Origin of the sequence: Massilia oculi (genome assembly GCF_017582745.1) — a bacterium.
Classification (GTDB): Bacteria; Pseudomonadota; Gammaproteobacteria; order Burkholderiales; family Burkholderiaceae_D; genus Telluria; species Telluria oculi_A.
This window is the reverse complement of record NZ_JAFVIM010000012.1, coordinates 57313-114983: the sequence shown is the minus strand read 5'-3', so window position 1 is coordinate 114983 and position 57671 is coordinate 57313. Positions and strand designations below refer to the sequence as shown.

The 57671-nt window shown below is 66.8% G+C and carries 45 protein-coding genes and 1 riboswitch (2 of these 46 only partly in view); of the genes, 27 read left to right on the top strand and 18 right to left on the bottom strand.

What is annotated here, in order from left to right; all coding sequences use genetic code 11:
• Positions 1 to 106, bottom strand: partial view of a LacI family DNA-binding transcriptional regulator gene (locus tag J3U95_RS15405; protein WP_040775722.1) — the 5' end (the start) only. 905 nt of this gene lie to the left of the window's left edge; the window shows 106 of its 1011 coding nt (coding positions 1–106); its start codon is at positions 104 to 106; its stop codon lies beyond the left edge, outside the window.
• Positions 107 to 393: 287 nt separating this feature from the next.
• Between J3U95_RS15405 and J3U95_RS15400 the strand changes: the two genes are divergently transcribed.
• From J3U95_RS15400 to J3U95_RS15375, 6 genes are all read left to right on the top strand, one after another.
• On the top strand, positions 394 to 2817 hold the full coding sequence (locus tag J3U95_RS15400; RefSeq protein ID WP_208279450.1) for a TonB-dependent receptor: 2424 nt from the start codon (positions 394 to 396) through the stop codon (positions 2815 to 2817).
• A 76-nt stretch (positions 2818 to 2893) separates the two neighbouring features.
• Positions 2894 to 4237 carry a GH1 family beta-glucosidase gene (locus J3U95_RS15395; protein ID WP_208279448.1) on the top strand — a complete coding sequence of 448 codons (1344 nt, stop codon included), beginning with the start codon at positions 2894 to 2896 and terminating at the stop codon, positions 4235 to 4237.
• 31 nt (positions 4238 to 4268) lie between these two features.
• Complete coding sequence (locus J3U95_RS15390) at positions 4269 to 5303, top strand: glucokinase (protein ID WP_208279446.1); 1035 nt, start codon at positions 4269 to 4271, stop codon at positions 5301 to 5303.
• Positions 5296 to 6636, top strand: a complete 1341-nt coding sequence (locus J3U95_RS15385; protein ID WP_208279445.1) for an MFS transporter — start codon at positions 5296 to 5298, stop codon at positions 6634 to 6636. The genes J3U95_RS15390 and J3U95_RS15385 overlap by 8 nt, the downstream gene beginning before the upstream one ends.
• The gene (locus tag J3U95_RS15380; protein ID WP_208279443.1) at positions 6633 to 7202 is read left to right on the top strand and encodes a heme-degrading domain-containing protein; all 570 of its coding nucleotides are present in this window, start codon (positions 6633 to 6635) and stop codon (positions 7200 to 7202) included. The genes J3U95_RS15385 and J3U95_RS15380 overlap by 4 nt, the downstream gene beginning before the upstream one ends.
• On the top strand, positions 7199 to 8182 hold the full coding sequence (locus J3U95_RS15375) for a Gfo/Idh/MocA family protein (protein WP_208279441.1): 984 nt from the start codon (positions 7199 to 7201) through the stop codon (positions 8180 to 8182). Before J3U95_RS15380 ends, J3U95_RS15375 begins: the two co-directional genes overlap by 4 nt.
• On the opposite strand, the gene J3U95_RS15370 is transcribed toward J3U95_RS15375, so the two are convergent.
• The 3 genes from J3U95_RS15370 to J3U95_RS15360 all read right to left on the bottom strand — a co-directional run bounded on the left by J3U95_RS15370 (position 8167) and on the right by J3U95_RS15360 (position 12594).
• A complete protein-coding gene (locus tag J3U95_RS15370) occupies positions 8167 to 10170 on the bottom strand; it encodes a hybrid sensor histidine kinase/response regulator (RefSeq protein ID WP_208279440.1) in 2004 nt (667 codons plus the stop codon). The two genes, J3U95_RS15375 and J3U95_RS15370, sit on opposite strands and share 16 nt — an antisense overlap.
• Positions 10171 to 10247: 77 nt before the next feature.
• Entirely contained in the window at positions 10248 to 11396 is a 1149-nt protein-coding gene (locus J3U95_RS15365) for a serine hydrolase domain-containing protein (RefSeq protein ID WP_208279438.1), read from the bottom strand.
• Positions 11397 to 11487: 91 nt separating this feature from the next.
• Complete coding sequence (locus tag J3U95_RS15360; RefSeq protein WP_208279437.1) at positions 11488 to 12594, bottom strand: porin; 1107 nt, start codon at positions 12592 to 12594, stop codon at positions 11488 to 11490.
• Between the two features lie 177 nt (positions 12595 to 12771).
• Here J3U95_RS15360 and J3U95_RS15355 point away from each other — a divergent pair, with 177 nt between their 5' ends.
• The 8 genes from J3U95_RS15355 (at position 12772) to mnhG (ending at position 20489) form a co-directional block, all read left to right on the top strand.
• Entirely contained in the window at positions 12772 to 13314 is a 543-nt protein-coding gene (locus J3U95_RS15355; RefSeq protein WP_208279435.1) for a hypothetical protein, read from the top strand.
• 152 nt (positions 13315 to 13466) lie between these two features.
• Complete coding sequence (locus tag J3U95_RS15350; protein ID WP_208279434.1) at positions 13467 to 14348, top strand: universal stress protein; 882 nt, start codon at positions 13467 to 13469, stop codon at positions 14346 to 14348.
• Positions 14349 to 14408: 60 nt separating this feature from the next.
• Positions 14409 to 17321: a monovalent cation/H+ antiporter subunit A gene (locus J3U95_RS15345; protein WP_208279432.1), complete on the top strand. Its 2913-nt coding sequence runs from the start codon at positions 14409 to 14411 to the stop codon at positions 17319 to 17321.
• The gene (locus tag J3U95_RS15340) at positions 17321 to 17665 is read left to right on the top strand and encodes a Na+/H+ antiporter subunit C (protein WP_208279431.1); all 345 of its coding nucleotides are present in this window, start codon (positions 17321 to 17323) and stop codon (positions 17663 to 17665) included. The genes J3U95_RS15345 and J3U95_RS15340 overlap by 1 nt, the downstream gene beginning before the upstream one ends.
• The gene (locus J3U95_RS15335) at positions 17662 to 19332 is read left to right on the top strand and encodes a monovalent cation/H+ antiporter subunit D (protein ID WP_208279429.1); all 1671 of its coding nucleotides are present in this window, start codon (positions 17662 to 17664) and stop codon (positions 19330 to 19332) included. The genes J3U95_RS15340 and J3U95_RS15335 overlap by 4 nt, the downstream gene beginning before the upstream one ends.
• Positions 19329 to 19859: a Na+/H+ antiporter subunit E gene (locus J3U95_RS15330; RefSeq protein ID WP_208279427.1), complete on the top strand. Its 531-nt coding sequence runs from the start codon at positions 19329 to 19331 to the stop codon at positions 19857 to 19859. Before J3U95_RS15335 ends, J3U95_RS15330 begins: the two co-directional genes overlap by 4 nt.
• Positions 19843 to 20121, top strand: coding sequence for a K+/H+ antiporter subunit F (locus J3U95_RS15325; protein ID WP_123068470.1), 279 nt, complete (start codon positions 19843 to 19845; stop codon positions 20119 to 20121). Before J3U95_RS15330 ends, J3U95_RS15325 begins: the two co-directional genes overlap by 17 nt.
• Positions 20118 to 20489, top strand: a complete 372-nt coding sequence (gene mnhG, locus J3U95_RS15320; protein ID WP_208279425.1) for a monovalent cation/H(+) antiporter subunit G — start codon at positions 20118 to 20120, stop codon at positions 20487 to 20489. The genes J3U95_RS15325 and mnhG overlap by 4 nt, the downstream gene beginning before the upstream one ends.
• A gap of 18 nt (positions 20490 to 20507) precedes the next feature.
• Here mnhG and J3U95_RS15315 read toward each other — a convergent pair whose 3' ends face one another.
• Positions 20508 to 21068 (bottom strand): putative glycolipid-binding domain-containing protein, encoded by a 561-nt coding sequence (locus J3U95_RS15315; protein ID WP_208279423.1) that lies wholly within the window; start codon positions 21066 to 21068, stop codon positions 20508 to 20510.
• Between the two features lie 316 nt (positions 21069 to 21384).
• On the opposite strand from J3U95_RS15315, the gene J3U95_RS15310 reads away from it, so the two are divergent.
• The 6 genes from J3U95_RS15310 to J3U95_RS15285 all read left to right on the top strand — a co-directional run bounded on the left by J3U95_RS15310 (position 21385) and on the right by J3U95_RS15285 (position 31108).
• Positions 21385 to 21918: a gluconokinase gene (locus J3U95_RS15310; protein ID WP_229519864.1), complete on the top strand. Its 534-nt coding sequence runs from the start codon at positions 21385 to 21387 to the stop codon at positions 21916 to 21918.
• A 131-nt stretch (positions 21919 to 22049) separates the two neighbouring features.
• Positions 22050 to 25055 carry a TonB-dependent receptor plug domain-containing protein gene (locus J3U95_RS15305; protein ID WP_208279421.1) on the top strand — a complete coding sequence of 1002 codons (3006 nt, stop codon included), beginning with the start codon at positions 22050 to 22052 and terminating at the stop codon, positions 25053 to 25055.
• A 12-nt stretch (positions 25056 to 25067) separates the two neighbouring features.
• Entirely contained in the window at positions 25068 to 26384 is a 1317-nt protein-coding gene (locus J3U95_RS15300; protein WP_208279420.1) for a gluconate:H+ symporter, read from the top strand.
• 11 nt (positions 26385 to 26395) lie between these two features.
• Positions 26396 to 29431, top strand: coding sequence for a glycosyl hydrolase family 28-related protein (locus tag J3U95_RS15295; RefSeq protein ID WP_208279418.1), 3036 nt, complete (start codon positions 26396 to 26398; stop codon positions 29429 to 29431).
• Positions 29431 to 30318, top strand: coding sequence for an alpha/beta hydrolase (locus tag J3U95_RS15290; protein ID WP_208279417.1), 888 nt, complete (start codon positions 29431 to 29433; stop codon positions 30316 to 30318). Before J3U95_RS15295 ends, J3U95_RS15290 begins: the two co-directional genes overlap by 1 nt.
• 19 nt (positions 30319 to 30337) lie before the next feature.
• Positions 30338 to 31108 carry a ThuA domain-containing protein gene (locus J3U95_RS15285; RefSeq protein ID WP_229519863.1) on the top strand — a complete coding sequence of 257 codons (771 nt, stop codon included), beginning with the start codon at positions 30338 to 30340 and terminating at the stop codon, positions 31106 to 31108.
• Here the strand turns inward: J3U95_RS15285 and J3U95_RS15280 are convergent, their stop codons facing one another.
• From J3U95_RS15280 to J3U95_RS15260, 5 genes are read right to left on the bottom strand one after another with little or no spacing between them, the layout of a single operon-like run.
• On the bottom strand, positions 31109 to 32545 hold the full coding sequence (locus tag J3U95_RS15280) for a PepSY domain-containing protein (protein WP_208279416.1): 1437 nt from the start codon (positions 32543 to 32545) through the stop codon (positions 31109 to 31111). It abuts the gene before it with no gap.
• A complete protein-coding gene (locus tag J3U95_RS15275) occupies positions 32546 to 34630 on the bottom strand; it encodes a TonB-dependent receptor (protein WP_208279414.1) in 2085 nt (694 codons plus the stop codon).
• A complete protein-coding gene (locus J3U95_RS15270; RefSeq protein ID WP_208279413.1) occupies positions 34627 to 34947 on the bottom strand; it encodes a DUF2149 domain-containing protein in 321 nt (106 codons plus the stop codon). The genes J3U95_RS15275 and J3U95_RS15270 overlap by 4 nt, the downstream gene beginning before the upstream one ends.
• The gene (locus tag J3U95_RS15265) at positions 34944 to 35402 is read right to left on the bottom strand and encodes a MotA/TolQ/ExbB proton channel family protein (RefSeq protein ID WP_208279411.1); all 459 of its coding nucleotides are present in this window, start codon (positions 35400 to 35402) and stop codon (positions 34944 to 34946) included. Before J3U95_RS15265 ends, J3U95_RS15270 begins: the two co-directional genes overlap by 4 nt.
• Positions 35399 to 39748 (bottom strand): cobaltochelatase subunit CobN, encoded by a 4350-nt coding sequence (locus tag J3U95_RS15260; protein ID WP_208279410.1) that lies wholly within the window; start codon positions 39746 to 39748, stop codon positions 35399 to 35401. Before J3U95_RS15260 ends, J3U95_RS15265 begins: the two co-directional genes overlap by 4 nt.
• Positions 39749 to 39932: 184 nt before the next feature.
• Positions 39933 to 40152: riboswitch (cobalamin riboswitch) on the bottom strand.
• A 150-nt stretch (positions 40153 to 40302) separates the two neighbouring features.
• On the opposite strand from J3U95_RS15260, the gene J3U95_RS15255 reads away from it, so the two are divergent.
• Positions 40303 to 41553 (top strand): ROK family transcriptional regulator, encoded by a 1251-nt coding sequence (locus tag J3U95_RS15255; RefSeq protein WP_208279409.1) that lies wholly within the window; start codon positions 40303 to 40305, stop codon positions 41551 to 41553.
• A gap of 67 nt (positions 41554 to 41620) precedes the next feature.
• The gene (locus tag J3U95_RS15250; protein ID WP_208279407.1) at positions 41621 to 42004 is read left to right on the top strand and encodes a VOC family protein; all 384 of its coding nucleotides are present in this window, start codon (positions 41621 to 41623) and stop codon (positions 42002 to 42004) included.
• A 126-nt stretch (positions 42005 to 42130) separates the two neighbouring features.
• Here J3U95_RS15250 and ssb read toward each other — a convergent pair whose 3' ends face one another.
• Together ssb and J3U95_RS15240 are read right to left on the bottom strand one after the other, a co-directional pair.
• Complete coding sequence (ssb, locus tag J3U95_RS15245) at positions 42131 to 42637, bottom strand: single-stranded DNA-binding protein (RefSeq protein WP_208279406.1); 507 nt, start codon at positions 42635 to 42637, stop codon at positions 42131 to 42133.
• Between the two features lie 264 nt (positions 42638 to 42901).
• Positions 42902 to 43630 carry an LbetaH domain-containing protein gene (locus J3U95_RS15240; RefSeq protein WP_208279555.1) on the bottom strand — a complete coding sequence of 243 codons (729 nt, stop codon included), beginning with the start codon at positions 43628 to 43630 and terminating at the stop codon, positions 42902 to 42904.
• A 365-nt stretch (positions 43631 to 43995) separates the two neighbouring features.
• Between J3U95_RS15240 and uvrA the strand changes: the two genes are divergently transcribed.
• Complete coding sequence (gene uvrA, locus J3U95_RS15235) at positions 43996 to 46845, top strand: excinuclease ABC subunit UvrA (RefSeq protein WP_208279404.1); 2850 nt, start codon at positions 43996 to 43998, stop codon at positions 46843 to 46845.
• 106 nt (positions 46846 to 46951) lie between these two features.
• Here uvrA and J3U95_RS15230 read toward each other — a convergent pair whose 3' ends face one another.
• Positions 46952 to 48820 (bottom strand): phosphoenolpyruvate carboxykinase (GTP), encoded by a 1869-nt coding sequence (locus J3U95_RS15230; RefSeq protein ID WP_208279403.1) that lies wholly within the window; start codon positions 48818 to 48820, stop codon positions 46952 to 46954.
• A gap of 327 nt (positions 48821 to 49147) precedes the next feature.
• Here J3U95_RS15230 and J3U95_RS15225 point away from each other — a divergent pair, with 327 nt between their 5' ends.
• Positions 49148 to 50152 carry a D-2-hydroxyacid dehydrogenase family protein gene (locus J3U95_RS15225; protein ID WP_208279553.1) on the top strand — a complete coding sequence of 335 codons (1005 nt, stop codon included), beginning with the start codon at positions 49148 to 49150 and terminating at the stop codon, positions 50150 to 50152.
• On the opposite strand, the gene J3U95_RS15220 is transcribed toward J3U95_RS15225, so the two are convergent.
• Positions 50127 to 50882: an L-asparaginase gene (locus tag J3U95_RS15220; RefSeq protein WP_208279402.1), complete on the bottom strand. Its 756-nt coding sequence runs from the start codon at positions 50880 to 50882 to the stop codon at positions 50127 to 50129. The genes J3U95_RS15225 and J3U95_RS15220 overlap by 26 nt on opposite strands.
• A 136-nt stretch (positions 50883 to 51018) precedes the next feature.
• Here J3U95_RS15220 and J3U95_RS15215 point away from each other — a divergent pair, with 136 nt between their 5' ends.
• Positions 51019 to 51504, top strand: a complete 486-nt coding sequence (locus tag J3U95_RS15215; RefSeq protein ID WP_208279401.1) for an asparaginase domain-containing protein — start codon at positions 51019 to 51021, stop codon at positions 51502 to 51504.
• 115 nt (positions 51505 to 51619) lie between these two features.
• Positions 51620 to 53260, top strand: a complete 1641-nt coding sequence (locus J3U95_RS15210) for a catalase (protein WP_208279400.1) — start codon at positions 51620 to 51622, stop codon at positions 53258 to 53260.
• Positions 53261 to 53377: 117 nt separating this feature from the next.
• Here the strand turns inward: J3U95_RS15210 and J3U95_RS15205 are convergent, their stop codons facing one another.
• The 3 genes from J3U95_RS15205 to J3U95_RS15195 form a co-directional block, all read right to left on the bottom strand.
• Positions 53378 to 54274 carry a recombination-associated protein RdgC gene (locus tag J3U95_RS15205; protein WP_005664447.1) on the bottom strand — a complete coding sequence of 299 codons (897 nt, stop codon included), beginning with the start codon at positions 54272 to 54274 and terminating at the stop codon, positions 53378 to 53380.
• A gap of 74 nt (positions 54275 to 54348) precedes the next feature.
• On the bottom strand, positions 54349 to 55437 hold the full coding sequence (gene dinB, locus J3U95_RS15200) for a DNA polymerase IV (RefSeq protein ID WP_370662075.1): 1089 nt from the start codon (positions 55435 to 55437) through the stop codon (positions 54349 to 54351).
• A 74-nt stretch (positions 55438 to 55511) separates the two neighbouring features.
• Positions 55512 to 56540 carry an aldo/keto reductase gene (locus tag J3U95_RS15195; RefSeq protein ID WP_208279399.1) on the bottom strand — a complete coding sequence of 343 codons (1029 nt, stop codon included), beginning with the start codon at positions 56538 to 56540 and terminating at the stop codon, positions 55512 to 55514.
• Positions 56541 to 56599: 59 nt separating this feature from the next.
• Between J3U95_RS15195 and J3U95_RS15190 the strand changes: the two genes are divergently transcribed.
• A complete protein-coding gene (locus J3U95_RS15190; RefSeq protein ID WP_208279398.1) occupies positions 56600 to 57601 on the top strand; it encodes an AraC family transcriptional regulator in 1002 nt (333 codons plus the stop codon).
• Here the strand turns inward: J3U95_RS15190 and J3U95_RS15185 are convergent.
• Positions 57591 to 57671, bottom strand: the 3' portion of a protein-coding gene (locus J3U95_RS15185) for a S8 family peptidase (protein WP_208279397.1). It continues 1731 nt past the right edge of the window; only the last 81 of its 1812 coding nucleotides appear in the window; its start codon lies off the right edge, out of view; it ends in the stop codon at positions 57591 to 57593. The genes J3U95_RS15190 and J3U95_RS15185 overlap by 11 nt on opposite strands.

The window sequence follows — 57671 nt, the reverse complement described above, 5'->3', positions numbered from 1 at the left end:
ACACCTTGGCGGTGCCGTTCAGGAAGCGCGACACCGTGGCGGGAGAGACGCCGGCAGCGCTGGCGACCTGGTACAGGGTGCTGGTGCTGCTCTCGACGTTTTTCATGAAGCGTTCCGGACCCATTCAAGGCAGATAGTTGCTTGAAGTATATCACCGATACTCACCCGAAAAGGATAGAAAGAGCGACAGTATGAAAATCTTTCATGAAGTGGCCGTCGTTGAGATGCAACAAACCTGACAATCGTGTTCACAAATTCTAATTGACATTTTTTTACGGACGAAATTACTATGAAACCGTTTTCAAGGTTGATGAAATCGATTTCTCATCAATCCATGTGTTAGCGCTCTCAGCGCCTCGATTTACCCCATAAAACAATACTCGGAGACAAGCAATGAACAAGACTACGCCCGCGGGGGCCGCAGTGCGCACCTCGTCGTCCACCCCCATCCGTCTCGCCATCCTGACCCTGCTGGCCGGCATCGGCAGCGCCCAGGCCCAGAGCGCATCCGACCCGGCATCCGCTGCCGCCGCCACGCCGCCAGCTGTCGTCGACAACGGCCAGATCGCCGAAGTGAAAGTCACCGCCACCAAGCGTTCGACCTCGCTGCAGCGCACCCCGATCGCGGTCACCGCGCTCAGCGCCGCCACCCTGCAGGACAACCACGTGCAGACCATGCTCGACGTGGTGGCGCTGGTGCCGGGCTTCCAGGCCACGGCCCAGGGCGACCACGGCGTCACCACCATGACCCTGCGCGGCATCGGCAACGACAGCGCCAAGACCGAATACGCCGACCCCGAAGTAGCGTCCTTCGTCGACAACGTGTATTCGCCGCGCGCTGAAGGCGCCACCGCCCTGATGTTCGACGTCGAGGGCATCGAGGTGCTGCGCGGCCCGCAAGGCACGCTGTGGGGCCGCAACTCCACCGTCGGCGCGGTCAACATCCAGACCGTCAAGCCGGAACTGAACAGCCGCTCCGGCTACCTTGAAGGCGGCATCGGCGACTACAACCGCCTGGGCGTGCGCGGCGCGGTCAACATCCCGATCGCCGACAATGCCGCGCTGCGCTTCGCCGTGGTGCACGAGCGCCACGACGGCTACGTCGACTACCAGCGCTTCAAGAACCCGTCGGTCGAGTCGCAGCGCGCCGCCTACCTGGCGTCCGGCGCCGATCCGGCCGGTTTCCGTCCGATCAACCCTAACCTGTTCGTCGCGGGCGGCGACAAGTACAGCGCCCAGGACCAGAGCGCGGCGCGCCTGTCGCTGCTGTGGCAACTGGCGCCCAACGTGCGCTGGGACATCGCCTACGAAAAATTCATCGACCGCGGCACCCCGAGCGCCAACCTGATGCAGACCCCGCGTCCGGGCGAGAAGCACTGGTCGACCCTGTCCGACAGCGCGCCCTGGATCAACCGCGACAGCCACAACGTGCGCAGCCGCCTGAGCTGGGACATCAGCCCCGACATGGCGCTGCAATACGTGGCCGGCTGGTCCAAGTACAGCGGCGACATGCGCTTCGACCAGGATGGCGGCACCGTGGTCCCGACCTCGATCACCACCGGCGGCATCTTCCAGGAACACACCACGGTCGACTCCAACTACAAGAGCCACAGCCACGAGCTGCTGCTGCAGTCGACCGGCACCCGCACGCTCGACTGGCAGGTCGGCGCCTATTACGGCAACGAGAAGAACGACGTCCGCTTCGACATCGCCGGCATGAAAGGCACGCCGGACGGCGCCGTGAACTGGCAGGGTTCCTTCATCCAGCCGAAGCAGACCGTGGACACCTCGGCCGTGTTCGGCCAGGCCACCTGGAACATCACCGATGCCTGGCACCTGACCGGCGGTGTGCGCTACACCCACGACAAGCGCGTCCACACCGGCGGGCGCGGCTACACCTGGGGCTATGACGCCAGCGCGCCGCAACTGCCGCTCAACCCGCACATCGATCCGCGCGACCCGGTCAACGGCTACGTCGAGGGCGTGCCGAACGACGGCCGCTACAGCGACAACAAGGCCACCGGCCTGGTGCGCCTGAACTACGACATCGACCGCAACAATATGGTCTATGCCAGCGTGTCGACCGGCTACAAGTCGGGCGGAGTGCAGGACCGCGGCCTGCCCTACCAGCCAGAGACGCTGACCAACTACGAGATCGGTTCGAAGAGTACCTTCCTGGACGGCGCCCTGCGCATCAACAACGCGCTGTTCTACATGGACTTCAAGGACTTCCAGTTCAATTCGCCGGTCAGCTTCCCGGACGGCAGCCGTGGCCTGGCCATCGAGAACGCCGACGGCGCCGAGGTGTACGGCCTGGAGACCGAGATCGCCGCCCGCATCGCCAAAGATGGCCGCCTGTCGATCGCGCTGGCCGTCCTCGACACCAAGCTCGGTCACCTGATCGCCGGCTCAAACGACTATGCGCTGCCGCCGTGCACGATCGATCCGCGCATCGAGACCTGCCTCGACGTCACCGGCCACAAGCTGCCGCACGCGCCGAAGTTCTCGGCCACGGTCCAGTACCAGCACACCTTCCGCCTGGCCAATGGCGGCAGCCTGATACCGCGCATCACGGCGCGCTACGAGGACGAGGTGCGCCTGAGCGTGTTCGACCTCGGCGCGGAAGACCGCCAGAAGGCCTATGGCAGCGCCGATGTCGGCCTGCGTTACCAGCAGGACAAATGGTGGGTCGACGCCTTCGTGCGTAACGTGAGCGACAAAAAGATCAAGACCAGCGCCTTCAACGGCTTCGGCCCGTGGCTGGCGCAGTACAAGCCGCCGCGCACCGTCGGCATCAACACCGGCTTCGATTTCTAAGCCGGAGCACGGCAGGCCCTCTCACTGGGCCTGCTTTTTGTTTTTCACGTGGATTTGTTCCAGATTCGAGAGTTCCATGACCAAGAGCCCCAACTTCGACTTCAACAACGACTTCCCATCCGACTTCACCTGGGGCGTGGCCACCAGTTCCTTCCAGATCGAAGGCGCCCACGACGTCGACGGCAAGGGCCCGTCGATCTGGGACACCTTCTGCAAGGACAAGGCGAACATCAAGGATGGCAGCGACGGCACCGTCGCCTGCGACCACTACCACCGCTACCGCGAAGACGTCGACATCATGGCCTCGATCGGCGTGGACGCCTACCGCTTCTCGCTGGCCTGGGCCCGGGTCCAGCCGGATGGCAAGGGCGCCTGGAACGAGGCCGGCTTCGGCTTCTACGACCGCCTGCTCGACGAGCTGCTCGACAGGGGCATCCGCCCGCACGCCACGCTGTACCACTGGGACCTGCCGCAAGGCTTGCAGGACGATGGCGGCTGGATGAATCGCGACACGGCGCACCGCTTCGCCGACTACGCGCATGAAGTGGCGCGCCGCTTCGGCAACCGCATCGAGGCGATCGCCACCCACAACGAACCCTGGTGCACGGCCAACCTCGGCTACGGCAACGCCCAGTTCGCGCCGGGCGTGGTCGACCTGAAGCAGTCGATCCAGGTCTCGCACCACCTGCTGCTGTCGCACGGCCTGGCCATGCGCGCCATGCGCGAGGTGGGTAGCGCGGCGCAACTCGGCATCGTGCTGAACCAGTGGACCGCCGATGCCGCCACCGGTTCCGAGGCCGATCGCGCGATGGCCGAATTCGAGTATGCGCGCTCGGTGCAATGGTTCATGGACCCGATCTTCAAGGGCCGCTATCCGGAACTCGCCCTGCGCGGCCATGGCGCCAACGCGCCGCAGGTGCGCGACGGCGATTTCGACATCATCCGGCAGAAGATCGACTTCCTCGGCTCGAACTATTATTTCCGCAGCTGGTGCAGCGCCGCCAACCCGCCGGTGCCGCCGCCGGCCAGGCACGGCGTCACCGACATGGGCTGGGAGATCTTCCCGGAAGGCCTGCCCGAATTGCTCATTAAACTGAAAGCCGAGTACCCCGACCTGCCGCCGGTGTACATTACCGAGAACGGCATGGCCAATCCCGACGTGGTCGAGAATGGCCGTGTCCACGATCCGGCACGCATCGCCTACGTGCGCAGCCACCTGGCCGCGCTCAAGGAGGCGATGGATGCCGGCGTCGACGTGCGCGGCTACTTCCTCTGGAGCCTGCTCGACAACTTCGAGTGGAATTCGGGTTACGCCAAGCGCTTCGGCATCGTGCACGTGGATTATGCGACCCAGCAGCGCACCCTGAAGGACAGCGCGCTGTGGTATCGCGAATTCATCGCCAATCGCATCAAGACTTGATCGCCACGAAAAAGAGCGACAAGGAGGAGACATGCAGACGAATACCTACCCCGACGGCCCGCGCCTGCTGGCCGACATCGGCGGCACCAACGCGCGCTTCGCGCTCGAGCCGGCGCCGGGCGCGATCCAGGCCGTGCGGACGCTGGCCTGCGCCGACCACGCCCGCTTCGAAGACGCGCTGCGCTTCTACCTGGCCGGCACGCAACGGCTGCACGGCGCCCGCGTGCGCCACGCGGTGATCGCGATCGCCAATCCGGTGGACGGTGACGCCATCCGCATGACGAACCACCACTGGGCGTTCTCGATCGAGGCGGCGCGCCGCGCGCTGGGCCTGGAGACGCTGCTGGTGGTGAACGATTTCACGGCGCTGGCCATGTCGCTGCCAGCCCTGCGGCCGGGCGACCTGGCCCAGGTCGGCGGCGGCGCCCCCCTGGCAGGCAGCGCCATCGGCCTGGTCGGCGCCGGCACCGGCCTCGGTGTCTCGGGGCTGGTCCCGAGCGGCGAGCGCTGGATTCCCCTGAATAGCGAAGGCGGCCACGTCGCCTTTTCCCCGCTCGACGAACGCGAGGTGACCGTGCTGCGCCATGCCTGGCAGCGCTACGACCACGTCTCGGCCGAACGCTTCGTCTCCGGCCCCGGCCTGGTGCTGATCCGCGAGGCGCTGGCCATGAGCCGTGGCATGGCGCCGGACAGGGACCTGTCGCCGTCCGACATCGTGACGCGCGGCCTGTCCGGCGGCGACGCGCTGTCGCTGGAAGCGATCGACTGCTTCTGCGGCATGCTGGGCACGGTGGCGGCCAACCTGGCGGTAACCCTCGGCGCGCGCGGTGGCATCTATATCGGCGGCGGCGTCGTGCCGCGCCTGGGCGCCTATTTCGTCGCGTCTCCGTTCCGCCCGCGCTTCGAGCGCAAGGGCCGCTTCAGCGAATTCACCGCGCGTATCCCCACCTGGCTGATCACGGCGCCGTATCCGGCCCTGCAGGGCGCATCGGCGATCCTCGACGATCACCTGGCCTGGACCCAGGCGACGGCGCCGCGCATGCGCACGGAGGCCGCCCATGCGTAAGATCGCTTCTCCGCTGCTGTGGGTGCCGACTGGCTACTTCACGATGGCGCTCGGCTACGTGATGCTCACCAGCGTCACCGCCATCATGTTCAAGAACCTGGGCATGGACAACGGCCGCGCCGCCCAGTATTCGAGCCTGCTGATCCTGGCGTACACCGTCAAGCCGCTGTTCGCGCCCTTCGTGGAGATGTACCGCACCAAGAAATTCTTCGTGCTGTGCGCCCAGGTAGCGATCGGCGCCGGCTTCGCCGGGGTCGCGCTGCTGATGGAACTGCCCGGCTACATGACCTTCCTGATGGCGATCTTCTTCGCCCTGTCCTTCATCGGCGCGACGCAGGACATCGCCAGCGACGGCGTCTACGTCACCTCGCTCGACGCCCGCGCGCAGTCGCTGTACTGCGGCATCCAGAGCCTGTCCTGGAACATCGGCCCGATCGTGGCGGCCGGCGGCATGGTTTATCTCTCCGGCTACCTGCACACGCACGTCTTCGGACACGATCCCACCGTGTTCGGGCCGGACTGGATCGACGCCTGGCGCATCATCTTTTTGCTGGTCGGCGGCCTGACCCTGTCGATGGCGCTGTGGCACTGGCGCACCATGCCGCAAGGCGCGCGCGCGGCCGACACGCCGTCCTCGGTGAAGGACGCCGGCCGCATCCTGCTCGACGCCTTCGTCACCCTGTTCCAGAAGCGCGGCGTGTGGCGCATGATCGCCTTCGCCTTCCTGTTCCGCTTCAGCGTGGGCCTGCTGGAAAAGATCGGTCCCTTCTTCATGGTCGATCCCGCCTCGAAGGGCGGCCTGGGCCTGTCGAACGAGATGCTGGGCCTGATCTACGGCACCTACGGCTTGGCCGCGGTGCTGGTCGGCTCGCTGCTCGGCGGCCTGTATGTCGCCAAACGCGGCCTGAAGGCGACGCTGTTCGTGCTGTGCTGCGCGATCAACATCCCGAACGTGGCCTTCCTGGTGCTAGCGCTCACCATGCCATCGAGCCTGGTCCTGATCACGCTCGGCGTCGCGATCGAAAAATTCTTCTTCGGCTTCGGGGCCGTCGGCTTCATGATCTACCTGATGCAGCAGCTCGCGCCAGGCAAGTACACCACCACCCACTATGCCTTCGGCACCGGCCTGATGGGCCTGTGCGGCATGGTCACCGGCGTGATCAGCGGCCACCTGCAGGAGATGATGGGTTACGTCGGCTACTTCGTGCTGGTGATGGTCGCCACCATTCCCTCCTTCCTGGCCACCTGGTTCGCGCCGTTCTACCATGACGACGGCAGCCAGCCGAAGGCGGCGCCTGACGCCGGCGCCGAGGGCAAGACGGTGCCGGCATGAAGCGCCATGTTCAACTTGCGTCCTGCCTGCTGCTGTTCGTGGCTACGGCCACGGCGCAGCAAACTCCACCTCCATCCGCCATGCACGACATCCCCGCCGTCTCGCTCGCCGCCCTGCTGCAGGAAGAACGGCAGCTCCAGTTCGACCGCTTCGACGCAGACACAGCCTCCGCCCTCGGCGCCGCGCTGGTGGCGCGGGCGAAGCGCGCCAGCCGGCCGGTAACGTTTGAAATCAGGCAGGGCGACACGGTCCTGTTCACGCATGCGATGCCGGGCGCCTCGCCCGACCATGCGGACTGGATCCGGCGCAAGAACAACCTGGTGAAACGCACCGGCCACAGCTCCTTCTACACCCACAACGAGGTGCGCCAGGCCGGCGGCGACCACGACAGCCTGCCCGGCCTCGACATGCGCGACTACGCGGCGCACGGCGGCGCCTACCCGATCGTCGTGCGCGGCAAGGGCATGGTCGGCACGGCCACCGTGTCGGGCCTGCCCGGCGCGGACGACCACGCGCTGGTGGTGGCCGCGCTGAAAGACCATCTGCAGATCGGAGAGCAGCCATGACCCGCATCATCCGTTGGGGCATCCTCGGCACCGGGCGCATCGCGCGCGACTTCGCGGCCGGCCTGCGCGCGACGCCCGACGCCGTGCTGGCTGCGGTCGGCTCGCGCAGCAGTGAAGGCGCGCAGGCCTTCGCCGCGAAGTTCGAGATTCCGCATGCGTTCGACTCCTATGAGGCGCTGGTCGAAAGTCCCGACGTCGACATCGTCTACATCGCCACCCCGCACCCGATGCACGCCGCCAACGCCCTGCTCGCCCTGCGCGCCGGCAAGGCAGTGCTGTGCGAGAAGCCGTTCGCGATGAACCGGCGCGAGGCGGGCGAGATCGTGGCGCTGGCGCGCGCGAAAAACCTGTTCCTGATGGAGGCGATGTGGACCCGCTTCATGCCGGCCCTGGCTGAAGTGCGGCGCATCATCGCCTCCGGCGAGATCGGCACGGTGACCCAGCTGCACGCCGACTTCGGTTTTTCGGCCACGCCCGATCCAGCGCACCGCGTCAACGATCCGGCGCTGGGCGGCGGCGCCCTGCTCGACCTGGGCATCTATCCGCTGTCGATCGCCTGCGCCCTGCTGGGCCAGGTCGAGGCGGTGCAGGCCCAGGCCATCATGGGCGAGACCGGCGTCGACCTCACCACCGCCTTCACCATGCGCCACGCGGGCGGCACCCTGTCGATCTGCAGCTGCTCGCTCCGGGCGCACGCGCCGGGCGAGCTGGTGGTGTCCGGCACGCGCGGCAGCGTGCGCATGCACCGCATGTTCCACATGACCGAGCGCGTCACGGTCGCGCTGCTGGACGGCCCCACGCGCACGGTGGACACGCCCTGGCTCGGCAACGGCTACACGCACGAGGCGATCGAGGCCGGCCGCTGCCTGCGCGAAGGCCTGCTCGAATCGCCGGCGATGACCCACGACGACACGCTGGCGATCATGGGCCTGCTCGACGCGATCCGCAAGCTGATCGGCCTGCGCTATCCGAGCGACTGAGCCTCGGCCAGCAGCGCATCCAGCTGCTGCATATTGGCCGGCTTGACCAGGTAATGATCGAAGCCGGCGTCCAGCGCGGCCTGGCGGTCGGCGTCGCTGCCATAGCCGGTCAGCGCGATCAGCAGCGGCGCGCGCGCTCCCAGGCCGGCGCGGATGCGGCGCGCCAGTTCGCGGCCGTCCATGTCGGGCAGGCCGACGTCCAGGATGCAGGCGTCCGGGGGCTGTGCGAGCGCGCGCCGCAGCGCAGGCGCCGGGGCATGCTCGACCGCCACCCGGTAGCCTTCCGCCTCCAGCAGCAGCGCCAGCGAGGCGGCCGCATCGACGTTGTCGTCCACCACCAGCACGTTCATCGCCTGGTCGCGCGTGGGTCGTTGTGGTCCCGGCGCGTCGTCCGGGGCGGCCGGGACAGGTTCGTCCAGGCGCGGCAAGGTCACGGTGAAGGTGCTGCCGTGGCCGGGCCCGGCGCTGTCGGCGCACACCGTGCCGCCGTGCAGCTCGACCAGGTTCTTGACCAGCGCCAGCCCGAGGCCCAGGCCGCCCTGGGCCCGGTCCGGCGTGCGCCGGGCCTGGGTGAACAGGCCGAACACGTCCGGCAGCAGTTCGGGCGCGATGCCGATGCCGTCGTCGCGCACCGCCAGCACCGCCTCGCCGCCCTGGGTGTGCACCGCCACCAGCACGCTGCCTTCGTCCGGCGTGTATTTGCCGGCATTGTTGACCAGGTTGGCGATGACCTGGATCAGGCGCTTGGCATCGCCCTCGACCAGCACCCGCGTATCCGGCAGCTCGGTGCGCAGGCGATGGCGCTTCATGTCCAGCAGCGGCTGCACCTGCTCCAGTGCGGCGCCGACCACCTGGCGCAGGTCGACCCGATCGCGCTCGAGTTCGATCATGCCGCGCGTGACGCGCGACACGTCGAGCAGGTCGTCGACCAGGTGCACCATGTGGTCCACCTGGCGCGCGATGATCTCGCTGGTGCGCCGGACCGCGCCCGGGTCGCTCGCATACACGCCCTTGAGCAGGCCCGCCGCGGTGCTGATCGGCGCCAGCGGGTTGCGCAGCTCGTGCGCCAGCATGGCCAGGAACTCGTTCTTGCGCTCGTCCGCCAGGCGCAGCGCCTCCAGCGCCTCGTTGCGCTCGCGTTCGGCCATGCCGCGGTTCAGGTCCTGGCGGTACAGTTGGTAGGCGAAGCGCCACACCACGGCGATCAGGATCACCAGCAATCCCCACACGAACAGCCAGATCATGGTGGTCAGGTCGAGTCCGGGATCGGCCGCGCGCACCGCCGCGGTGGCGACCATGCCCAGCAGGATCGGGGCCAGCACCAGCGGCGCCATCAGCCGGCGCAGGGTCCTGCTGCTGGACGTGGGGCTGGCCAGCGCCACCACCATGCCCTGGTCCGGACGCAGCGCCACCACGCCGATCGCGGCCAGCATGAAGGCCAGCGCGGTGCGCAGCGAGGTGCCGCGTCCCGGCAGCAGCTGGTACAGGAAGGTGTCTTCGGCGATGAAGCCGGCGATGGTCAACAGCGAGAACAACAGCACGCTGGCGGCCAGCGCCTGGCCGATGCCGACGGTGCGGCGTGCGCACGACAGCGCCATGCCGGCGCCGAGCACGACGAACAGGCCTGCCGTCAGCAGCGCCGGAAGGCTCCAGGCGGTGGATGCCTGGCCCAGGCCCAGCGACAGCGGCGCCGGCGCCCAGCCGGACATGCGCATCGCCACGCTGCCGGCGCCGATGGCCAAGACCAGCAGGGCCGGGACCCGCCCGGCGCGGGCGACGATGCGCACCGGATGCAGCTGCAGCAGCAGGCCGGCGCCGGCGCACAGGAAGCCGACCGCGGTGAGCGGATACATCTGCGGCGCGCCGATGCCGGCGCCGATCAAGGCCGGCGAATGCAGCCCCCAGCCGGCCAGCGCGGTGAGGGCCAGCAGCAGGCAGGCAATCGCGGCGCCGACCGGGAGCGCACGCCAGGTCGGGAAGGTGTTCATGAACGGACGAGTAGTTGAGCGGTTTTCGCCCATCGTACCAGTCCCCGCTTTTCAGGCGGGCACGGATGCCCGGCGCCTCAGGGCCTGGATGCGCCGTACCAGCCGTATTCCCAGCGCCATGGCATGTCGTTCTCGCCCAGCGCCAGGCGCGCGATCTCGGGGAAGATGCGTTCGGCGCGCACGTCGTTGGACAGCATCACCAGGCAGCGCCGGCGCGCCTCCAGGCAGATCGCCATATTCCCGGTGCTGTCGTTGTGCCCGCCCTTGAACCATCCGGCGCCGCCGCGATCCTGGAAGGTGACCACGCCCAGGCCGGCCGCCAGCCCCGCTACCGGCGCGCCGGGCCGCGACACCAGGGTCGGGAACTGGCCGGCGCTCAGGATCGGCAGCTGCGGGCGCACCATCTCGGCGCGCAGCGCCGGGCTCAATCCATCGCCGCGCACGAGCGCCGCCCACATGCGCGCCTGGTCGGCGATCGTGGTGTCCATCGAGCCGGCGGCGGTGACGGCGCTGCGCTGGTCGTGCGGCTCCATCTTGCCCTCCATGGTGTAGCCGTCGGCCAGGTTGGCGGCGAAGTCCGGCCGCCAGCGCATGCTGGTATTGGGCATGCCCAGGCGGTCGAACACGCGCATCTGCATCTCGCGGCCGGCGTCGAGCCCCAGGCCCTGCTCGACGATCAGCTGCAGGATGTACATGCCTTCGGCCGAATAGGCATAGCGCGCGCCGGGGTCGAAGTGAAAGCGCAGCTTTTCGTCCGGCTCGAGCCAGCGGAAGTTGGCGAAGCCGCCCGCATGCGTGAGCAGGATGCGCGGGGTGAGCCGGCGCCAGCGTTCATCCAGCGCCAGGTCGCTGAAATCCCTGCGTTCGCCAAGCCGGTAGTCGGGCAAGGGCTTGGGCAGCAGCCGCGTGAGCGGGGCGTCGAGATCGAGCCGGCCTTCGCTGGCCAGCTGCAGCAGCATGTAGGCGAAGGCGGTCTTGGTCAGCGAGGCGCCGTACATGACCGTGTCAGGCTCCAGCGGCAGGTCGCGCTCCAGATTGCGCTTGCCGTAGGTCGCGACCTTGACCACCTGGCCCTCGTCGATCAGCGCCAGCGCCAGTCCCACCACCTGCCCGCGCGCCATCAGGACCTCGACGTCGCGGTCCGTGAGGCCCGGGTCGGGCCCGCGCGATGCGCTCGAACAGCTGACAACCAACAGCGACACGACCGCCACCAACAGTGCTCTCATCGGTTTCTCCCTGGTTGAGTTCCCGTACGGACGACGGGATAACCAAGTGTAGCGCCGAGCCCGGCGCCGGACAATCGCCATGCCGGGTGGATCAGAAGCTGTGGCGCAGCCCGAGCGTGGCACCCTTCAAGGTCGCGCCGGGCGCCGCGCCCAGGCTGTTGATGGCGAAGTCGTAGCCGCCGTTCTCCTCGTTGTCGAGATGGGTGACGTAGGCATGCAGCGCGGTGCGCTTCGACAGCAGGTATTCGTAGCCGAGCGTGACGTGGGTGGCGCCGGTGCGTGCGCCGCCACGGATGAAGCCGACCCGGTTGCCGCTAGCGCCCTTGCCGTCGCCCTTTCCATCACCAGCATGCGCCAGAGCGAGGCGCAGGCCGTGGGCGCCGAGTTGATGGGTGACCGAGACATACCAGGCATTGCGATCCAGGCCGCCTGCAGGCGTCTCGTATTCGAGGCGCTCGGCCAGCAGCGCCACCCGGGTGTCACCGAAGCGCCGCGCCACGGCCAGCTTGGTGCCGCTGTCGCTCAATCCCGGCCCCTGGTATTCGTGGTGCCGCTCGTGGGCCAGCGTCGCATACCACGGCCCCTGCTCATAGACCATCGCGGCCGAGGTCAGGGATGGCTTGGCGCCGCTGGCCGGGCGTTCCTCGGCCAGGCCGTGCGTCAGGCGCAGGCCGATACCCTTCCAGGGCCGGGTCCAGTAATGAATGGAGTTGGCCTGGCGCCGGTCGAAGGAAGACAGGTTGTTCACGTTGTCGACCGCCGCCCCGGCGCCGTTGCCGATGATGCTCATATAACCGGCGGTAGTCGGATAGAAAGGGTCGAGGCTCGCCGTCGCGCCGTTGTAGGCGGTAACCCAGTGACCGGCGAACAGCGTGCCGAAGCCGCCATCGAGGCCGACCCGGGTATCGCGGCGCGCGAGCTCACCCGCGCCGGTATCGAGCGACAGCGTGCCCTCGACCTGGAAGATGGCGCTGACCCCGCCGCCCAGGTCTTCGCTGCCGCGAAAACCCAGCACCGAGCGGTTGTTCGAGACCCGCTGCTGGCTCAGGCGCGGACCGTCGGCAGTGGCGGACGCCTTCACGTATTCGGCCGACACGTTCAGGCGGCCATAGAGCTGGACCTGGGTCTGGGCCTGGGTCTGGGCGGCGGCGGCGCATGCCACGAACGCCAGCGCACTGCGGCGCAAGTATTTACTCATCGAAGACTCTCCTTGCCAGAATTGTCGGCCACGGGCCCCATCCCGGCCTATCCCCAATCGAGGGGAGATCGATCCCCCTAAACGTGTTGGTTTTACGCCGCTTTACATTTCCCGCCCTGCGCCGCACGGTCCGCCCGGCCGTTAATCATGGACGAAAACCTGAAACAGGAAACGACCATGATCGACAGCATCGGCGGCGCCAGCGCCGCACAGGCGGCATATGCCCCACCCCCGAAGAAGAACGATGAAGCGGCGCCTGGCCCGGCCACCACAGTCACGTCCCCGGACGCCGAGGCGACGCCACCGGCGCCCACCCAAAGCGCCGAGTCGGCGGCGGCGGCGCGCCTGGGCGACGAATTGAATGCCCAGGCCGACGCCGCGCGCGTGCAGCGCGCCGTGGACGCATCGCCGGCATCGGCCACGGCGTCAAGCGAGGACAGTGACGCGGTCGAGGAAACCGGAAGCGCCCAGGCCCCGGCCGCGGCGGCGCCAGCACCGGCTGGCGGCGCCGGGGCCGCTGGGGGCGCAGCGGCGTCCTCGGAGACCACCGACACCGACTACATCGCCGAAGCCGACACCAATTCGGACAAGACGGTCAGCGACGAGGAACGCGCCGCCTATGAGGCCAAGCTGCGCGAGCAGAACGAAAAGCAGGCCGAGGTGCGCGCCGCGTATGGACAGGACGAAGGAAACGCTCCGGCCCTCGAGATCACCGCCTGACGCAGAAATCCGGGTCGACGATGCGCGAAAATGCTGCACTGCACCCGGAGTTATACGAAGTAAATTCAAAATAACTGAAGAAACGCGTTGTAGTCAGGTCGTCAACTACGGTAGAGTGTCGCCTTCCGAGAAGACTTTCCATGAGGCGGCGCATGCCAGACCCTAGCCCGACTACGCCCCCCGGATTGTTGCTTGCGACGGACCTGAGCGCCCGCTGCGACCGGCCCCTGGAACGCGCCAAGCAGCTGGCCGACGAATTTTCAATACCGCTGGTGGTCCTGACGGTGCACGACGCACCCCAGGCGCCCGGCGAAGTGCTCCAATGGCTCGACGGAGACGCCGGCCGCGCGCACCAGGAAGGCGCGGCGCGCGCGGAGTTCGCGCGCGAATTCGCCGGCTCGCCCCTGCAGGCCACCCAGCGTTTCGCCACCGGTCCGGCCGCCGCCGCCATCCTCGACAGCGCGGCCACCCTGCCCGGCGCCATCGTGGTCGCCGGCGCCTCGCAGCACGACAGCCTGGGCGACCTGCTGCTCGGCTCCACCGTCGAGAAACTGGCGCGCGGCCTGGCGCAGCCGCTGCTGGTGGTGCGCCAGCGCGTGCGCGGCCCCTACCGCCGCATCATGGTCGCGACCGACTTCACGCCGGCGTCGAACCTGGCGCTGGAAACGGCGGCGCGCCTGTTCCCAGGGCGCCGGATCACCGTGTTCCACGCCCATGACGCTGATACTCTGGCGCCGGATGCGCCGCCCCATGCGGAGCTGATCCGCTTCCTGGACGGCTGCGCGCTGCCGCCCGGCGCCCGCGAGCTGCTCGACCCGGTGATCGGCGAAGGCGAACCCGCCTCCCAGCTTGCGCGCCATGTAGTGGATAATAGTATCGATCTGGTCGTGCTCGGCCTGCATGAAGAATCGGCGCTGATGCGCCTCCTGACCGGTAGCCGCAGTGAATACCTGCTGCAGGCAGTCGTGTGCGACACGCTGCTTGTGCGTCCCCCTGTGCGCCCTGGAGAATATGATGAGAATGAGAAAACCTGAAATCGCCCTGCGCCTCTGCGCGCGTCGCTACATGTCGCACTGCCCCGAAGGATGATGTCGATGACCTCACTGCCACTGATCCTGCTCGTCCTTCTTCCCTTCACCGGCGCCTTCGTCTCCGCCTGCCTGCCCAATGGGTCGCGCAACCGTCCCGCCATCGCGGCCGGCGTGTTTACCCTGACGGCCCTCGTCTTCGCCATTTCCCAGTTCCCCGCCCTCGATGCCGGCGAGGTGCTGCAGTCGCGCCACAGCTGGCTGCCGATGTTCGGCCTCGACATCATCATCCGCATGGACGGCCTGGCCTGGCTGTTCTCGATCATGGTGCTCGGCATCGGCCTATTGGTGATCCTGTACGCGCGCTACTACATGTCCAAGCGCGACCCGGTCGCGCGCTTCTACGCCTACATGCTGGCCTTCATGGGCTCGATGATGGGCGTGGTCCTGTCCGGCAACCTGATCCAGCTGGTGGTGTTCTGGGAACTCACCAGCCTCACGTCCTTCCTGCTGATCGGCTACTGGCAGGAGAGCAACGACGCCCGCCGAGGCGCGCGCATGGCCTTCACCGTCACCACCGCCGGCGGCCTGTGCCTGCTGGCCGGCGTGCTCACGCTCGGCCATATCGTCGGCAGTTACGAACTCGAGGCCGTGCTGGCGGCCGGCGACCAGATCCGCGCCCACGCGCTCTACCTGCCGGCGCTGGTGCTGATCGCGCTCGGCGCGCTGACCAAGAGCGCGCAGTTCCCGTTCCACTTCTGGCTGCCGCACGCGATGGCGGCGCCGACCCCGGTGTCGGCCTACCTGCACTCGGCCACCATGGTCAAGGCCGGGGTGTTCCTGCTCACGCGCCTGTACCCGGCCCTCGGCGGCACGCCGGAATGGACCTGGATCATCGTCGGCGCCGGCGCCACCACCCTGGCGCTGGCCTCGTTCTTCGCGATCTTCCAGAACGACATGAAGGGGCTGCTGGCCTACTCGACCATCAGCCACCTGGGCCTGATCACCTGCCTGCTGGGCATCGGCACCCCGCTGTCGGTGGTGGCGGCGGTGTTCCACATCATGAACCATGCGATCTTCAAGGCTTCGCTGTTCATGGCGGTCGGCATCGTCGACCACGAGACCGGCACGCGCGACATGCGCGTGCTGCGCGGATTGCGCAAGGCGATGCCGGTGACGGCCGCGCTGGCGATCGTGGCCTCGGCCTCGATGGCCGGGGTGCCGCTGCTGAACGGCTTCCTGTCGAAGGAGATGTTCTTCGCCGAGACCGCCCACGTGGGCGGCAGCGACGACTGGACCCTGTCCTATGTGGCGGTGGCGATGGGCATCTTCAGCGTCGCCTACTCGCTGCGCTTCATCAGCGTGTTCTTCGGCCGCCTGGCGAAAGACCTGCCGCAAGAGCCGCACGAGCCGGCGCGCTGGATGCGCTTCCCGGTCGAGTGCCTGGTGGTGCTGTGCATCGCGGTCGGCGTGATGCCCGAGCGCGTGGTCGGCGACGTGCTGGCCGTGGCATCGGGCTCGGTGCTGGGCGCCGCCATGCCGGAATACGACCTGGCGATCTGGCACGGCTTCAACCTGGCGCTCGGGATGAGCGGCGCCGCGCTGGTGCTGGGCGCCCTGCTGTACTGGGTCCTGCTGCGCCGCCACGACCTGCGCGAGCGCACCGAGGTGCCGGTGCTGCACCGCCTGAAGGGCGCGCAGGCCTACGAGAACACCATGCTGGCGCTGTCGACCGGCGCCAGCGCATTGATCCGTTGGACCGGCACCCGCCGCCTGCAGCCGCAAATGCTGGTGCTGATGGCCTTCATGGTGGCCACGCCGCTGCTGCTGGTCGATCCGTTGCCGGCGATCCCGACCCTGAGCGTGCATGCGCTCGATCCGCTGTTCGCGGTGCTGTGGATCATCGGCGCCGGCTGCGCGCTGGGCGCTGCCTACAACGCCAAATACCACCGCCTGGTGGCGCTGGCCCTGGTCGGCGGCACCGGCATCGTGACCGCGATTACCTTCGTCTGGCTGTCGGCGCCCGACCTCGCGCTGACCCAACTGATGGTGGAAACCGTGACCACGGTGCTGATCCTGCTCGGCCTGCGCTGGCTGCCGCCGCGCTTCGCCCCGGCAGGACTCAAGGAAAGGGCGCCGGCCAGCACCTGGTTCCGGCGCGGGCGCGACAGCTTCATCGCCGTCGCCGGCGGCCTGGGCATCGCCGCCGCCAGCTATGCGGTCCTGAGCCTGTCCCCGCCGCCCTCGATCGGCGAATTCTTCGTGCTGCGCGCGCTCACCGAAGGCGGCGGCTCGAACGTGGTCAACGTGCTGCTGGTCGACTTCCGCGGCTTCGACACCATGGGTGAAATCACCGTGCTGTCGGCCGTGGCCTTGACCGTGTACGCGCTGCTGCGCCGCTTCCGCCCCGCCACCGAATCGATCGCGATTCCGGTGCAGCAGGCCAGCGACGTCGATCCGGCCGTCACCCAGACGCCGGCCGAGCAGGCCAGCACCGGCTACCTGATGGTGCCGGCCGTCTACCTGCGCATGCTGCTGCCGGTGATGGGCGTGATGGCGGCCTACTTCTTCATGCGCGGCCATAACCTGCCGGGCGGCGGCTTCGTCGCCGGCCTGATCTTCGCCACCGCCTTGATCGTGCAGTACATGGTGGCCGGCACCGACTGGGTCGAGTCGCACCTGCGCCTGCGTCCGCACCGCTGGATCGCCTGGGGCCTGACGTGCGCCGCCTTCACCGGCATCGGCGCCTGGTTCCTCGGCTACCCGTTCCTGACCAGCCATACCGCCCACGTCACGCTGCCGATCCTGGACGAGATCCACATCCCGAGCGCCTTCATGTTCGACCTGGGCGTGTTCCTGGTGGTGGTCGGTTCCACCATGCTGACCCTGGTCGCGCTGGCCCACCAGTCGCTGCGCAGCCACCGCGCGGCGGCCGACGCCACGCGCGCCACCATCCCGCCCGCCAAGGAGATCTTCTGATGGAGCTCGTCATTTCGCTCGCCATCGGCATCGTGTTCGGCTCCGGCATCTGGCTGATCCTGCGTCCGCGCAGCTTCCAGGTGCTCTCGGGCCTGATGCTGATGTCGTATGCCGTCAACCTGTTCATTTTCATCATGGGCCGCCTGTGGGTCGACGCCCCGCCGCTCACGCCCGCCGGCACGACGCCCAACCCGGCCCTGCTGGCCGACCCGCTGCCGCAAGCCCTGGTGCTCACGGCCATCGTCATCGGCTTTGCCACCACCGCGCTGTACCTGGTGGTGATGATCGGTTCGCGCGGCTTGACCGGCACCGACCACGTGGATGGCAAGGAGCCTGAATTATGAGTTTGCACTGGACCCAGCACCTGATCCTGGTGCCGGTATTGCTGCCGCTGCTGGTGGGCGCCGCCCTGGCCCCGCTGACGCAGGGCTGGCACCGCCTGAAGTACTGGCTCAGCTACGCCTCGCTGCTGGGCCTCCTGGCCACGGCGCTGGCGCTGATCTTCATGACCGACGGCGGCCACTGGCAGGACGGCATGGGCATCTACCTGGCCGCCAACTGGAGCGCGCCGTTCGGCATCGCCCTGCTGGCCGACCGCCTGAGCGCCCTGATGCTGCTGCTCACAGCGGTGCTCGGCCTGGCCTCGCTGCATTTCACCCGCACCCGCTGGGGCCGGATCGGCGTGCATTACCACACGCTGTTCCAGTTCCTGCTCATGGGGATCAACGGCGCCTTCCTGACCCACGACCTGTTCAACCTGTTCGTGTTCTTCGAAGTGATGCTGGCCGCGTCCTATGGCCTGGTGCTGCACGGGTATAACGCCGAGCGCATCCGCGCCAGCATGCAGTACATCGCGATCAACCTGGCCGCCGCCCTGCTGTTCCTGCTCGGCACCGCGCTGATCTACGCCACCACCGGCACCCTGAACATGGCCGACCTGGCCGCGCGCGTGCCGCTGCTGTCGGGCGAGGAACTGGCCCTGTTCAAGGTTGGCGCCAGCGTGCTGGCGCTGGCCTTCCTGACCAAGGGCGCCATGTGGCCGCTGGGCTTCTGGCTGCCCACCACCTATGCCGCGGCCTCGCCGCCGGTGGCGGTGATGCTGGTCCTGATGACCAAGGTCGGCGCCTACGTCATCCTGCGCCTGTGGCTGCTGATCTTTTCAAGCAACGCGGGCGCCGCCGCCGGCTTCGGCGGCGACGCGCTGCTGTATGCCGGCATGGCGACCATCGTGTTCGGCGCCGCCGGCATGCTGTCGACCGACACCGCCGGCCGCATGGCGGGCTATGGCGCGATCGTCTCGTCCGGCACCCTGCTGGCGGTGATCGGCTACGGCCAGCCGACCCTGGTCACGGCCGGCATCTACTACCTGATCGGCTCCACCATCGCGGTGGCCGCCTTCCTGCTGCTGATCGAGCTGATCGACCGCATCCGCACTCCGCGCTCGGCGATGCTGGCGCTGACCATGGAAGCGTTCGCGGTCGAGGATGCGCCGGACGAGCCGACCGGCCGCGGCGTGCCGGCCGCGATGGCCTTCCTGTCGCTGGCCTTCGCCGCCTGCGCGCTGATGATCGCCGGGCTGCCGCCGCTGTCCGGCTTCGTGGCCAAGTTCGGCATGTTCCATGCGCTGCTCAATCCGCAGGCCGGCGCGGTGTCGGGCGCCGCCACGATCTCCACGTCCGGCTGGGTCCTGATGGCCCTGATCATCGTCTCGGGCCTGATCGCCGTGATCTCGATGATGCGCTTCGGCGTGCGCACCTTCTGGGCCAGCGGCGCCACCGAGCCGCCCAAGGTGCACCGCTCCGAAGTGGCGCCGATCCTGTTCCTGCTGGCGCTGTCGGTCCTGATGACCGTGCAGGCCAATCCGCTGTTCGGCTACCTGACCCGCGCCAGCGACGACATCCACCGTCCGGGCGGCTATATCGGCCGCGTGCTGGCCGAGCCGACCGTGCCGGGGCCGGGCTCCGCGCCCGGCCTCGCGCCCGCGACCCTCTCGCCCAAGGAGGCGCCATGACGCGCTGGCTACCCTATCCCTTCGTGTCGCTGGCGCTGTGCGTCCTGTGGCTGCTGCTGAACCAGACCCTGTATCCGGGCCACATCCTGCTCGGCGCGCTGCTCGGCATCGCCGGTCCGATCCTGACCCGCCACCTCAACCCGCTGGGCTACCCGCGCCTGCGCAAGCCCATCGTCGCGCTGCGCCTGCTTGGCTTCGCCTCGGTCGAGGTGGTGCGCTCCTGCCTCAATGTGAGCAAGGTCATCCTGTTCGCCGACTATGCCAACCTGAACTCGCAGTTCATCCGCGTGCCGCTCGACATGCGCGACCCGTACGGCCTGGCGGCGCTGTCCTGCCTGATCAACATGACGCCGGGTACGGTGTGGACCGAGCTGCAGCCCAGGGGCGATTCCGGCAACCACGAGCTGGTGCTGCACGTGTTCGACCTGCACGACGCCGCGTGGTGGGTCGACACCATCAAGACCCGCTACGAACAGCCCCTCATTCAAATCTTCGACACGGAGGCCCGCCATGGCGACCCTGCTTGAACTATCGATCGGCTACGCCCTCGTGTGCGTGCTGGCGGCCATGGCGCTGTGCGCCGCCCGCCTGCTGATCGGCCCCTCGGCCCACGACCGCGTGCTGGCCCTCGACACCCTCTGGATGTGCGGCATGCTGCTGGCCCTGGTGCTGGGCATCCGCTTCGGGACCCAGATCTATTTTGAAGTGGCGATGCTGATCGCGCTGGTCGGCTTCGTCTCGACCATCGCGATGGCGAAGTTCCTGATGCGCGGGGAGATCATCGAATGACCGGCATCGAACACCTGCCCGACTGGGCCGCCCTGCTGGTCTCGCTGCTGCTGATCCTGGGCGCCAGCATCATCCTGATCGGCGCGCTCGGCCTGATCCGCCTGCGCACCTTCTACCAGCGCATCCACGGCCCGGCGATCACGATCACGCTGGGCGCCGGCAGCCTCCTGATCGCCTCGATGCTCTACTTTACCGTGGCGCAGTCGCGCGTGGTGGTGCACGAGATCATCATCACCGTGTTCGTGCTCCTGACCGCGCCGGTGGTGGCGATGATGATCATGCGCGCCGCCGTCTACCGCGACCTGCGCGCGAAGAAGGGCGACGCCGGCGCCACCGCGGGCGAGGTGTACACCATCTCGCGCGAATAGCGCCAGCGCCGGCGCCGCTCAGTCCAGGCGCCGGAACAGGCCCGGATAGTGCACGACCAGGCCATCGGCATCGGTCTCGATGTCGGCCTGGAAGGGATCCGACAGGCTCTCGAAGCGGTAGCGGCCCCCGCCCAGCAAGGTATAGGCCTGGCGCGAGGGCATCACGGCCGCCCCGGGCAAGATGACGTAGGCCACCCGGATTTCGTGGCGCTCGCGCAGGGCCTCGCCCAGGCGCCGGATCGGCAAGGTATTGGTGAACGGCGTGCACGTCAGGTCGACGTCGATGCAGCCGTCCAGCGCCGGCAGCGGCGCGCCATCCGGGCCGCTCCATCTTCCTTCGCCATCGGCGCGCAGCAGCAGGTGCGCGCCGCCGGCCATCCTGGCCTCGACCTGGCGCACCCGCCAGCGCGTATCGCAATGGACCGCGTAGCTGCAGCCGAACAGCCTGCCCTCGTACTGAATACCGGATTCCGGCCCGATCACCACGCCTTCGGCGACGATGCCTTGCGGCGTGCCGCGGAGCGCGACGTATTCCAGGCCGTTTCCTTCTTCCGTCGCCCAGCGCAAACCGCGTTCCATGGTCATCCTCGCTTTCCGCGTGCGTGATCGGTTCCAACATAGCCGATTCCGCTCACGCGCACATGGCGCCGTCGAGTAAATACAACATCGCGAAAAAATAGATTGCGCGCCGCAACAATGTTAGCGCTATCAGATTTTCATGGTGCTTCCTGAGTGAAAAACCGTTGGGTCCGCCATTTGCGCCCACCGCAAAGCGGCAAAACCGGCCCCGGATCACATTGCATTGCAACATCGATAACGTGTTTACAAAAAAAATTAGCTGAACAACACTCCGAGAAACGCGATGTTAGCGCTAACGGTCTTTCGAGGAGAAACGATGTCAGCTTCAAGCGTCAACACCCCGTCCCAACCCTCCGGCGCCCTGCGCTGGGTCGTCATGGGCGTCAGCGGATCGGGCAAGAGCACGGTCGGCGCCGCCCTGGCCAGCCACTTCGCCGTTCCCTTCCTGGAAGGCGACGCCTACCACCCCGCCAGCAACGTCAGCAAGATGTCGGCCGGCATCCCGCTCGACGACGATGACCGCGCCGGCTGGCTGGACGCGCTGGCGGGCGAGATCGGCCAGGCCCGCAGCCGGGGCGAAGGCCTGGTGCTGTCCTGCTCGGCCCTCAAGCGGCGCTACCGCGACCTGCTGCGCATGGCCGATCCGGCGCTGCGCTTCGTGCACCTGGCCGGGCCGCGCGAGCTGATCGCCGTGCGCATGCAAGGCCGCCCCGGCCACTACATGCCGCCCTCGCTGCTCGATTCGCAGCTGAGCATCCTGGAGCCGCTCCAGGCCGACGAAACCGGCCTCACGCTGGACATCACCCTGGCGCCGTCGGCGCTGGTGGAAAGCATTACCCGAAGCGCCTGAACCACGACGTCCGAACCACGGCCCTGGCACCGGGGTTCGGCGAGATTCATCGCAAGCAGCCAGTTGCAAGCTGTCGCGCAGCCGACCATAGAGACGGCGCGCTCCCATACAACAAGCATCGAGGAGACATCATGCGTACACCAGTTCAACGGACTCTCATCAGCCTGGCCGTGGCCAGCGCCTGCTGGAGCGTGGGCATCGCCCACGCCCAGCAGGCGCAGCCAGAACCCGACACCCCGGCCGCCACCGCCGACGCCGCGGCGCAAACCGCGCCCGCCGACGCGGCTCCGTCCCCTGCGCAGGCCACGCCCGCGAGCGGGGAAGCCTCCAACGTCGTGCGCATCTCCGGCTCGCGCATCGCCGCGCGCGGCTTCACCATGCCGACGCCGACCACCAGCCTCACCAGCGCCGACCTGGAGAAATCGGCCAAGCCGAACCTGTTCAACACCCTGGCCGAACTGCCGGCCCTGCAGGGCAGCACCGGCCGCACCACCAGCACCAACAGTACCAGCAGCGGCATCCAGGGCCTGTCTTCGCTGAGCCTGCGCGGCCTGGGCACGATCCGGACCCTGACCCTGCTCGACGGCCAGCGCGTGGTCGGCGCCAACGTCACCGGCGTGACCGACGTCAGCCAGTTCCCGCAGCTGCTGGTCAAGCGCGTCGACGTGGTCACCGGCGGCGCCTCGGCGTCGTATGGCTCGGACGCGGTGGGCGGCGTGGTCAACTTCGTCACCGACAAAAAATTCACCGGCTTCAAGGCCCACGTCCAGGGCGGCCAGACCAAGTACGACGACGACCGCGGCGGCAGCGTGCAGGCGGCCTGGGGCAAGGCGTTCCTGAACGACCGCTTCCACGTGACGGCCAGCGCCGAGTTCACGAAGGAAAACGGCATCGAGTCGCCCGGCTTCGGCGGCAAGGGCCCGAACGGCCGCACCTGGTACCAGAACCCGGCCTACTCGGTGCGTCCTTTGAGCCAGACCGGCGACGGGCTGCCGCAATACCGCGTAATCGAGCAGGCGCAGCAATACCAGTACGCCAAGTACGGCCTGATCACCAGCGGCCCGCTGCAGGGCACGGCCTTCGGCGCGGGCGGCGTTCCCTACCAGTTCCAGTACGGTTCCAACGGCCGGCCGACCGGCACCGGCGCCGTCACCAATTGCATCAACCCGTTCTGCATCGGCGGCGACTTGAGCGGCAGCGTGGGCTCGGGCACCAACCTGGCGATGAACTTCAAGCGCCAGGTGGCCTATACCCGCATGTCGTTCGACATCAATCCCGACCACCAGCTCTACTTCACCGCCAACTACGGCAAGGTGGACTCGCGCTTCTCGCCCAACCCGGGCGCGGCCAAGAACGCGAACCTGAACATCCAGTGCTCGAACCCCTTCCTGCCGGCGTCGATCGTCGATGCCTGCGCGCGCAACAACATCACGAGCTTCCAGTACGGCACCTCGAACGCGGTCTTCCCCGAGAACATCGACGTCCAGCCGACCCGCACCCAGCGCCGCTTCGTGCTCGGCGCCGAGGGCAAGTTCGCCCTGTTCGGCAAGGACTGGTCGTACGACGCCTATGTGACCCACGGCGAGAACAAGACCAATCTCGACGCCTTCAACATGACGCTCAACGCGCGCTACAACAATGCGATCGATGCGGTGCGCGCGCCGGACGGCCGCATCGTCTGCCGCAATCCGGTGGCCGCGGCGTCGGGCTGCGTGCCGCTCAACATCATCGGCGACAACCCGATCGATCCGGCCGCCTGGGCCTATATCGCGCCGGCCAACGGCCCGCGCCAGCGCACCACGCAAAGCCAGGACGTCGGCAGCTTCAACATCAACGGCGAACTGTTCGAAGGCTGGGCCGGCCCGATCTCGCTGGCGACGGGCGCCGAATACCGGCGCGAGAAATACCGCGTGCGCGGCGACGCCTATGGCAACGGCGTGACGCCGGATTCGCCGAACAACGCGATGTACCCAAGCGACCCGCTGCTCAATACCACCGTCGGCAACAACTGGTACGCCGGTAACTTCCACAACGGCGAAGGCAGCTACAACGTGCGCGAAGCCTACGTGGAGCTGAACATCCCGGTGTTCAAGTCCGAGACCTGGGGCGAGGCCAACCTGAATCTGGCCGACCGCGAGACCAAGTACAGCACCGCCGGCAGCGTGGGCAGCTGGAAGCTGGGCGCCACCTGGCAGACGCCGATCGACGGCCTGCGCCTGCGCGGCGTGACCTCGAAGGACGTGCGCGCGCCGAACCTGTCCGAGCTGTTCGCGGCGCCGGTGGTGGTCAACAACGTGGTCCAGTACCAGGGCAATACCATCAGCGTCCAGGAACGCACCGTCGGCAACACCGGCCTGCGTCCCGAGATCGCGCGCAACAACACCTTCGGCATCGTCCTGAGCCAGCCGAAGTGGGCGCCGGGCTTTTCCATCTCTGCCGACTACTTCGACATCGAAGTCAAGGGCGTGATCTCGGCGCTGACGATCCAGCAGGAAGTCGACCTGTGCGTGGCCGGCAACCAGGAAATCTGCCAGGCGATGGTGCTCAACAGCCCGGGCAACAACTACGTCACCGTGCAGAACTTCAACCTGGCCTCGCTGAAGGTCAAGGGCTTCGACCTCGAGACCGCCTACCGGACTGGCCTCGAGCGCTTGAACCTGCCGGGCCGCTTCACCTTCCGCGCGCTGGCCACCCGCAACCTGCACTACATCACCGAGTCGGGCGTGGTGGGCACCATTGCCGTGGATTCGGCCGGCTCGAACATGGGCAATACGCCGAAGTGGAAGGTGCTGGCGCAGCAGACCTGGGAGAACGACAAGCTGAGCTTCACGCTGACCGAACGCTGGTTCAGCGACGGCACCTACCGCAACGACTTCATCGAGTGCCAGACCAATTGCCCGATGTCGACGCTGATCCACCCGACCATCTACGACAACAAGATGAAGGGCGCGGCCTATCTCGACATCGGCGCCAGCTACAACCTGTCGAAGCAGTTGCAGGCCTACTTCAAGATCGACAACGTCACCGACCGCGCGCCGGAGGCGGCGCCCCAGACCAATGCCAGCTACGGCATCAATCCGGCACTGTACGACGTGGTTGGACGCACCTACCGGGTCGGCCTGCGCTACGGCTTCTGACGGGATTCCACCGTGTGGAATATCGTCTCCGTGCTGCTGGCGGTCGGCCTGCTGACGCTGTTGATCGCCTGGGGCAAGGTGCAGCCCCTGCTGGCCTTCGTGGCGGCATCGATCGCGGCGGCCCTGCTGCTCGGGGTGCCGCCGTCGAAGGTCCCGGGTGCGATCGAGAAAGGCATCGGCGACCTGCTCGGCTCCCTGGTGGTGATCATCTGCCTGGGCGCCGTGTTCGGCAAGCTGATCGCCGACAGCGGGGCCGCGCGCCGCATCGCCACCTGCCTGGTCGACGCGCTCGGGCCGTCGCGGATCCCGGTGGCGCTGACCGTCACCGGCTTCGTGGTCGGCATCCCGCTGTACTACAACGTCGGCTTCGTGCTGCTGGTGCCGCTGATCTTCTCGCTCGTCTACAGTTCGGGGCGGCCGGCGGTGGCGCTGGCGATCCCGCTGCTGGCCGGGCTGTCGATCGCCCACGGCTTCCTGCCGCCGCATCCTTCGCCGGTGGCGCTCGTCTCGGCAATCCACGCCGACATGGGCACCACGCTGCTGTACGGGATCGTGGTGGCGGTGCCGACGCTGATCATCGCCGGGCCCGTGTTCGCGATGTCGCTGCGCCGCATCGAAGCACAACCGGCGGCCATGTTCCAGGACGGTCGCGCAATGCAGGAAGGAGAACTGCCGGGCGTCTTCAACAGCTTCGCCACCGCGCTGCTGCCGGTGCTGCTGCTGGGAGCGACGACGGTGTTGATGATGGCGCGGCCGGACCTGAACGGCGCCGTGTCCTTCCTGGCCAATCCGCTGGTGGTGATGCTGGTGTCCTACGTGGTCGCGATCTGGACGCTGGGCCTGGCGCAGGGGCGGCGCTTCTCTACTGTGATGCAGGGCCCGGCGGAGGCGATGCGCGAGATCGCGCCGATCCTGTTGATCATCGCCGGCGCCGGCGCACTGAAGCAGGTGCTGGTGGAATCGGGCGTCAGCGCGGATCTCGGTGCGCTGCTGTCGAGCCTTCCGGTACCGCCGCTGGTGCTGGGCTGGTCGGTCGCCACGGTGATCCGCATCTGCCTCGGATCGGCCACGGTGGCCGGCGTGACGGCCGGCGGCATCGTGGCGCCACTGGTGCACAGCTCGGGCGTCGACCCCAACCTGATGGTGCTGGCCATCGGCGCGGGAAGCCTGATGTGCAGCCACGTCAACGATTCCGGCTTCTGGATGTTCAAGGAATATTTTGGCTTGTCCCTGAAGGATACCTTCCGCTCCTGGACCCTGATGGAGACCCTGGTGGGCGTGTTCGGCCTGCTGTTCGTGATGCTTCTGTCGCTGTTTTTGAATAGCTAAGGAAAAGATCGATGATGACAACACTTTCCGTACTTCCGCGCGCTCTCGCGCTGTCGCTCCTGCTGGCTGGCGCCGCAAACGCCGCATCCATCTCGGCCTACCAGACCATGCCCGAAGACCCGCGCGCCGTCGTGGTGCGCGCGAAAGGCGATGGCAAGGCCGACGACACGGCCGCGATCCAGCAGGCGCTCGATGCCGCCGCCAACAAAGGCCAGGGTGGCATCGTGTTCCTGCCGTCGGGCCGTTATCGCATCACCCGTTCGCTGCTGATTCCGCTGGCCGTGCGCCTGTATGGCGTCGGCCCGACGCGGCCCGTGTTCGTGCTGGCCGAAAACACGCCAGGCTTCCAGAAGGGCGTGGCCAATATGATCATCTTCACCGGCGGCGACCAGTACAGCGTCGGCAAGGTGCCGATGCCGGTGCCGAGCGCGGTGCCGTTCAGCGCCGAGGAAGGGAAAGCGGTCCGTAATGCCAACTCGTCCACCTTCTATTCGGCGCTGTCGAACGTCGATTTCGAGATCAAGGACGGCAACCCGGCCGCCGCCGCGGTGCGCATGCACACGGCCCAGCACTCGAACCTGAGCCACATCGATTTCCACCTGGGTTCCGGCCTGGCCGGCGTCTACCAGGTCGGCAACGTGGCCTACAACCTGCGCTTCTACGGTGGCCGCTATGGCATCCTGAGCGAAAAGACCTCGCCGGCCTGGCAGTTCACGCTGATGGATTCGACGTTCGAGGGCCAGCGCGACGCCGCGATCCGCGAGCATGAAGCCAGCCTCACGATGATCAACACGGAAATCAAGGACACCCCGGTCGGCGTCGAGATCAACCGCGGTTATGGCGACTGGCTGTGGGGCAAGGACGTGCGCTTCGAGAACGTCAGCAAGGCCGCGCTCATCGTCAGCAACGAAGACAATGTCTATACCCAGGTCGGCATGGAGAATGCCATCGCGCGCAACGTGCCGACGTTCGTGCGCTTCCGCGACAGCGGCAAGACGCTGGCGGGAAAGGGCCGCGACTACGCCGTCAGCGAATTCAACTACGGCCTGTTCATCAAGCAGATGGGCGAGCCGGGGACGTTCTCGACCAACTACAAGACGGCGGCCCTGCCGTCGCCCTTGAAGGCGCCCGTCCGCGCCCTGCGCCCGCTGCCGGCGTCGAAGGAATGGGCCAATGTGCACACCTATGGCGCGAAAGGCGACGGCAAGACCGACGACACGGCCGCGATCCAGAAGGCGATCGACGCCAACCGCGTAGTCTACCTGCCGCTGGGCTTCTACGTCGTCAACGACACCATCCGCATGCGGCCGGACACCGTGATCATCGCCCTGCACCCGGGCCTGACCCAGTTGCTGCTGCCGAACGGCTCGCCCAAGTTCCAGGGCGTCGACAGCCCCAAGGCGCTGCTGGAGAGCGCGCGCGGCGGCGAAGGCATCGTGTCCGGCATCGGCCTCGCGACCGGCGAGATCAACAACCGCGCGGTGGCGCTGCTGTGGCGCGCCGGCGAACACTCGCTGGTGGACGACGTGCGCATCCAGGGCGGCCACGGCACCCGCCTGTACGACGGCCGTCGCGCCGATCCGTATCAGAAGGATGCGAAATTCGACACCACCGCGCACTGGGACCGCCAGTATCCGAGCGTGTGGGTGACGGACGGCGGTGGCGGCACCTTCTCGGGCATCTGGTCGCCCAGCGGCTATGCCCAGGCCGGCTTTTACGTGACCAATACCAAGACCCCGGGCAAGGTCTACGAACTGTCGGCCGAACACCATATCCGCGCCGAGATCGTGCTGGACAATGTGGAGAACTGGGAATTCCTGGCGCCGCAGACCGAGGAGGAAATCCGCGACGGCGCCGATGCGGTGTCGCTGGAGATCCGCAACTCGAAGAACCTGCTGTTCGCGAACTACCACGGCTACCGCGTGACGCGTTCCTATAAACCGATGCCGGCGGCGATCCTGATCACCAATTCCAGCGACATCCGCTTCCGCAATGTGCACGTGAACGGCGAGAGCGGCTTCGCCACCTGCGACGACAATGGCTGCACCACCTATCTGCGCGCCAGCAAGTTCGCCTACGAGAATGCGATCCGCGACGTCTCCAACAAGCTCGAGGTGCGCGAGCGCGAGTTTGCCGTGTTCGACTACACCGGCAAGCAGCGCAAGGCGCCTGCCCCGCTGAGCAAGGTCGACAAGCTGGAAGGCGGCTTCTATTCGATCGCCGGCGCCACCGTCGATCCCAAGGGCAAGCTGTACTTCGTCGACCGCCACTGGAAGCGCATCTACAGCTATACACAGGACGAGGGCCTGGTCGTGGTGCGCGACGCCCCGCTCGATCCGGTCAACCTGGCGATCGACAATAGTGGCAACCTGATGGTGATCTCGAACTACGGCCCGCAGGCCAGCGTCTATTCCTTCAAGCCGGGCACGCCGGGAACGGAGATCACGATGATCAAGCCGACCCCGGTCGCGGCCCGCAATGGCGCGCGCGTGGCGGTCCCCGTCAACTTCTGGCAGAACGGCGAGTTCAAGGACCAGCTCAACTACGATACCTTCGAGTTCACGACCCTGGCGGAGATGTTCGCACGCGACGTCGCCCTGCCGAAGAAAGAAGAATACGTGTCGCCCGATGGCAGCCTGGTGCTGCCCGCCTACCGCGTGCTGCGCCAGGGCGCGGCGGACCACCTGGGCTGGCGCTGGGCCGATTCGCTGCAGGCCTTCGGCTTCGTCACCGCGCCGGTCGGCCAGCGCGTGGTGTTCACCAACGGCTCCGAGAACCGCACCTTCAGCGGCACCGTCAACGCTGGCGGCGGCATCACCGACCTCAAGCTGCTGGCCAACCGCGGCGGCGAAAGCGCGGCGGTCGGCCCGAACGGCGACGTCTATGTGGCCAACGGCCAGGTCTTCATCTATGGCAAGGACGGCAAGGAGAAGGGCCGCATCGACGTGCCGGAACGCCCGCTGCAGCTGATCTTCGGCGGTCTTGATAAACGCACGCTGTTCATCCTGACCCACCACTCGCTGTACTCGACCCGGGTCAAGGATTGATGCGCGCGATTCGCATCCTGTGCGCCGCGCTGCTGGTGTCCGGCAGCGCCATCGCGCAGCAGCCCCCAGTGATCCAGCTGTGGCCCGACGGCGCGCCCGGCTCCCAGGGCCGCCAGCACGAACCCGAGACGGTCAAGGACGGCGTCTACTTCAGCAACGTGCATGCGCCGTCGCTGACGGTGGCGCAGGCCGACCGCCGCCATGCCAACGGCGCCGCCGTGATCGTTGTCCCTGGCGGCGGTCACCGCATGCTGGTGTTCCAGAACGAGGGCATGGTGGCGGCGAAGACCCTGAACCGGATCGGCGTCACCGCCTTCGTGCTCAAGTACCGGCTGGCGCGCGATGGCGACTCGGGCTACAGCATCGAGCGCGACGCCGCCAACGACCTGCGGCGCGCGGTGCGCTGGGTGCGCGCCAATGCGGCGCGCTACGGCGTCGATCCCGAACGCATCGGCGTGATGGGCTTTTCGGCCGGCGGCGAACTGGCGGCGCTGGTGGCCAATCATCCGGCGCCGGCACTCGCTTCTGGCGGCGATGCGCTGGACCGCCAGTCGGCCCGGCCCGACTTCCAGGTGCTGGTCTATCCTGGACCGCTCGGCACGCCGGCCACCGATGCCAAAAACGCCCCGCCGGCCTTCCTGGTCGCCGGCTCGCGCGACGCCTGCTGCATGCCGCCCACGATCGCGTTGTACCAGCAGCTGGTGGCGGCCGGCGTCTCGGCCGAACTGCACCTGTATGCCGACACCGACCACGCCTTCAATATGGGCCAGCGCGGCGAGCGCGTCTCGCTGCAGCACTGGCCGGACCGGCTGGCCGACTGGCTGCTTGACGGCGGCTGGCTGGTGCCGCGCGCCGGACGCCGGCCCGAAGGCGTTCCCGCACCATAAGAACAGACAAGGAGACTCGATGAAACCAATGACATCCCTGGCCGCAGGCCTGGCCATGATGGCGATCGCCGCACCGGACAGCCTGGCCGAAGACCAGTTCAAGCTGCTGGTTCTGGCCACGCCCGGCAAATACCACTACGAATACATCCCGATCGCGCGCGACAACCTGGAGCGCCTGGCCAAGCTGCATTCGTTCGCGCTCACCTACACCAGCAAGACGCAAGTGTTCGAAGGCGACCTGAAACAGTATGCGGCCGTGATGTTCCTGAACACGCCGGGCGAAGAACTGAACCCCGCGCAGCGCGCCAACTTCGAAGACTATATGCGCGGGGGCGGCAATGCCGTCGTGGTGCACCGCGCGGCGATCGCCAAGCCGAACGACTGGGTCTGGTTCGAGAAGATGGTGGGCCGCACGGTGGGCCTGCATCCGAAGCTGCAGACCGGGGTGGTGACCGTCGTCGACCAGCGTTTTCCCGCCACCTTCGGCCTGCCCGAGCGCTGGGTCTGGAGCGACGAGTTCTACACCTTCACCAATCCCTACAACGTGACGATCAACCCGGTGCTGAACGTGGACGAGTCAAGCTACGACCCGACCCTGATCTGGCCGGGCCAGACAGTGAAGGGCATGGGCAAGGACCACCCGATCGCCTGGCACCACCAGCACGAGAAGGGCCGCGTGTTCGTCACCACGCTCGGGCACAACGGCGAGATGTACCGCGACCCGCAATACCTGGGCCACCTGCTGGGCGGGATCTACTGGGCCGCGACCGGCCGCGGCCAGCAGCGCTGATCATCCTTTCGTCAGCCGCCGCCAGCCCAGCACCAGGCCGCTGAAGGTCAGGGCAAAGCCCAGCACGCACAGGACGATCACGACCACGTCCCACAGCGGCCGCGTGCGCAGGAAGGCGAAGTCGAGCTGGTGCAGGCCGTTGAACAGCCAGCGATCCCAGCGCTTGTCGCGGTCGACGTAGCCGGCCAGGCGGCCCTGGGCCGGGTCGATGTAGAACACTGGCGCGTCAGGCAGGTCGAAGCGCGCGCGCAAGACCGGGAAAGCCGCCTTGCGGTGATGGCTGTAGTAATAATCGTCCGGACCGGTCAGCAGCTCCGCCTGCATCAGCGCCCCGGGGCGGATCGCTTGCGCGGCATGCAGCAGCAGGTCGTGCGGCACGCCAGGCACGACCGCGCTGTCGCGCGTATCGACCAGCCGACGTCCTTGGCGGCCGAGCGCACTCAGATACAGCTTGCCGCCCACGCGGCGCCATTCCAGTTCCAGGGTGCCGGGATGCGCGCGCAGCAGCGCGGCCGCATCCAGCGCCAGGTCGTCGCTGTCGAGCGCACCGCCGGCAAACGCCTGCCGGTCGTGCGCGGTGACGCCGCCGCCTGACGGAAAGCCGAACGGGCCGACCGACAGCCAGCCGCTGAACAGCCAGGTGATGACGAGCACGCCAACGCCCAGGCCCAGCCAGTGGTGCCAGGCTTTCCAGCCCGTGTACGGCGACATCCTGCCGCCCGCATAGCGCCGCCGCACCCGCAAGCGCAGAACGCTGATCACCATGCCGGTCATGGCCAGCACCATAGCCACGCCGGACGTCCACATCACGGCCTGGCGCCAGGCCTCGTCGTGCTTGCGCAGCGGCGTCACGTACACCCAATGGATGACGGAGCCGACCCAGTTCCAGGCGCGCTCGTTGCGGGTCGTATCGCGCACCAGCTCCCCGCTGCGGCCGGACACGTACAGGACGCTGCCGGCGGCATCGTCGGCGGCAACGCGATACAGGGGCCGGTGCGCACGCACGGCGCCGAAGGTCCACTGGTCCAGTTCGATCTTGTCGACTGCAAGCGAATGCGCATCGGGCGCCGCGCTGCGCGCGCTGCTCGAGACGATCAGGTAATTCACTTCCAGCGGTCCGCCGCCATCGGCCCATACCGAATGCCAGCTGCGCTCGTGATGGAAGTGCCACGCCGGGCGGCCCGCCACGGTATTCAGGCGCACCGCATCCGGCGCCGCGCTCCCGGTCCCGCTCACGGTCCATGCTTCAGCGGCGGTGACCTGCACACGGTCCGGATCGAGCGGCGCCAGCCAGCCCATGCGCTCCTGTTCCGTCAACTCAGGATACGGCACGTACATCATGACGATGCCGGAACCGAACCACAGCAGCACCAGCAGGCCGATCGCGATGCCCAGCCAGCGGTGCCACCAGTAGAGCTGGCGCTTCCAGGAACTCACTTAGTAACGCCAGTGGACGGTCAGCTCGGCATGCCGCTCGTCGCCCAGCAGGTATTGCGACGAACCATACGAGGTGATCGCATACAGCTTGTCGGTCAGGTTGCGCACGTTGAGCTGCAGCTGCACGTTGCGGCTCAGGGCCCAGCCGATCGAGGCGTCCAGCGTGGTGTAGGCCGGCAGGGTCTGGGTATTGGCATTGCTGATGAAGCGTTCGCCCACGTAGCGCAGGCCGGCGCCCGTGCGCCAGTCGCCGGCGCGGTGCGTCAGCCACAGGTTCGAGGAGACCTTCGGCACGTCGGCCGGGCGATTGCCGGCGCGCGAGACGTTGCCCGCCTCCAGCAGCTCGTCGAACTCGGCATCGGTATAGGCCACGTTGGCATCCATGCGCCAACCGGGAGCCAGGCTCACGCTGGCGCTCGCTTCCGCGCCCTGCGAAGTCTGCGAGCCGCCCTGTACCGACAACGCCGGGTTGTTCGGGTCGCGTGTGATGATGTCGTCCTTCCTGATCCGGTACAGCGCCGCCGTCCACTCGGCGCGGCCGCCGGCCAGCATCTGCTTGATGCCCGCCTCGACCTGGCGCGCATCGGTCAGCTTGAACTTGCTGTTGGCCAGGGTCATCGACAACAGGCTCGTCAGGGGATCGCTGCCGGTGCTGACCTGGCCGTAGAGCGAAGTGTCCGGCGCCAGCTTCCAGCTCGCGCCGACGCGGACCGAATTGGAACGCAGCGTCGTGCCGAAGTGGCCACTGTCGGCAAGCAGGTTGTGGCGCTCGATCTTGTAGCGGTCGTGGCGTGCGCCCGCCGTCAGGAGCAGACGCTCGTCCACGCGCCAGGCATCCTCGAGATAAAAGGCATGGGTGGTGGTGTCGGTCGCGAAGTTCGGGCGGAACGGGTCCGGGGTGTCCCAGAAGCTGCCCGGGTCGAAGCCGCTCGGCGCCACCGTCGATGCGCCGCCATAGGGCGAGTTATTGGTGTGCCTGAAGTTGATGGTCGACGCTTCCCAGCCCGCCACCACCTGGTTGGCGCCGGTCTTCCAGCGCGCCTCCAGGCGGTTCGCGGTCTGCTCCTGGTCGTGGCGGATGCCAATGTAGTCGCTGCGGTCCACCACGTCGCGCACCGGGTCGTAGGCATACGATTCGATATTGCGCCAGTCGCGGCGCGATTTGAAGTAAGCCAGTTCGTTGCTGATTTCCAGGTTCGGCGCCACTTGCCAGTTCAGGCGCGCGACGGCCTTGTCGTCGACGAAACGCAGCACGGCGTCGCCGGCATTGTAGTTCTCGTCGCGCAGCCGTTCGGCCAGGCCGCCGCTCACCAGCGGCGTGCCGAAGTAGCGGATCGGCTCCTGCTCGGCATGATCGAGCTGGGCGTACAGGGTCACGCCGGGCGCCAGCGTCGTCGTCATGCTGGTCAGGATCTTGCCGTGGCGGGATTCGCCGCGGTCGATGAAGCCGTCGCTGCGGCCGGCGTAGGCATCGACGCGGAAGGCGCCCTGCTCGCCCAGCGCACCAGTAGCGCCGATGCCGGCGCGCAGGGACTCACCGCCACCGATGCCGCCCAGGATCTCGAGCGAGGATTCGCGGCGCGGCGCCTTGCGCACGGCGTTGACGATGGCGCCGGTGGTGCCGCTGCCATGGACGACCGAACCGGGGCCGCGCAGCACCTCGATCGTCTCGTAGCCCCAGGGATCGGCCGGATAGGTCGCGGTGGTGGAGCCGACCAGCAGGCGCTGGCCGTTCTCCAGCATCGCGATCGAGTTGTTGCCGTTGAAGCCGCGCGCGGAATAGCTGATGCCGCTGCCGGGCGAGCTGCTGTCGGTCAGGCCGGTGGTGCGCGTCACCGCATCCTTGACCAGCAGGTCGCCACGCGCGGCGATGGTGGCGGCGCTCAGGCTCTCGGCGCTGGCCGGCAGGTCGAGCGCACTGATGTCCAGGCGGCTGCCGGTGGTGTTCTGGCGGTCGAGCGCCAGGCCTTCGTCGCCGGCCGCACCGCGAATGGTCACGGTAGGAAGGTCTTGTGCGAAGGCGCTGCTAGCGCACAGCAGGGCGATGGCCGCGGCGAGCGGGCGGGATTGGAAAATCGTGTTCATTGTTCGTTCTTGGTTTGCACGGGTTCGATCAGCACCAGCTGGCCGGTCTCGGGATCGCGATAGACTTCGCCGACGCGGTCATAGCCGCTGCCGTCCTGGGTCACGCCGCTGGCGGGACGCTCGATCTGGCGTCCCTTTTCCACCGGCTGCGGCGTCTTCAATGCGCCTTGTGTGCCGGCGATGGCGGCGATCAGGCCGCAGGCGAACACCAGCATCACGTCGACCAGGTTGACGAGGCTGGCGCGCGGATCTTCGTCGCTCTGGTCGAAGCGCGCGTCGAGGTGGCGGTATAGCCGCAGCTTGCCGCGCCCACTCATGCTGGCTGCTCCATGGCGTCCAGCGTCTCTTCGTACCAGCGGCGGCGCAGCTTGCCGATCACCAGGCCGCCGATGCCGGCCACCAGGCCCAGCACGGTGGCGTCGAAGGCGACGGTCACGGCGCTGGCCAGCTTGGCGGGGTCGCCTTCGCCCAGCGCCGCCAGGCCCGGCCCGAGCGGAATGATGGTGGCCATCAGGCCCAGCATCGGCGGAATGCGCGCCAGCAGGTCGGCGCGTTCCAGGCGGTGGCGGGCAATGCGCTGCACCGCCTCGACGTCGCCGCTGTCGCGCAGCCTGGCCAGGCCGTGGAAGCGTTCGCCGACGGCGATGCCGGATTCGACCAGCGCGATCGCGCAGCCGGCCAGCAGCGCCACCAGGGACGGCGCGAGCAGCCAGCTGACGGCATCGTGCAGCCACCCATAGGAGATAAAGTCTGAAGAGAGGGTTTCGATCATGGATGACTCCTGAGAGGTTGAGGGATGTGCCGGCCGCGCCACAGGCCGAGCGAGAACAGGGCGAGGCAGGCGGCCAGGATGGCCAGCACCTGCACGATGCGCAAAGCGGCAGGCTGCGCGGGTTCGGGTTGCTGATTCAGTTCGTAGACGCGCATTGGCTCGGGCGCGGGCGGCGCAGCTTCGGTCGCTTCACCAGCGTCAGGCGCTGCAACTTGCTGCGCCGGGGCGGCGACGGAAGGGACGGATGTCGCCACTGCCGGCAGCAGCTCGCCACGCGCCTTGGCAAGCGCCACGCCGAGCTTTTGCGCATCCGCGCCATCGAGCTGCGGCGCCAGCCAGCCCCACATCGGGTGATCGGGCGCCGTGTGGCCGCTGCCCGGCAGGCCGTTGGCCGCGACCAGGCGCGCGAGCTCTCCGCCCATGCGGCGGATGGTCTCGGGATCGGTCTTCCAGAATCCTTTTTCTGCCGCCACCATGAACACCGCCAGCATGTGCGCCTTCACGTGCGCGTTGTGGCGCTGGCCAAGGAACTCCGGCAGGCCGAGCTTGTGCCGGTCGTCGAAATAGACCGCCTTGACTTCGTCCCAGGCCCAGTTCTTGACGAGGTCGGGCCGCGTCACCTGCCAGCCCCACAGGTTCTCGATGAATTCCTGGCCCATCGTGCGCGCGCCGGAATAACCGTTGTCCATCAGCGGGCGCAGCCAGGCCGGGTTCAGGAAGCGTCCGCGCAGCTCGCCCAGCAGGGCGCTGGCGAGCGGCTCGACGTCGGCCTGGCCCGGCTGCGCATGCTGCAGGATCAGCGCGTCCGGCACGCGCCCGGTGCGCGTCTCGACCGCCAGCGACAGGCCGCCCAGGTAGTCGAAGGCGTCGTTGTTGTCGAGCAGGCCATACAGATTGCTGGCGCGGCCATGATAGGTGCGGTGGATGCCGTCCAGCGCCACGTCGAAGGCGCGGTGGCTGGAGGCGCCCTCGGCATCCAGGCCATAGGCATGGCCCATGCGGTTGCGGTAGGCGCGCCCGATCTCTTCGCGCTCGCGCCAGGCGCCGGAGCGCTCGGCCAGGCGGTTCACGCCGGTCCCGTAGGCGCCCGGCGCATCGCCGAACACGCGTAGCGCCGCGGCCCGTCCTGCTTCGCTCGCCGGCATGCCATCGGCCACCAGCGCCCGCTGGCGCGTCAACCACTCGCGCGCCACGCGATTGTTCGTGGCCGGCTCGCTGCCCCACACGGCGCCTTCGATCGGCGCCAGCGCCGCCTGCAGGGCTTCGCGCAAGGACGGGTCCTGCTCGACCAGCGTCTGCGCCGACGCCGCCAGCGCCAGCCGGCCGGCGCGGTCGATCAGGCGGATCAGGTTCGGGTACAGGTCGCGGAACAGGCCGGATGTGGTGACCACCGCGTCGCGCCGCACGGCGCCGGGCGTGAGCTTCACGTCGGTGACGATGCCGCGCGCATTCCACACCGGCTCGGCGCCCATCATCGCCAGCGCGAAGCCGACCATCACGCCTTCGTCGCGCACGGCGTCGGACGCCCACAGGATGATGCCTTCGCTGCCCTCGCCTACCTTGTCGCGCTCGGCGGCCTTGCCCGCCATCTGCCGGCCCAGGCCATAGCCCAGGCGGGTCGGCAGGATGTCGCCGTCGACCGCGTGGAAGTTGCGGCCGGTCGGCAGCGCCTCGGGCGAGCGCAGCGGATCGTTGCCCTTGCCCGGCTCGATGTAGCGCCCATCCAGGCCGGCCAGCAGCGCCGCCATCTCGCGCCGCGGCGAGTCGCGCAGTTTATGGGCGACATCGGGATCGTCGATGCCGCTCTTCTTCATCGAGTCGAGCATCAGGTCGAGCGACTCGCGGCTCCACGGCCGGCCGAACACGTGCAGGCCATGCGGCATGAATTTCTCCTGCAGCTTGGTCAGATAGTGGCCGATCTCGTGCGCCAGCAGGTCGTCGTCGGCCGCATCGAAGCCGATGCCGCGCACCTCCAGCACGTCGGACATCGACGCTTCCAGCTCGGCGCGCAGGTTCAGGGCCACGACCCGCTCGCGCATCAGCTGCGCGGCCTGGGTCTTGAGCGATTCGGACGACGCGGCCTCGAAGCTCTCGACGATCTGGCGCAGCGACAGCAGCTCGTCGTACAGCGGCGTGGTGGCCAGCGGCGGCGTCAGGTGGTCGACGATGATGGCCAGGCCGCGGCGCTTTGCCTGCGTGCCTTCGCCGACGCCATCGACGATATACGGGTAGATGCCCGGCAGGTCGCTCGCGATCAGGCTCGGATAGTCGTCGCTCGACAGGCCGACTGCCTTGCCCGGCATGAATTCATAGGTCGAGTGGCGCCCCACGTGAACGACGGCGTCGGCCTTGAAGCGGTCGCGGATCCAGTGGTAGAAGCCCAGGAACTGATGCGGCGGCGTGATGCTGGTATTCGCGTGCAGCAGTTCCTCGTCCACTTCCCAGCCACGCGGCGGCTGCGGGCCGATGAAGACGTTACCGAACACCAGTCCCGGCACCAGCATCTTGCCGCCGTCGACCATTACCTTGCCCGGCGCCGGGCCCCAGCCGCGCATGCCTTCGATGCCGTAGCCGATCAGGCGCCGGTAGAGGGGCGCCAACGCCTTGCAGGGCCGCGGCCTGACGTCGTCCAGGCAGGCGAAATACCCCTCTTCCAGCGCATGCAGGTCGCGCGTGGCCTGCACGCGCTGCGGATGGTCGACGCCCTCGACCAGGTGCAGCAGCTCCTCGATCACGGTCTCGGCCTGCTTGCGGCCCAGCGCGCGCTCGCCGGCCCTCTCGGCCGCCAGCACGTCGGCATGCAGGCGGCCCAGCAGGCCATCCTGCATCTCGCCCCGCACCCGCGGCGACAGGGTCGCGAACCAGCGCGCGTAATCCTGGGCCGTGATGCCGTTGACGGCGCCGGCCATCTCGCGCAGGGCGGCGCGGTCTTCCGGCAGGTTGACGCCGCGCGCCATGATCATGTCGAGCAGCGCCTCGGGCGAGGCCGGCAGCTCGCCGACCGTGTAACCCGCCGCCTTGAGGGCATGCAGCATCTCGAACAGCGAGTCCGGCACGTTGAGGTTGTCGGCGCCGATATTCTGGCGGCCCGGCGGATGATTGTAGTAGACCACCGCGACCTTCTTGTCGGCGTTCGATTTGGCGCGCAGCGCCAGCCAGCGCGCCACGCGCCCCGACAGGCGGTCGACTTCGGCCGGCAACAGCACTGGCGGACGGTTCTCGATGCCGGTCTGGCGGTCGCGCTGGGCCTGGCCCAGGGCCGCCACCACCATCGGCTGGCCGATGCCCTGCAGCTCGGGCAGGGCCACGCGGTACTGGACCGAATCGGGCGGCAGGCCGTCGGGCGACAGCTGCCACTGCATCGCGGTGCGGTCCGACAGGCGGATCGCCTTGAACACCGGGATGTCCAGGCGCTTGAAGGCTTCGCCCACAGCTTCACGACCCTCGGCGGCGCCGACCACGAAGTCCTGTAGCACCACCAGCGCGGCCGGTTTCGCCGGTGCGACCAGCTGCGGCAGGCGCTCCAGCGCTTCGCGCGAGGCGCCGCCCCAGCGCGTCAGCAGCTGCACGCAGGGCTGGCCGAGTTCCTCGATGCGCCGGCACAGGGCCGCGGGCACCACGCCATCCATGTTCGCCAGATCGAGCACGACCACGGTCGGACGCTCCTGCAAGCCGAGCTTCGAGGCATTGCCCCAGGCGGCGGCGTCCTGCAGCTCGCGCTGTCCCGCGCGCAGGCGCAGGGTCGGCTCGGGCTGCGGATCGGCCAGGGGCGTGCCTGGCGCGAGCAGGTGCCGCATCAGCTCCGTCGTGTTGTCGATGCCGCCCGCCTGCCACACACGGCGCGCGGCCAGCCAGTGGCGGGCGGCGGGATCGGCATCGGCCGCCTGCACCGCGGCCAGCGGCGGCACTTCGCTCGCCAGCTGGCGCAGCAGCTCGGGCGAGAAGCCGGCCAGGCTGCCGTGGCGCGAGCGCGTCATCAGGTTCAGGGTTGCCTCGCCGTTCAGCGCCAGCACGGCGGTGTCCGGCCTGGCGTGGCGCGCCAGCCCATCCTTCATGCGGCGCGCCGGGTCGCCGAACAGCGACACCGCCAGGATGCTGTCGGCGGCGGCGATCCATTGTCCCACTTCGCGCTCGCCCGCCGCCATCAGCTGGGCCGGGGTGCGCAGCAGGATGCGGTCGTGCGGATGGCTGGCCAGGTGGCGGTGGGCGGCCTCGATGGCGCCCGGCGCGGCGCGCTCGGTGACCACGGCGAACAGGGTGGCGGCGCTGGCGTGCTGGAAGCCCGACATGCAGGCGAGCAGGAACGCCAATGCGGCGCAGATGCGGACAAGGAAAAGCGTGTTCATGTGAACGTCGACCTTTTAGCTGCGCGCTTGACGCGCGCATGACAACAGGCAGCCGCCATCCTTCGACGATGAACCGGGACGCGTGCGCGCACGCCATGAGGGCGCACGACCGCATGGGCGATAGCACGAGCAGCAAAAGAAGGAACAGCGAACAACCAACAGGCACGCCCTCACCCCGGGACGTACGAATGCATCGTGGATGGCCGGTCTTCTGGCTCGCCGTCTTCCTTCCCCGGTCCTGCCTTCCCGTGCGCGGGGCACAGTGGCGTTCGATCGGAGTCGTCAGGCTTACAGCAGCGGGGGCTGCGCCGGACTGGCGCGCGATGGCTATCGCGCATGTCACCGGCTTCCCGTTTCACCTACCTGCAGACGAGCAGGAAGGCACCATTCACTTGATTGGGCGCGATTCTACCGCCAAGTTCGACCAGTTGTCACCGCATTATTTTTCTTCTGCAATCAAGATCCCCCTGAAAAATAAATCGCACAGGTTTATTTACGGGGAATGGACGTATACTGGCGGCTTCCAGCCGTCCCTCCCCTTGAACGCCCGCGCCATGCCGTCCTATAACGCACCGCCTACCGCCTTTGATCCCGCCACCATGCCGCTGCTGCGCACCGTCGGCTCGAACCAGGTCGGCATGCGCGAGTTCAACGAGCGGGTCGTGCTGCAGGCGATCCGCACCCATGGCAGCCTGCCCAAGGCCGAAGTCGCGCGCCTGACCAGTCTCAGTACCCAGACGGCCTCGGTGATCATCAACCGCCTGCTGGACGAGCAACTGGTGGTCAAGCGCGACGCGGTGCGCGGCAAGGTCGGCCAGCCGTCACAGCCGATCGCCCTCAATCCGGAAGGCGCGTTCTCGATCGGGATCCAGATCGGCAGGCGCGCGCTGGACGTGGTCCTGCTCGATTTCACGGGCGCGCTGCGCTGGCAGTCGTCGACGCCCTACGCCAGTCCCGAAGTGGAGCAGGTATTCGCCGCCATCGACGCCAGGCTGCGCGAGGTGGACGACTTCCTCGGCCCGGAGCTGGCGCAGCGCCTGACCGGCATCGGCCTGGCCGCCCCGCTCACGCTGGGCACCTGGCACGGCCTGGAAAGCCTGCTGCCGCAAGAGGCGGAAGCCTGGCGCCGGGTCGACCTGCGCGTCCGCCTGCAGGCCATGACGCCGCTGCGCGTGGACTTCGCCAAGGACACGATCGCGGCCTGCGTGGCCGAACTGGTGGCCGGCCGCGGACGCAAGCTGAAAAGCTATCTGTACGTGTTCGTCGACACCTTGGTCGGCGGCGGCCTGGTGATCGACGGCGAGCCGCACAGCGGCCAGTTCGGCAACGCCGGCGCGATCGGTTCGATGCCCCTGGGCCTGGCCGGCACGGAAGAACGCGGCGTGGCGCCGCAGCTGCTCGGCGCGGCCTCGTTGGTGCGGCTGGAAGAGATGCATGCCCAGGCTGGCCTGGAACTGCTGGCGTTCGGCGACGAACGCCTCTTGAGCGGGCCGTGGGAGGCGGTGACCCTGCGATGGATCGAGGAAGCCGCCAATGCGATCACCTTCGGCGTCAGCGGCGCGGCCTGCCTGCTCGACCTGGATGGCGTGATCGTCGACGGCGCCGTCAGCCGCGCCCTGCTCGAGCGCCTGATCGCCGCGATGCAGGAACAGATGACGCGCTACAGCTGGCAGGGCACCGAGCGGCCGCTGGTGATGGCGGGGACGATCGGGATGACGGCCAAGGTCATCGGCGCGGCCTACCTGCCGCTGCATGCCAACTTCGCGCCGGCGCATGGGCTGTTCCTGAAGGCGGCGCGGCGCTAGCGAGGCGTGCGCGGTAGCGGAGCTGTTCGCGCTAGAGTATCCGCCTCCATCATGGAAGGAGGCGATCATGTTGGCAGATATGGATGCGACCGCAACAGTCGGCGTACGCGATATGGCTGCGGCAAGAGAGTTCTATGGCAATGTGCTCGGATTGACGCCGGTCGAGAGCGAGGGCGGCGATGCCGACATGGCGCTCTACCGCAGCGGCAACACACGGGTGTTCGTCTACCGCTCGGAGTATGCCGGCACGAACCAGGCGACCGCCATCACGTGGGATGTCGGCGACAAGTTCGACGACATCGTCGCCGCACTGCAGTCGAAGGGTGCCCGCTTCGAGCACTACGACATGGGCGGCTTGCGTCGCGAGGGCGACGTCCATGTTGCTGGCCAGTTGAAGATCGTGTGGCTTAAAGACCCTGACGGGAATATCTTGAGCATCAACAGCGCCTGATGCGCTGAAAGGCGCAGGATCGGTTCAGGCTGCGCAGGCACCTGGCGAAAGAAAAAAACCCGCAATCGCTTGCGGGTTTTTTTACTGGTTCGTCAGGCAGCGACGATTGATCGTGCTGAATACAGCTTAGAACGGAATGTCGTCATCCATATCCGAGAAGTTCGGCGCCGGTTTCGGCTGCGGACGCGCGGCCGGGGCCGGTGGCGCCTGGCGTGGAGCCGGACGCTGCGGAGCCGAGTAGTCGTCGTCCATGCCGCCGCCCATACCGCCACCCATGCTGTCGCCGCCGCCCATGCCCTGGCGGCCACCCAGCATCTGCATGTTTTCAGCGATGATGTCGGTAGCGTAACGCTCGATGCCGTCCTTGTCGGTGTACTTGCGGGTCTGCAGGCGGCCTTCGACGTAGACCGACGAACCTTTCTTGAGGTATTGGCCGACGATCTCGGCCAGGCGGCCGAAGAAGGAAATGCGGTGCCATTCGGTCAGTTCTTTCTGCTCACCGGTATTGCGGTCCTTCGAGCGGTAGGAGGTGGCGACCGCGATGTTCGCGATGGCGTCGCCGCTCGGCATGTAGCGGATTTCCGGATCGCGGCCGAGGTTGCCGACGATGATGACCTTGTTGACTGATGCCATGATAGATCCTTGTAGAGTGTTGTGAGCCCTGACTCTGCACTTGACTAAGCGTCAGGGAACTGTGGTGTTGCAACTCGCTATTATGGGGGCGGGAAGGATAGTTTTAAAAGCGTTTTTGTTGGCTGAGGTCAGCGGCGTTCGGGGGACGTTCAAGCACCTCTGGTGTCGCCTGGGTGCTGACGGGTTGCCTGCCGGGCAAGTGCTACTGGACGCGTCGGCAGCGCAGCGGCCAAACCCTGCGAACGGCGGCCGCATCATCCCGAATCAGCCCTGCAGCCCGGCGCTTGCCTCGTATGCCTGACGACTCGCCTTCAACCCGGCAATGGTCTCCAACGCTGCATCCTCGTCGAGCGTCATGTCTTGCAAGAACATGACGTTATTGTCACGGATCCAGCTCAAGGGCATGTCCCACCAGGCCAGGTCCAGCAGCGCGGCGCGTACTTTCTCGGTAAAACGGAAGCGGATCAGGCGCGCGGGAGAACCGCCATAGATGCCATAAGGCTCGGAACGGAAATTTGGCGGCAGCAGCGAGCGTGCGCCGATGACGCAGCCATTTTCGATCACGCTGCCGCCCAGTACCATGACTTCGTCGCCGATCCAGACATCGTTCTTGATCACGGTGTCGCCATACTGTGGTGGCGCGGCATTTTGCAGGCCAGGACCGGCCACCGAGAACATATAGGTCGAAATGGTCCGCATTTCATGCTGGCCATTGAGCAGGAAGCGCAAGCGCAAGCCACCGGCGACGTAGCGCCCCACGCCAAGCGACTGTTGCGCGCCATCGTACTTGACGATCGAGCCGACGCCGAAGCCGGAGCAACGCCCGATGTAGCAGCTACAGTCGTCGCCCGGCTCCTGGTCCAGCCAGTTACGGAAGAACCCATGCGGGATGCAGCTGGAACTCCCATCCGCATAGCCCAGGACATCGAACTGCGCCGACAGCGGGTGATCGCTCAACGCGCCGATATAGTCGTCTTCGGTCACAACCTGCATCAAATACTCCTTGCGTGTATTTGTAAATTGTAACCCGGGCAATACTTCCTCGCGCCGGGCGGTGCCGCAATGGCTCGCACCATGGTGCATGCTGACGGCGCCGGAGAATAATTTTCGGATTCTGAACGCTTTGTCATTGAAGCGCTCCAGGATCGGCCCACATAGGGTCACTCGGGTTCTCCAGCGCACCGCGTGCCTGCGCGCGAGGCCATGCCAATACGGCATCGCTGGTACAGCAACCACTGGATAAATGTACAGCCGAAACAAAAACGCGCTACACTTACGGGTTCTCCCCGATTGGCCCGCTTACCGCGCTGCTGGCGTCTGCGGCCCCGCAAAAACTGATAGAAAGTCTGCCGAACTTAATGGAAGAAATTCGCATTCGTGGTGCCCGCACGCACAATCTGAAGAACATCAACCTCGACCTGCCGCGCAACAAGCTGATCGTGATCACCGGCCTGTCGGGCTCGGGCAAGTCCTCGCTCGCCTTCGACACCCTGTATGCCGAAGGCCAGCGCCGCTACGTCGAATCGCTGTCGGCCTATGCGCGCCAGTTCCTGCAACTGATGGAAAAGCCGGACGTCGACCTGATCGAAGGCCTGTCGCCGGCGATCTCGATCGAGCAGAAAGCGACCTCGCACAATCCGCGCTCGACCGTCGGCACCGTCACCGAGATCCACGACTACCTGCGCCTGCTGTACGCGCGTGTCGGCACGCCGTATTGCCCGCAGCACCCGCATGAGCCGCTGTCGGCCCAGACCGTGTCGCAGATGGTCGATGCCGTCCTCGCCATGCCGGAAGGCACCAAGCTGATGATCCTGGCGCCGGTCGTGGCCGGCCGCAAGGGCGAACACGGCGACCTGTTCCAGGCCATGCAGGCCCAGGGCTTCGTGCGCTTCCGCATCGCCAGCGGCGTCAATGCCGCCAAGATCTATGAAATCGATGAGCTGCCCAAGCTCAAGAAGACCGAGAAACACAGCATCGACGTCGTGATCGACCGGGTCAAAGTGAACCCGGACATCAAGCAGCGCCTGGCCGAAAGCTTCGAGACCGCCCTGCGCCTGGCCGATGGCCGCGCCGTCGCCTATGAGATGGATAGCGAAAAGGAAACCGTCTTCTCGAACAAGTTCGCCTGTAATGTTTGCGGCTACTCGCTGCAAGAGCTGGAACCACGCCTGTTCTCGTTCAATAACCCGATGGGCGCCTGCCAGGAATGCGATGGCCTGGGCCATATCGAGTTCTTCGATCCGAAGCGGATCGTGGCCTTCCCCCACCTGTCGCTGGCCTCGGGCGCCGTCAAGGGCTGGGATCGCCGCAACCAGTTCTACTTCCAGATGCTGCAGAGCCTGGCGGCCCATTACGACTTCGACCTCGACAAGCCGTTCGAGCAATTGCCGAAATCGTCGCAGGAAGCCGTGCTGTTCGGCTCCGGCAAGACCGCGATCCCTTTCAGCTATGTGAACGAGCGTGGCCGCACCGTGATCCGCGAGCATACCTTCGAAGGCGTGGTCAACAACCTGCAGCGGCGCTACCGCGAGACCGATTCGATGGCGGTCAAGGAAGAGCTGGCCAAGTTCATCAACGAAAAGAAATGCCCGGCTTGCGAAGGCGCGCGTCTGCGCACCGAAGCGCGTTTCGTCAAGATCGGCCAGGGCGAGCAGCAGCGCGCCATCTACGAGGTGTCCGATAAACCCCTGCGCGAAACGCTGGACTATTTCGACAAGCTGGAGCTCAGTGGCGCCAAGCGCGACATCGCCGAGCGCGTGATCAAGGAAATCGTCTCGCGCCTGAAGTTCCTGAACAACGTCGGCCTGGACTACCTGTCGCTCGACCGCAGCGCGGATACCCTGTCCGGCGGCGAAGCCCAGCGTATCCGCCTGGCCTCGCAGATCGGTTCGGGCCTGACCGGCGTCATGTACGTGCTCGACGAACCGTCGATCGGCCTGCACCAGCGCGACAACGATCGCCTGATCGCCACCCTGAAGCATTTGCGCGACATCGGCAATAGCGTCCTGGTGGTCGAGCACGACGAGGACGCGATCCGCACCGCCGACTACATCGTCGACATGGGTCCGGGCGCGGGTGTGCACGGCGGCGCCGTGATCGCCGAGGGCACGCTCGAGCAGATCATGAACAACGAGCATTCGCTGACCGCCCAGTACCTGGACGGCCGGCGCAAGATCGAAGTGCCGAAGAAGCGCACCAAGGCCGACCCGGCGCGCCAGCTGGTGATCACGGGCGCGAAAGGTAATAACCTGAAGGATGTAACCCTGACCTTGCCGGTGGGCCTGATGACCTGCGTAACGGGCGTCTCGGGTTCGGGTAAATCGACCCTGATCAACGACACGCTGTATCCGGCGCTGTCGCGCCACCTGTACGGTTCGCAGACCGAGCCGGCCGAGCACAGCTCGATCCACGGCCTGGAACACTTCGACAAGGTGATCTCGGTCGACCAAGCGCCGATCGGCCGCACGCCGCGTTCGAACCCGGCGACCTATACCGGCCTGTTCACGCCGATCCGCGACCTGTTCGCGACCGTGCCGACCGCCAAGGAACGCGGATACAGCGCCGGCCGCTTCTCGTTCAACGTCAAGGGCGGCCGCTGCGAAGCCTGCCAGGGCGATGGCGTGATCAAGGTCGAGATGCACTTCCTGCCGGACGTGTACGTGCCGTGCGACGTTTGCCATGGCAAGCGCTACAACCGCGAAACGCTGGAAGTGCAGTACAAGGGCAAGAACATCACCGAAGTGCTGGACATGACGGTCGAGGATGCGCACGAGTTCTTCAAGCCGGTGCCGGTCATCGCGCGTAAACTACAGACCTTGCTGGACGTGGGCCTGGGCTACATCAAGCTGGGCCAGAGCGCGACCACCTTGTCGGGCGGCGAGGCGCAGCGCGTCAAGCTGTCGCTCGAGCTGTCCAAGCGCGACACCGGACGCACCTTGTACATCCTGGATGAACCGACCACCGGCCTGCACTTCGCCGACATCGACCTGCTGCTGAAGGTGATCCACCGCCTGCGCGACCAGGGCAATACGCTCGCCATCATCGAGCACAACCTGGACGTGATCAAGACCGCGGACTGGATCGTCGACCTGGGGCCGGAAGGCGGCGCCGGCGGCGGCACCATCGTGGCCTGCGGTACGCCGGAGCAGGTGGCCAAGGTCAAGGACAGCCCGACGGGCAAATACCTGAAGCCGTTGCTGAAGGGTTGACCTTCACGGTTCGACCCAAATGAAACAGGGGCAACGCCATTGGCGTTGCCCCTGTTCTTTTTATATGGCCACTTTCAACAGTGGCCTCTCCCCCACTCGGCCGGTCTTAGCCAGCCAGTTGCTTCTCCAGGCGGTCCTTGGTATCCACCAGCTCTCGCGGCAGGCGGTAGGCCAGCTTGTCGAACAGTTCGCCGTGCAGCTTCAGTTCTTCGGCCCACGCGTTCTTGTCGATCGACGTGATCTGGGTGAACTGCGCTTCGGTGAATTCCACCCCATCCCAGTTCAGGTCACCATACGATGGCGAGGTGCCGAACAGGTGCGCGTTGCCGGCCGCGGCGCTGCCCTCGGTACGGTCGAGGATCCACTTCAGCACGCGCATATTGTCGCCATAGCCCGGCCACACGAAGCCGCCGTCCTCGCCGGTGCGGAACCAGTTGACGCAGAAGATCTTCGGCAGCGCAGCCGCATTGATTGCAGCCACTTTCTTGCCCAGATCCAGCCAGTGCTGGAAATAGTCGCTCATGTTGTAGCCGATGAACGGCAGCATCGCGAACGGATCGCGGCGCACCACGCCCATCTGGCCGGCGGCGGCGGCGGTGGTCTCGGAACCCATGGTCGCGGCCATGTACACGCCATCCACCCAGTTATTGGCCTCGGTCACCAGCGGCACCGTGGTCGAGCGGCGGCCGCCGAAGATGAAGGCCGAGATCGGCACGCCGGCCGGATCGTCCCAGGCCGGGTCGATCACCGGATTCTGGGTCGCGGCCACGGTGAAGCGCGCATTCGGGTGCGCCGCCTTGGTGCCGGAGGCCGGCGTCCAGTCCTTGCCCTGCCAGTCGATCAGGTGTGCCGGGGCCTCTTTCGTCATGCCTTCCCACCATACGTCGCCGTCGTCGGTCAGCGCCACGTTGGTGAAGATCACGTTCTCGCGTAGCGAGGCCATGCAGTTCGGATTGGTCTTTTCGTTGGTGCCCGGCGCTACGCCGAAGTAGCCCGCTTCCGGATTGATCGCGACCAGCTTGCCGTCCGCAGCCGGCTTGATCCAGGCGATGTCGTCGCCGATGGTCGTCACTTTCCAGCCGTCGAAGGTCTTCGGCGGGATCAGCATCGCGAAGTTGGTCTTGCCGCAGGCCGAAGGGAAAGCCGCGGCCACGTATTTCTTGTCGCCCTGCGGCGACTCGACGCCCAGGATCAGCATGTGTTCGGCCAGCCAGCCGGTGCCGCCCTGCTGCGCCTCTTGATAACCCATGTTCGAGGCGATGCGCAGGGCGAAGCATTTCTTGCCCAGCAGCGCATTGCCGCCGTAACCGGAACCGAAGGACCAGATCTCGCGGGTTTCCGGATAGTGCACGATGTACTTGGTGGCATTGCATGGCCAGGCGACATCCTTCTGGCCGGCAGCCAGCGGCGCACCGACCGAGTGGACGCAGGGAACGAACTCGCCGTCCGGGCCCAGCACGTCGTACACGGCCTTGCCCATGCGCGTCATGATGCGCATATTGACCGCGACATACGGCGAATCGGACAGTTCGACACCGATATGGGCGATCGGCGAGCCCAGCGGGCCCATCGAGAACGGCACCACGTACAGGGTGCGGCCGGCCATGCAGCCGTCGAACAGGCCATGCAGGGTGCGGCGCATCTCGGCCGGCTCCATCCAGTTGTTGGTCGGGCCGGCCTGCTCCTTGGTGGCGGAGCAGATATAGGTGCGGTCTTCGACGCGCGCCACGTCCGACGGATCGGACCAGGCCAGGTAGGAATTCGGCCGCTTGGCGGGGTTGAGCTTCTTCATCGTGCCCGCTTCGACCATCTGTGCGCACAGGCGGTCGTATTCTTCTTCCGAACCGTCGCACCAGTAAATGCTGTCAGGCTTGGTCAGGGCGGCGATTTCCGCGACCCAATTGATGAGCTTTTGGTGTTTGATGTAAGCTGGAACGTTCAGTGCGGCGACGCCGCCCATCACGGGCTGGTTCATGGGGAGTCCTCCAAATGCCAATAAAGAATTCGGGTGGATCGCTGGGTCGGGATCATCCATCGGGCAAGCGGCCTGGTCAGGATCGCGGTGGGACAGCGGTCGGGGTCGGTAGCCTGTGGCAAGGCTGAGCGGTACGTCTCATGAGCACCGTTGGATACGTGTCATTCCTTTAAGTTCTGCGCCGATTGTACACCCCAAAAACCGCCTTACGGGCCCTTCCACTACAAAAAAGTAGGAGAAATGCCCTAGTAATGTAGTAGGCTATTTGGGCAAATGCCCTACCCTGTTATTTGTTTACATTTAACTGATATAACTCTGACAACATCAATAAAAATCGCGATTCTTGACGATTATCAAGACACCGTGCGCGGTCTTGACTGCTTCCGACTGCTCGACGGCCATGAGGTCAAGGTCTTCAATAACACCACCCGTGGACTGGGCCAGCTGGCGATCCGCCTCGCTCCTTTCGACGCCTTGGTGCTGATCCGCGAACGCACCGCCTTGTCGGCGGCGTTGCTGGCGAAGCTGCCGAACCTGAAGCTCATCTCGCAGACCGGCAAGGTCAGCGGCCACATCGACGTGGCCGCCGCGACCGCGCACGGCATCGCCATCGCCGAAGGCGTCGGCTCGCCGATAGCGCCGGCCGAGCTGACCTGGGCGCTGGTCATGGCGGCCAGCCGCAAGATCGTGCCGTATGCGAACAATCTGAAGGATGGCTTGTGGCAGACGGCCTCGATCAACCCTGCGCTCAATGGCGTGGGACGGGTGCTGCACGGGCGTACCCTGGGCCTGTGGAGTTACGGCAAGATCGGCAAGCTGGTGGCCGGCTATGCGCGCGCCTTCGGGATGCGGGTGCTGGTCTGGGGCAGCGAGGCCAGCCGCGCGGCCGCCGTCGCCGACGGCCTCGAGGCGGCGGCGTCACGCGAGGCGCTGTTCGAGCAGGCCGACGTGCTGAGCCTGCATTTGCGGCTGGCGGAATCGACGCGCGGCATCGTCACGGCAAGCGACCTGGCGCGCATGAAGCCGGACGCGCTGTTCGTCAACACCAGCCGCGCCGAACTGGTGGCGGATGGCGCGCTCGAGGGAGCCCTCAAGCAGGGACGTCCGGGCATGGCGGCGCTGGACGTGTTCACCAGCGAACCGCTGGCGCAGGACTCGCCGCTGCTGCGCATCCCGACGGTGCTGGCTACCCCGCACCTGGGCTATGTCGAGAAGGACAGTTACGAGATTTATTTCCAGGCGGCGTTCGAGAACATCGTGAAGTTCGCGCAAGGCGAGCCGGCGAACATCCTCAATCCGGAAGCGCTCAGCGCAGTTCGGGCTCACCCGTAAGGTTGATCTTCGGCGCCGGCATCACGTGGGTGCCGGTCCAGAGTCCCGCCCAGCCCGGCGGCCAGCCGATGTCGCGGCCGCTGTAGGCTTTCAAGCCCGCCCGTACCGGCACGATCGGCACCGCAGGCGCCTCGACCAGCCCGCCGCCTGCGGGGCGTTCCATATTGAGGCTGTACATGTATCCCGGCAGCAGCAAATTGCAGGCTTGCGCGAACCAGGCGGTATGGTCTTCGTCGCGGCCCAGCGCCTGCGCCAGCCCTTGCGGATCGAACTTCGCCAGCGCGTGGATCAGCTCGTCGGTGGTGGCGCCCGGCACGTCGCCCCAACCCATCACGGGATTGTTGTTGTAGTCGGCGCCCGAGCCATACCAGCCTTCGCGCCAGGTGCGCTGCATCCAGTTGCGCGGCCCTGTGAACAGGTGCCAGCGCCAGTGCAGGCCGGAGGGCTTGGGCCAGGAATACAGGTACAGCTTCTGGTAGCCTGCCTCGTGCAATGCGCGCACCACGGCCATCAGGCGCGCATGCGGCATGCGGTCTGGCGGCGCGCGCCGGAACAGGATCGGCTCGCCGTCGGCGTGCTGGACTTCGTCGCTCGACAGGTTCAGGTCGAGGGCGCGCGCCTCGTCGTTGAAACGCGCCGAGATCCAGCCAGTGAGCAGGTTGACGTGGGTGATCACGCCATAGCCGCGATGGCGGTGGAAGATGACGGTGCCGGGTGCAACTGCTTTCATAGCCAGGGGAAAGAAAGAGAAGAAGGACGATGAGTGTACTCATCCGATCCGGACGATTCTAGCGCAGTCACAGTCGGATACACTATGGTTTGCGGCTATCATGACGCACCTTTTTTCTGCGAGTAGATAAACCAACATGACTTTGCGACTCATCGCCACCGGTGGCACTTTCGACAAGCATTACAATGAACTGAACGGCGTACTCGGCTTTGCTGAAAGCCATCTGCCAGAGGTGATCAAGCGCAGCCGCATGACGGTGCCGGTCGCGCTCGACCTGCTGCCGCTGCTCGATTCGCTCGACATGCAGGACGCCGATCGCCAGCGCGTGCTGGCCTCGTGCCAGGCCGCCAGCGAGAAGGCGATCGTGATCGTGCACGGCACCGATACCATGCGCGAGACGGCCGCCGTGCTCGGCGCCGCCAAGCTCGACCAGACCATCGTGCTGACCGGCGCCATGATCCCCTATTCCATCGCCAATTCGGATGCGCTGTTCAACCTGGGCTTCGCCTGTGGCGTGGCGCAGACCCTGCCGGCCGGCGTGTATGTCGCCATGAACGGCCAGGTTTTCCCGTGGGATAACGTGACCAAGAACCGCAGCGAAGGCGTTTTCCAGCAGCTGTAAACAATAGTTCCCTCTCCTTTTTGACAGGGATTAAAAGCGAGGGCAGCCGCGCGCTGCCTTCCCGTTCGACTTCCTATACTGCCTTTCTCGATCACCCGCATCAAAGGAGAAGGCAATGAATGAGAAGCGTCCCACGCTGACCACGCGCCAGGGTCATCCCGTCCGCGACAACCAGTCCCTGCGTTCGGTCGGAGAACGTGGCCCGGCCACGCTCGAGAACTACCAGTTCATCGAAAAGATCACCCACTTCGACCGCGAGCGCATCCCCGAACGCGTCGTGCATGCGCGCGGCACCGGCGCCCACGGCGTTTTCGAAGCCTATGGCAAGATTGGCGATGAGCCCGCCTCCAAATACACCAGCGCACGCGTGCTCAACGAGACCGGCGTGCAGACCCCGGTGTTCGTGCGCTTCTCGACCGTGATCGGCGGCAAGGAATCGCCGGAAACCGCACGCGATCCGCGCGGCTTCGCGGTCAAGCTGAAAACCGTCGACGGCAACTGGGATTTGGTGGGCAATAACCTCAAGGTGTTCTTCATCCGCGACGCGATCAAGTTCCCGGACATGATCCACGCCTTCAAGCCCGATCCCGTCACCAACCAGCAAGAGCCATGGCGCTTCTACGACTTCATCTGCAGCCATCCGGAAGCGCTGCACATGGTTACCTGGGTCAAGAGCCCATGGGGTATCCCAGCCAACTACCGCGAGATGGAAGGCTCGGGCGTCAACACCTACAAGCTGGTCAACGACCAGGGCGTTGCCCATCTGGTGAAATTCCACTGGCAACCCAAGCAGGGGGTGCGCAACCTGACCGCGCAACAAGCGGCCGAGATCCAAGGCCGCGACACCAGCCACGCCACGCGCGACCTGTACGACGCGATCGAGCGCGGCGACTATCCGGAATGGGAATTCTGCGTCCAGATCATGGCCGACGGCGAGCATCCCGAGCTCGACTTCGACCCGCTGGACGATACCAAGCGCTGGCCGGAAGACCAGTTCCCGCTGCTGCCGGTGGGCCGCATGGTGCTGAACAAGAACCCGGACAATGTGTTTGCAGAAACCGAGCAGTCGGCCTTTGGCACCGGCGTGCTGGTCGACGGCATCGATTTCTCGGACGACAAGATGCTGCAGGGCCGTACCCTGTCGTATTCCGATACCCAGCGCTACCGCGTGGGGCCGAACTACCTGCAACTGCCGATCAACGCGCCGCAAGAAAAGGCGAAGGCGCGCACCAACCAGCGCGACGGCCAGATGACGTTCTATGTGGATGGCGTCGACGGTTCGGATGAAGACAAACACATCAATTACGAACCGAGCCTGATGGGCGGCTACAAGGAAGCCGACCAGCCCGGCTACGAATACCACCAGTGGGTCGAAGGCCACGTGGGCCGCTACCAGACCACGACCACGCGCGACGACTACAAGCAGGCCGGCACGCGCTACCGCACTTTCGAGGACTGGGAGCGTGACGATCTGGTGAACAACGTCGGGGGCGATTTGAAGCAATGCCCGGAACCGATCCAGCTGCGCATGGTGTGGCATCTGTGGCACTGCGACGAGGATTACGGTCGCCGCGTGGCCGAAGTCGCCGGGATCGACCTGGAGAAGGCCAAGGCGTTGCCGCCGCTGCCGAACCGTCCGGCGCCGCATGAGGATCGGCAGGGGGCGACCTATACCAGCGGAGAGCTGGAAAATGGCGGTGGTGCGGGTGGGAAGACGGAGCCTGCAACCAGCGAGGAAGTCGCGGCTGCAAAATAAGATACGTTAGTTGAACGCGTGGACGGGAAACCCGTCCACCCTACATCCGAGGACCGTAGGGTGGACCGGGGCGCGCAGCCGGCTCTGCCGTCCACGCGTTCAATCACCGTCAGCGAATCAGGCCTTGGCTTCGCCGCCCAGCGCCTCGACCACATCGGCCAGCAACTTGGCCAGCTCGCCCGTCATCAGCACGATGTCGTTGTCGAAACGCTCATCGTCGCTATATGTCGGGCTTTCGCCTTCCTTGATCACGTCCAGCGGCTTGATGCCCTTGATCGCCAGCGACTCGGTCAGCACGAAGCTGATGCGGTCGTTCCAGGTCATGGCCAGGCGGGTGCACTGCTTGCCGGCGGCGATGTGGCGGCGGATGTCGTCCGGCTCCAGCGTGTGCTTCACATAGCGCACCGCGGCGCGGCTTTCGCCGGTCGCGCGCAGCTCGGTGTCCTGGTCGATCGTGAAGCCGTACGGCGCTTCATCGGCTTCCAGCCAGCCGGTCATCACGGCGACCGGCGACTTCTGTACGCGCAGCGATTCCAGCGGCATCTTGTCGACGGCCTTCAGCAGCAGCTTGACGATGTCGTCGGCCTTCGCCGGGCTCGCCGCATCGACCACCAGCCAGCCGTTGACCGGGTCGATCCAGGTCCAGACGTTGCTGCGCAGGGTGAAGGCGCGCGGCAGCAGTTCGTCGGCCACGCGTTCCTTCAGTTCCTTCATTGCCTTCTTGCCTGGCGGGAAGCCCTGCTGCTCTTCCAGCTCGGCCGCCTTGGCCTTGGCCACCTGGTTGATGACCGATGCCGGCAGCAGCTTCTTCTCGGTGCCCAGCATGATCAGCATCTGCTTGTTGACCACGTGGACCAGGCCGCCGTTCGGGCGCGGCTTGTCCCAGCCCTGGCGCAGCAATTCATTGCTGCTGGCAGGCACGAAGCTCTGCGGCTCGAGGGCTTTTTCCAGTTGTTCAGGGGTATAGGCCCATGGGGCCGGCAGACGGTAAATCTGTAGATTCTTGAACCACATAGGTTATCCGGTTGTGTCAGTATTTCAAAGGATCGATATTCTACGCTGCTATACGGCAACGTCGCATAAAAAGCTCAGGACCTTATCGAATCGTCCAGAACGTCGTCGAACAGCCGCAGCTGCTCGACGGTCTCGGTCTCGCCCAGGCGCACGCCCACGCCCAGCAGGCGCACCGGTCGGCTGGCGCGGGCCCAGCCGGTTTCCATCAGGCGCGCATAGGTCGGAATATGTGGCGCATAGCCCACGCACTCGACCGTCGTCTGCTGGAAATCCGAGAATTTGATTTTCACAAACAGCTTGTTGATGAATTTTTCGGCATTCGCGCGCTTGATGCGGCCCAGCAGGTGCTCGTACAGATCGGGCAGCAGGGCCAGGCAGCCGGCCAGGTCGGGCACGTCGGGCGTATAGGTCTCTTCGGTGCTGATCGACTTGCGCTCGCGCGAGACGTTCACTTCGCGGTGGTCGACGCCGCGGCTCAGGTCGTACAAACGCGCGCCGAAGCTGCCGAAGTGTTCCTGCAGCTGGTCCATGCTCCAGCCGCGCAGGTCGGCGCAGGTCTGCAGGCCGAGGCGGTTCATCTTTTCCGCCGTCACCTTGCCCACGCCATGCAGCTTCTTGACCGGCAGCGCCGCGACGAAGGCATCCACCTCGTCGGGGCGCACCAGGAACAGGCCGTCCGGCTTGTTCCAGTCGCTGGCGATCTTGGCCACGAACTTGTTCGGCGCCACGCCGGCCGAGGCGGTGATGCCGACGGTCTCGAAGATGCGGCGCCGGATCTCTTGCGCGATCAACGTCGCGCTGCCCTTGCAGTGCGGCGAATCGGTGACGTCCAGGTAGGCTTCGTCGAGTGACAGCGGCTCGACGATCTCGGTGTAGTCCTGGTAGATCGCCATGATCTGGCGCGAGGCAATCCGGTATTTTTCCATCGCCGGCGGGATCACCAGCAGATCCGGACACAGCTTGATGGCGGTGGCGGTGGCCATCGCCGAATGGATGCCGTAGCGGCGCGCCTCGTAGTTGCAGGTGGCGACCACCCCGCGCTGGTCGGGCCGGCCGCCCACGGCGAGCGGACGGCCGCGCAGCGACGGATCGTCGCGCATCTCGACCGACGCATAGAAGCAATCGCAATCGCAGTGGATGATTTTTCGGACCGGGGCGTTCACGCTGGAGGCCGCCCCGTGTGGGGAGGACTACTGTAATTGCATACAGTATCGTCCGAAATCCCGTTTGACGCAAGCTAGCGCGCCAGGAAGCCGTCCCGGTGCACGTTGGTCATCGCCTGCACCCAGGCCGGGTAAGACGTCGGCAGGCTGCTGGCCGCATCGAGTTCCGCCATGTCTTCGTCGGACAAGGCCAGCGCCAGCGCGCGCAGATTGTCCTGCAGCTGCTCCGGACGACGGGCGCCGACGATCGCGGTGGTGACGCCGGGACGCGCCAGCAGCCAGGCCAGCGCCACCTGGGCCGGCGTGGCCTCGACCCGCACCGCCACCCGCTTGACGGCGTCGATCACGGCGTAGCCGTGCTCCGGCGCGATCGGCGGGAAGTCGATGTGGATGCGGCGCGCCTCCGGATCGCTGCTGCCGGCGCGGTCGAATTTGCCGGACAACAGGCCGCCGGCCAGCGGACTCCAGGCCATCAGGCCCAGTTGCGCGTCCTGCACCTGCGGCAGGATCTCGCGCTCGACGTCGCGCACCGCCAGCGAGTAACAGGCCTGCACCGACACATACGAGGACCAGCCGTGCAGGCTCGACAAGCCGAGCGCCTTGGCGGTCTGCCAGCTCGACAGGTTCGAGCAGCCGATGTAGCGGATCTTCCCGGCGCGCACCGCGTCGTCGAGCGCGCGCAGCGTCTCTTCCATCGGCGTGAGCGCGTCGACGTTATGGATCTGGTACAGGTCGATGTGGTCCGTCTTCAGGCGGCGCAGGCTGGCCTCGAGCGCGCGCGTCAGGTGCAGGCGCGACTGCCCGGCGTCGTTCGGCCCCTTCCCCATCGGCGCGTGGAATTTGGTGGCCAGCACCACCTCTTCGCGCCGGCCGGCCAGGGCCTGCCCCAGCAGGCTTTCGGATTCGCCGTCGGCGTACACATCGGCGGTGTCGATGAAATTGATGCCGGCGTCGAGTGCCGTGCCGACCAGGCGCTCGGTGGCGGCCAGGTCCAGGCCGCCGACCTTGTCGTAGGGCGGCGTCGCCGCTCCCCCGAAGGTCATGGCGCCCAGGCACAGGCGGGAGACGATGATGCCGGAGTTGCCGAGTCGTCGATATTGCATGGTCTTGCTCTCCTGTGAAGTCGATGGGGCCAGTGTAGAATCGGGCAGCGTGGCCCACCATGCTGCGTCCTCCACCGTTCATGCGCGACCGTCCAGACCTGCCTTCCGATCCGCTCTCCGACGTGCTGGCCCTGCTCCAGGTGCGCAGCGGCGCCGCGCTGCGCATGACGGCCGGTGGCCCGTGGGCACTGCGCTTTCCTGCGTATCCCTACCTGAAATTCATCGCCCAGTTGCGCGGCGCCTTGTTCGTCCAGGTCGACGGCGATGCGCATTCCTACCGGCTCGAGGCCGGCGACTGCCTGTTGATGCGCAGCGGCCGGCCATATGTCGCGGCCACCGATCTGGCGCTGCCGGCACGGGATGGCAATGCCCACTTCGCGGCGCTGCACGGCGGCGCCTATGCCTGGGGCGACCCGGGCGCTGCGGACGGGATGGAGATGATCGCCGGCCGCTTCGAGTTCGATGCCTCTCAACGCGACCTGCTGGAGCAGGTAGTGCCGCCCGAGCTGCACATCCGTGCGGATGCGCAGGCCGCGCCGGCGCTGCGCGCGCTGCTGGACTTGTATGGCAAGGAAGCGGGTGCGCCGGACGCGGGCGCGCGCCTGGTGACGGACGGCCTGGCGCGCATCGCCCTGGTGCAGGCCCTGCGCGAACCGGGCGGCGCGCGGCACGGCTGGCTGGCCGCCCTGGCCGACCACAGGATCGGCCCCGCGCTGCGCCTGCTGCACGGCGCGCCCGAACGGCGCTGGAGCGTCGATGAACTGGCGCGCGAAACCGCGATGTCGCGCTCGGCGCTGGCGCTGCGCTTTCGCCAGCTGGTCGGCATGGCGCCGCTGCAGTACCTGCAGGCCTGGCGCATGCGGCTGGCGCGCAAGGCGCTGCACGAAGAAGACACGCCGGTCGCCTCTATCGCCTGGCGCATCGGCTATGCGTCGGAAAGCGCGTTCAGCGCCGCGTTCAAGCGCGCCAGCGGCTGCGCGCCCGGCGTGTACCGGCAAAAAAAACGCGCGGCCGAGACCGCGCGTTCCCCTCATCCTGGCGCCGACGCGCTTACCAGGTGAGCTTCAGGCTGTACTTGCCACTGGTGGCGCCGGTGCCGCCGCTGTAGTAGGTCACGCGCACATAGCGGGT

Bases quoted from the DNA above. Each gene is read 5' to 3' on its own strand.
- J3U95_RS15400 (WP_208279450.1), top strand. From the start codon at position 394: ATGAACAAGACTACGCCCGCGGGGGCCGCAGTGCGCACCTCGTCGTCC.
- J3U95_RS15395 (WP_208279448.1), top strand. From the start codon at position 2,894: ATGACCAAGAGCCCCAACTTCGACTTCAACAACGACTTCCCATCCGAC.
- J3U95_RS15390 (WP_208279446.1), top strand. From the start codon at position 4,269: ATGCAGACGAATACCTACCCCGACGGCCCGCGCCTGCTGGCCGACATC.
- J3U95_RS15385 (WP_208279445.1), top strand. From the start codon at position 5,296: ATGCGTAAGATCGCTTCTCCGCTGCTGTGGGTGCCGACTGGCTACTTC.
- J3U95_RS15380 (WP_208279443.1), top strand. From the start codon at position 6,633: ATGAAGCGCCATGTTCAACTTGCGTCCTGCCTGCTGCTGTTCGTGGCT.
- J3U95_RS15375 (WP_208279441.1), top strand. From the start codon at position 7,199: ATGACCCGCATCATCCGTTGGGGCATCCTCGGCACCGGGCGCATCGCG.
- J3U95_RS15370 (WP_208279440.1), bottom strand. From the start codon at position 10,170: ATGAACACCTTCCCGACCTGGCGTGCGCTCCCGGTCGGCGCCGCGATT.
- J3U95_RS15365 (WP_208279438.1), bottom strand. From the start codon at position 11,396: ATGAGAGCACTGTTGGTGGCGGTCGTGTCGCTGTTGGTTGTCAGCTGT.
- J3U95_RS15360 (WP_208279437.1), bottom strand. From the start codon at position 12,594: ATGAGTAAATACTTGCGCCGCAGTGCGCTGGCGTTCGTGGCATGCGCC.
- J3U95_RS15355 (WP_208279435.1), top strand. From the start codon at position 12,772: ATGATCGACAGCATCGGCGGCGCCAGCGCCGCACAGGCGGCATATGCC.
- J3U95_RS15350 (WP_208279434.1), top strand. From the start codon at position 13,467: ATGCCAGACCCTAGCCCGACTACGCCCCCCGGATTGTTGCTTGCGACG.
- J3U95_RS15345 (WP_208279432.1), top strand. From the start codon at position 14,409: ATGACCTCACTGCCACTGATCCTGCTCGTCCTTCTTCCCTTCACCGGC.
- J3U95_RS15340 (WP_208279431.1), top strand. From the start codon at position 17,321: ATGGAGCTCGTCATTTCGCTCGCCATCGGCATCGTGTTCGGCTCCGGC.
- J3U95_RS15335 (WP_208279429.1), top strand. From the start codon at position 17,662: ATGAGTTTGCACTGGACCCAGCACCTGATCCTGGTGCCGGTATTGCTG.
- J3U95_RS15330 (WP_208279427.1), top strand. From the start codon at position 19,329: ATGACGCGCTGGCTACCCTATCCCTTCGTGTCGCTGGCGCTGTGCGTC.
- J3U95_RS15325 (WP_123068470.1), top strand. From the start codon at position 19,843: ATGGCGACCCTGCTTGAACTATCGATCGGCTACGCCCTCGTGTGCGTG.
- mnhG (WP_208279425.1), top strand. From the start codon at position 20,118: ATGACCGGCATCGAACACCTGCCCGACTGGGCCGCCCTGCTGGTCTCG.
- J3U95_RS15315 (WP_208279423.1), bottom strand. From the start codon at position 21,068: ATGGAACGCGGTTTGCGCTGGGCGACGGAAGAAGGAAACGGCCTGGAA.
- J3U95_RS15310 (WP_229519864.1), top strand. From the start codon at position 21,385: ATGTCAGCTTCAAGCGTCAACACCCCGTCCCAACCCTCCGGCGCCCTG.
- J3U95_RS15305 (WP_208279421.1), top strand. From the start codon at position 22,050: ATGCGTACACCAGTTCAACGGACTCTCATCAGCCTGGCCGTGGCCAGC.
- J3U95_RS15295 (WP_208279418.1), top strand. From the start codon at position 26,396: ATGATGACAACACTTTCCGTACTTCCGCGCGCTCTCGCGCTGTCGCTC.
- J3U95_RS15290 (WP_208279417.1), top strand. From the start codon at position 29,431: ATGCGCGCGATTCGCATCCTGTGCGCCGCGCTGCTGGTGTCCGGCAGC.
- J3U95_RS15285 (WP_229519863.1), top strand. From the start codon at position 30,338: ATGAAACCAATGACATCCCTGGCCGCAGGCCTGGCCATGATGGCGATC.
- J3U95_RS15275 (WP_208279414.1), bottom strand. From the start codon at position 34,630: ATGAACACGATTTTCCAATCCCGCCCGCTCGCCGCGGCCATCGCCCTG.
- J3U95_RS15270 (WP_208279413.1), bottom strand. From the start codon at position 34,947: ATGAGTGGGCGCGGCAAGCTGCGGCTATACCGCCACCTCGACGCGCGC.
- J3U95_RS15265 (WP_208279411.1), bottom strand. From the start codon at position 35,402: ATGATCGAAACCCTCTCTTCAGACTTTATCTCCTATGGGTGGCTGCAC.
- J3U95_RS15260 (WP_208279410.1), bottom strand. From the start codon at position 39,748: ATGAACACGCTTTTCCTTGTCCGCATCTGCGCCGCATTGGCGTTCCTG.
- J3U95_RS15255 (WP_208279409.1), top strand. From the start codon at position 40,303: ATGCCGTCCTATAACGCACCGCCTACCGCCTTTGATCCCGCCACCATG.
- J3U95_RS15250 (WP_208279407.1), top strand. From the start codon at position 41,621: ATGTTGGCAGATATGGATGCGACCGCAACAGTCGGCGTACGCGATATG.
- ssb (WP_208279406.1), bottom strand. From the start codon at position 42,637: ATGGCATCAGTCAACAAGGTCATCATCGTCGGCAACCTCGGCCGCGAT.
- J3U95_RS15240 (WP_208279555.1), bottom strand. From the start codon at position 43,630: ATGCAGGTTGTGACCGAAGACGACTATATCGGCGCGTTGAGCGATCAC.
- uvrA (WP_208279404.1), top strand. From the start codon at position 43,996: ATGGAAGAAATTCGCATTCGTGGTGCCCGCACGCACAATCTGAAGAAC.
- J3U95_RS15230 (WP_208279403.1), bottom strand. From the start codon at position 48,820: ATGAACCAGCCCGTGATGGGCGGCGTCGCCGCACTGAACGTTCCAGCT.
- J3U95_RS15220 (WP_208279402.1), bottom strand. From the start codon at position 50,882: ATGAAAGCAGTTGCACCCGGCACCGTCATCTTCCACCGCCATCGCGGC.
- J3U95_RS15215 (WP_208279401.1), top strand. From the start codon at position 51,019: ATGACTTTGCGACTCATCGCCACCGGTGGCACTTTCGACAAGCATTAC.
- J3U95_RS15210 (WP_208279400.1), top strand. From the start codon at position 51,620: ATGAATGAGAAGCGTCCCACGCTGACCACGCGCCAGGGTCATCCCGTC.
- J3U95_RS15205 (WP_005664447.1), bottom strand. From the start codon at position 54,274: ATGTGGTTCAAGAATCTACAGATTTACCGTCTGCCGGCCCCATGGGCC.
- J3U95_RS15195 (WP_208279399.1), bottom strand. From the start codon at position 56,540: ATGCAATATCGACGACTCGGCAACTCCGGCATCATCGTCTCCCGCCTG.
- J3U95_RS15190 (WP_208279398.1), top strand. From the start codon at position 56,600: ATGCTGCGTCCTCCACCGTTCATGCGCGACCGTCCAGACCTGCCTTCC.